Genomic DNA, 54249 nt, shown 5'->3' on the forward strand with positions numbered 1-54249 from the left:
ACCCCGATCAGCTTCTGGCAGTTCACCAAGTACGGCCTGATCGTCACCGCGGTCACCGTCACGCTCGTCGCCCCGTACCTGTGGCTGCGCTACCTCATGTGAGCCCATCGTCGGCCGGCACGCCCAGAGCGGACAGGAAGGCCACGGCGGCGGGGGACGGCTGGTGCCGGCTCCAGATGAGGTGCTCCATGCGGGCCGGGGCGTCGCTGAGCCGGACGACGGGCAGGTCGGGAAGCTGCGTCACGAACGCCTCCGGCAGCATCCCGATCCCCAGCCCCAGCCGGATCAGGCGAGCCATGAAGTCGGGGGTCGACACCTCGAAGGCGACCTCGCGCGCGATCCCGGCCGCGGCGAAGGCCTCGTCGGACTGGATCCGCCCGGCGGTGCCGGCGGGGAAGTCGACGAACGGCTCATCGGCCAGCCTGCTCAGCGTCACCCGATCCTCGCCGGCCAGCCGATGGCCGGGCGTGACCACGGCGACGAGGTCGCCGCGGGCCAGCTCGCGGCCGCGCACGCCCTTGGGCCGGGCACCCGGAGGCAGCCCCAGGAAGGCGACGTCCAGCGTGCCCTGACGGACACGTTCGACGAACTCCTCGCTCGCGCCCGAGCGCAGGCTGATCCGCACCTGGCGGTGCCGCTCGTGGAAGTGCCGCAGCACGAGCGGCAGGTCGACCGCCGTGACCGTGGGGATGGCGCCGATGGCCAGCCGGCCGCGGATCTCGCCCGCGGCGGCGGCCACCTCCGCCCGGGCCCGGTCGGCGGCGTCGAGCGCCTGGCGGGCGGCGGGCAGGAACGCCTCGCCCGCCGGGGTCAGCAGGACGCGGCGGCTGGTGCGGTCGAACAGCCTGGCGCCCAGCTCGCGCTCCAGCCGCGCGATCTGATGGCTCAGCGCCGACTGCACGACCATGCACCGCTCGGCGGCGCGGGTGAAGTTGCTCGTCTCGGCGACGGCGACGACGTAACGCATCTGCTGAAGCTCCACCCATCAATCGTGAACCACGATCGATCCGATGACAAACATGTGTTGGACTCATCGATCGCCGGTGCCCGAGGCTGGGACGCATGACGACGACACCCCACCCCGGCGGCCTGTCGCGCTGGTTGCTGCTGCTGATGTCGGCGGCGACCGGGCTGGCGGTCGCGGGCAACTACTTCGCGCAGCCGCTGCTCGACCTGATCGGCCGCGACCTCGGCCTCGGGCCCGCGAGCGCGGCCCTGCTCGTGACGGCCGCGCAGGCCGGGTACGCGCTGGGGCTGATCCTGTTGGTGCCGCTCGGCGACCTGATGGAGCGGCGCCGGCTCGCCGTGGCGCTGTATGCGGCAACCGCGGTGTTCCTGCTGGTCTCGGCCACCGCGTCCGGCGGCACGGTGCTCATGATCAGCACGGCCCTGACCGGGCTGGCCTCGGTCGGGGCGCAGGTCGTGGTGCCGTTCGCGGCGACGCTGGCGGCCCCGGCCGAACGCGGCCGGGTGGTCGGCACCGTGATGACCGGATTGATCCTCGGCCTGCTGCTGGCCCGCACCGCGTCGGGAACCCTGTCGGAGCTGGGCGGCTGGCGGACGGTCTACTTCGCGGGCGCCGCCCTGATGGCGCTGACGGCCGTGCTGCTGCGCCTGTTCCTGCCCCGTCTCGGCGGCGACGGCGGGCGCCTGTCCTACCCGGCGCTGCTGCGCTCGACGGTGGCGATGTTCCGGCTGGAGCCGCTGCTGCGGTGGCGGGCGGGCATCGGCGCTCTGAGCCTTGCCTCCTTCAGCGTGCTGTGGACGGCGCTGACCTTCCTGCTGGCAGGCTCCCCGTACGCGTGGACGGAGCCGGCCATCGGTCTGTTCGGCCTGGTCGGCGCGGCGGGCGCGCTGACCGCCACGGTGGCGGGCAGGCTGGCCGACCGCGGCCTCGTGCAGGTCGTGACCGGCGCGGGAACGGTCCTGCTCGTGGCGTCCTGGCTCGCGATCGCCGCGGGGGCACGGTCGCTGGTGTGGCTGCTCGCCGGCGTGATCCTGCTCGATCTGGCGCACCAGGCGGTGCTCAACAGCAGCCAGAACGTCGTCTACGCGCTGCGGCCGCAGGCCCGTAACCGGATCAACTCCGCGTTCATGACCTCCTTCTTCGCCGGCGGCGCGATCGGCTCCGCGCTGACCTCGCTGGTCTGGGTGCACGCCGGTTGGAGCGGCGTGTGCGTCCTGGGCGGCGCGCTGTCGGCGGGGACCGTCGTGCTGTGGATCCTGGAACGCCTCACCACCGGCCGGCCCGCCGGCACACCCCCGCGGCCCGTGGCACACCCGGTGCCGGCCGGCTCGATCAAGGGAGATTGACCATGTCACGCACCGTGCTGATCACCGGAGCGACCGGATCCGTCTCCGGCGCGCTCATGAACGCGCTACCAGGCGCCGGCATCCGGCCGCGGGTGCTCGTCCGCGACGCCTCCAGAGCGCGAGGCCTGCGCGAACGCGGGGCCGAGGTGTTCGCCGGCGACCTGGGCGACGCCCGGTCGCTGCCGCCCGCCTTCGAGGGCGTGCACGACCTGTGGCTGCTCACCCCGAACGGCCCGCGCGCCCCCGAGCACAGCAGTAACGCGCTCTGGGCCGCTCGTCAGGCCGGGGTGGAGCGCGTGGTGCGCTTGTCGGCGATCGGCGCCGCGTACGACGCGCCGAACCGCAGCGGCCGCCTGCACGCGCTGTCGGACCAGGAACTAGAGCGCTCGGGCCTGCGCTGGACGATTCTGCGCCCGCACTGGTTCATGCAGAACCTGCTGAACGAGGCCGGCGACATCACCGCCACCGGCACGTTCGCGCTGAACATGGGCGCGGCCCGAATCGGCATGATCGACGTGCGCGACGTCGCCGGGTGCGCCGCCCGAGTGCTCCTCGACGACCCCGGCCGCCACGACGGCAAGGTGTACACGCTCACCGGGCCGCGCTCGCTGACCTTCGACGAGGCGGCCGGCGCGCTGAGCCGCGTCCTCGGCCGGCCGGTCTCCTACCTGCCGGTGAGCGACGAGGCCAAGCGCAAGACGCTGCTCGGCCACGGCGTGCCGCTGTGGATCGCCGACATGCTGGAGGAGTACGCGCAGGCGTACGCCGGCGGCTGGGGAGACCTGGCCACCGGCACGGTGGCCACCCTGCTAGGCCGGGCACCGCACGACATCACCGCCTTCGCCCGCGACCACGCCACCGCCTTCACCCCGCCCGAGCCCCGCTGAAGCGCCCCAAACGCCCTTTGTCGGGTCAGCGAAGAGCGTTCAGCTCGTCGAGGGCGCGATGGCCGCGCGTGACCACCCCTGGAACGACATCGTGGCGCCCGTGACGGACGGGGACCTCGAGCATGAAAAGGATCTGTGCCGCTGCGAGCACCGCCGCCCCCTCCCAGCCGACCACGTCGAGGATTCTCGCCCACAGCCGCCTGCGGACACCGTCCAGCAGCCGATCCTGGAAGGTGTACCACACGAGGGCGGTGAGGTCAGTCGCCCGCGTGCCGCTGCCCGCGTTCCCGATATCCACGACCGCCACCACCGTTCCGTCACGGACCAGGATGTTGCCGGGGGTTGCGAGATCGGCATGGACCATGTCAGGTGCCTCTCGTGGTGGCAGGACGCCGGCACACACGAGCCGCAGGCGCTCGACCAAGGCCGACACCACGCAGGAATACCCCGAGAGCCCGGCCACGGACTGGCGCAGACGCGACTGCTCCGGCGTCTCGTCGACATCCAGCCCGGCGACAGCCGATTCCTGACCGGTGGCGACCCGCCAGGCGTACGACCAGTGGTCGTAGGGCTCGCAGGCTTGGCCGGCCTGGAGTTCGATGATCTCCATCAGCTGCTCGACGAGGGACGGGGTCAGCTCTGGCGCGGGAGCCGCGTCAACGAAGTCCATCAGATGCCATACATGAGTGGCTGTGGCCCCCACTCCGAGCCAGGCCGGGGTGGGATAGCCGCGCCTGCGCATGTGCTCGACCACCCTCTGGGCCCGCAACGTCTCATCCAGGTGGTCGGGGTGAGCCCGGGGCACTGCTTTGAGCACCGCATCCGCCCCTCCGGCCAACCGGACACGCACGGCACCCCCATTGACGCCTGCCGGAAGGCGACCGAGAAGAGTGACCTCTGCCCCGACCACGCCGGCCACGTCGTCCAGGACCTCGGCCGGCAGCTCTTCGGGATGGGTGCCCTGATTCATCGGCTCGACCTCGACATTTCAGCGCATGGACAGAGAGCTGGTTGGCACTCGGTGGCAACTTCGGCAGTACCGGGCCGTGAAGCCGGCGCCCTTGTCTGGCAGTGTTCGCGGTGGCGGAAGCTTCGAGACATCAGATCATGAAACAGGTCTCGGCCCGGCCTGTCATCCGGATTTCTTCCCCTCGGGCTTCCCGGCGCGTTCGAGCGGAAAAGGTGCGCGGGCCGCAGCGTCTGCCACTTCAGACATTTGGCAATCAGGCCCAGATGATCCGAGCGGGTCTGATCGCGTTTGCCGGTCGTCACAGGTGGCGGTGCAGGAGCATTCCGGGCCACTCGCCCACGGTGAACGGGGCCGAGCGGGTGAAGCCGCAGCTCTCGTAGTAGGCGACCAGGCGGCCGTCGTCGCCGGCGTAGCAGTCCACCCGCACCAGGCCGACCCCCCGCTCACGGGCCTCGCCGAAGGCCCACTCCAGCAGGGCCCGGCCGACGCCGTGGCCGGCGTGGTCGCGGTCGGTCACCAGGGCCTGCACGTAGAGTTCGGGCTCGGCGGCGGGGGTGACGTAGCTGTGGGCGGGCCCGACGCTGATGCAGCCGGCGGGGCGGCCGTCGCGTTCGGCGATGCGCAGGCCGCCGCCGGCCAGCCAGGAGGCGACCTGCTCGGTGCGGCGGGTGTCGCCGGTGAAGGGCCGCTCGCCCCACTGGCCGGTGCGGCCGCGGGCGGACAACCAGGTGACGGCGCTGTCGAACATGGCCAGAACCGTGGCGACGTCGCCGTCCCGGCCGGGGCGGATGTGCATGATCAGGTGATTTCCTTACCCAGGGTGCCCGCCGTCTGTCCCGTACGGGAGCGTCAGGCCTTGCTGCTCTTCAGGGCGCTGCCCTTCTTCCACTGCGAGAACGACATCTGCCAGAAGCCCCAGCCGTTGTTCCACTCCAGCTCGCGGTCGGTGCCGGTGATGTCGACGACGTCGCCGCGCTGGAAGTGGTCGTAGTACCACTTGGCCTGGTCGGGCCGGGCGTTGACGCAGCCGTGGCTGACGTTGCGCACCCCCTGGGCCCAGACGTTGTTCTTGGCGTGGACGTACTCGCCGGAGTTGGAGATCCGCACCGCGTGGTCGATCATGACGTCGTAGTAGCCGGGATCGCCCTTCTTACGGCCGGGCGAGATCATGCGCACGGGACTGCCGCGTTCCATCGTCAGGTGCACGCCGGAGGTCGTGGTGTATTCGCGGGTGGTGGCCATGCCGGCGCTGATGCGCATCGTCTGCACCCGCTTGCCGTCGCGGTAGACGTACATCATGTGCTTGGCGACGTCGACCTTGCTGATCTGCTTGGCGCCGATCTTCAGGTCCGCGGTGTAGTCCTTGGTCCCGTACAGGCCCTTGCCGGCCTTGATGCCGGTGATGTTGGCGTTGAAGGTGACCTTCTGGTGGGCCGGCCAGTACTTGGCGGTGCGGTAGATGACGACGGTGTCGTTGATCCACCGCCAGGCGCCCGCGACGGGCTTTTCCGCCTCGACCTCCAGGGCGCGCTCGATGGTGGCCTTGTTGCTCACCGGCTGGTTGAAGGTCACGATGATGGGCGCGCCGACGCCGAGCTTCTCGCCCTTGGCGTTGGGGGTGACGTCGGCGACCTGCAGCGAACGCTCGGGCTTGGCCGTGGTGAACGTGCTGCTGGCGGTGGTGGCGCCGGCCGTGGCCGAGACGCTGTAGCTGGTGGACGGCTTCAGCGCGGTCTTGGAGACCCACCGCGTCTTGTCGGTGTTGTACTTGCCGTCCAGCTGCTCGCCGTCGGCCTCGACGACCACGTTCTCCAGGGCGCCGCCGGCGGCGGTGACGACGACCTTCTTGTCCGGGTGGACCTTGGACGTGCCCTCCGCGGGACTGATCTTGACGGTGGGGGCCTGCGGGGTGGCCACGGTGGTGCCTTCAGGGGAGTCGGGGCCCGCGGGCGTCGCGGGACCGGCGCCAGAGCATGACGCGGTCAGCGCTGCGGCCGTGAGCAGCGCGGCTGCGGTGGCGGGCTTCCTCCAAGCAGTCGCAACGTTCAAGATTGTCCTCTCCCCATGAGTACCAAAAGGCACCCCAAAAACCTTAATGCTCCTACATGTAGGACGCGAAATCATTCGAGAGAGTTCGATCACATTTCAATTACTTCTTGACCGCCGGGCGGGCGGCACCCCGTCCCTGGGGGTGCCCGTGCAGGTCAGAGCGCGGGTCAGGCCGTGGCCCGGGCCCGGTCGAGGCGGTGGGTCAGGCCGGTGTGACGGCGGCCCGCCCCCTTCGTCCGTACGGCCTGCGCCAGCGCCCGACGCGAGCCGACGATCACGACGAGTTTCTTGGCCCGCGTGATGGCGGTGTAGAGGAGGTTGCGCTGCAGCATCATCCACGCGCTGGTGGCCAGCGGGATGACCACGGCGGGGTACTCGCTGCCCTGGGAGCGGTGGATGGAGACGGCGTAGGCGTGGGCGAGCTCGTCGAGTTCGTCGAAGGCGTAGTCGACCGACTCCTCCTCGTCGGTCAGGACGGTCAGCTTGTGCTCGTCGGGCCGGATGTCGGTGACGATCCCGACCGTGCCGTTGAACACCCCGGCCGCGCCCTTGTCGTAGTTGTTGCGCAACTGGGTGACCTTGTCGCCGACACGGAAGACGCGGCCGCCGTACCGGCGCTCCGGCATGCCCTCCCTGGCCGGGGTGAGTGACTCCTGCAGCGCCGTGTTGAGCGCGCCGGCGCCGGCGGCGCCGCGGTGCATGGGGGCCAGCACCTGCACGTCGCGGCGCGGGTCGAGGCGGAAGCGCCGGGGGATGCGGCGAGCCACGACGTCCACGGTGAGGGCGGCGATCTCCTCCGGCTCCTCGCACGGGAACAGGAAGAAGTCCTGCATGCCCTCCAGCACGGGGTGGCGGCCGGTGTTGACCCGGTGGGCGTTGACCACGACCCCCGACTCCTGGGCCTGGCGGAAGATCTGCGTCAGCCGTACGCGCGGCACGTCCTCGGCGGCCAGCAGATCCTTCAGCACCTCGCCCGCGCCGACCGACGGCAGCTGATCGACGTCGCCGACGAACAGCAGGTGGGCGCCGGGCGCGACGGCCTTGACGAGCTTGTTGGCCAGCAGCAGGTCCAGCATGGACGCCTCGTCGACGACCACCAGGTCGGCGTCGAGGGGGTTGTCGCGGTCGAACGTGGCCTCGCCGCCCGGCCGCAGCTGCAGCAGCCGGTGCACGGTGGTGGCCTCGTGGCCGGTCAGCTCGGCCAGGCGCTTGGCCGCCCGGCCGGTGGGCGCGGCCAGGATGACCTTGGCGCGCTTGGCGCGGGCCAGCAGCACGATGGAGCGCACGGTGAAGCTCTTGCCGCAGCCCGGCCCGCCGGTCAGCACCGCGACCTTCTCGGTCAGGGCCAGCCGGACCGCCTGGCGCTGCTCGGCGGCCAGCTCGGCGCCGGTCTTGCCGTGCAGCCACGTCTCGGCCCGCTCCCAGTCGACGTCGGCGAACGCCTTGAGCCGGTCGTGGCCGCCGTTCAGCAGCGACAGCAGGCCGGAGGCCAGCGACATCTCGGCGCGGTGGAAGGGCGGCAGGTAGACGGCCGGCACCAGGTTGTCGCCGGCGGGGATCTGCTCGCGGACGACGCCCTCGTCGGCGACCAGCTCCTCCAGGCAGGAGGCGACCAGGTCGGCGGGCACCTCCAGAATCTTGACCGCGTCGCCGACGAGGTTGGGGGCCGGCAGATAGCAGTGGCCGTCGTCGGCCGCCTGCGACAGCGTGTAACGCAGGCCGGCCTTGACCCGCTCGGGGCTGTCGTGCGGGATGCCGACGGCCTGCGCGATCGTGTCGGCGGTCTTGAACCCGATCCCCCACACGTCGTCGGCCAGCTGGTACGGGTGGCTCCTGACGACGGAGATGGAGGTGTCGCCGTACTGCTTGAAGATGCGCACCGCGATCGAGGTGGACACCCCGACCCCCTGAAGGAAGATCATCACCTCTTTGATGATCTTCTGCTCCTCCCAGGCGGCGGCGATCATCTTCGTCCGCTTGGGACCGAGACCGGGCACCTCGACCAGGCGCTCGGGCTGCTGCTCGATCACCTCAAGGGTGCCGGTGCCGAAGTGGTCGACGATCCGCTCGGCCATCTTGGGGCCGATGCCCTTGATCAGCCCGGAGCCGAGGTAGCGGCGGATGCCCTGCACGGTGGCCGGCAGCACGGTGGTGTAGGACATCACCTCGAACTGGCGGCCGTAGCGGGGGTGGGAGGTCCACCGGCCGTGCAGCCGCAGCGACTCGCCGACCTGCGCGCCGAGCAGCGGCCCAACGACGGTCAGCAGGTCGGCGCCGGTGCGCTCGGTGGCCACGCGGGCGATCGTGTAGCCGGTCTCCTCATTCGCGTAGGTCACGCGTTCGAGCACGGCGTCGAGCGTCGTACCGGCGATCCTCGAGCCCTCGTCCGGGCTCCCCACGGGCCTCCCCACACCGAGGAGACTAGGGCAGATCTTGCTCCCCGCGACACCCGGCCCCGGCCGCCGGTCCGGCGATCGGCCATCAGCACGTGCTCAGCGCCCCCTCGCCACCCCCTGCCACCCCGCGCCGCCGGCCTGCGGTTGCGCGGGAACAAATCTCCAAGACCGGCGGCCGGCCGCCCGTGCACACTCGGCGCATGAGTGAGCTTTTGCGGGGGATGCACGTCGTCATGGACGGGCCGCGGCAGGCGCCGCCGGTGTTGCTCGTCCACGGATCGGGAGCCTGCGGCGGCTTCTGGAGCCCCATGGTGCCGGCGCTGGCCGCCCGTCATCATGTCATCCGGGTCGATCTGCCGGGCTGCGGCAAGTCCCCCCACCCGCCCCCGTCCTCGCCGTCGTACGACGTGCCGGCGCAGGCGGGACAGGTGGCGGCGCTGCTGGACGACCTCGGCCTGCGCCACGTCGCCGTGGCCGGGCACTCCAGCGGCGGATACATCGCCACCGCGCTGGCCGAGCGGCGGCCCGACCTCGTGGGCTCGCTCGCGTTGATCAGCGCCGGCCCGCGCCCGGACGCGCTGCTGCGCCAGCCGCTCATCCTGCGGGCGCTGCTGGCCCCGCCCCTGGGGCCGATCCTGTGGGCGAGGCGTTCCGACGCGATGATCCGCAAAGGGATCGGCGCGACGGCCGTGCGCCCCATCAGCCTGCCCGACGACGTGGTCGCCGACCTGCGCGGCATCACCTACCCCGCGATGCGGACCGTGCTGCGCGCCAACACCGCCTACATCGCCGAGCGGAGCCTGCCGGCGCGGCTGGCCGCCCTCCGGCTCCCCCTGCTGGTGATCTTCGGCGCCGCCGACCCGCGCTGGGATCCGTCGTCGGCGCATCTGTACGACGCCGTACCGGACGCCCGGATCGAACTGCTGCCCGGCGTCGGGCACCTGCCCATGATGGAAGCACCGGAGACGACCGGCGAACTGCTGCTGAGCTTCACGGCCACGAGCCGGTGGCGAGCCTGACCCCGATGCCTAGACTGACGCCGTGACGCTGATGGGGACGCCGTCCGGCCGGGTGTGGGTGGACGTCGTGCTCCCGCGCCCGTCGCTCCGGCTGCCCGGGGTCGGTATGGCCGGGTTCCGCCATCGCGCGCCGGGCCCGGTCGACATCCCCATGGTCGCGCACCCGTCCGTCACGCTGCTCGTCGATCTGAGCGACGGAGCCGGCGCCGTCTACGAGACCCCCGGCCGGCGCGAGCGCGGCAGCGTCGTCGTCGGGCTCCTGCCCGGCGAGCTCCGGGCCACCGGCCGGGGAGCCGGTCAGGTGCTCCAGATCCGGCTGGAGCCGGTCGCGGCGGCGGCGCTGTTCGGGGCGCCGGCCGAGCTGGCCGGGACGGTGACCGCCCTTGAGGACGTCTGGGGCCGCGACGCCGAGGACCGGCTGCGCGCGGCCGCCTCGTGGGACGAACGCTTCACGATCGCCGCGGACCTCCTCGGCCGCCGGCTGGGCGCACACCCGCCGGTCGATCCGCAGGTCGCCCACACCTGGCACCGCACGATCGCCGGCCGGGGACGGGTCCGGGTCGACGGACTGGCGGACGAGGTCGGCTGGAGCCGCAAGCGCCTGTGGTCCCGGTTCCGGTCCCAGCTCGGCATCACCCCCAAACGCGCCGCCCGGCTGGTGCGCTTCGACCACGCCGCCCACCTGCTCGCGGCGGGCCACCCCGCCGCCCGCGTCGCCACCGAGAGCGGCTACGCCGACCAGTCCCACCTCCACCACGAGATCATGACGTTCACCGGGCTCACCCCCACGGCCCTGGCCGCCGCGCCGTGGCTCGCGATCGACGACGTCGCCTGGCCGGCCTCCTCGCCGGCCCGGCGCCCGGCGGCCGTGCGTAGGTGACCACCGGTTCACCACCCCGCACCACCGGGTTCACCACCCCACCGCCCCTCACCCGCACCGGCGCACGCTCACAGGCCTGGTTCAGGCTGCACGGGTGTGGCAAAGTGGCGCCACCAAGATCGAACCCGCCCACCGGACCCACCCCTGAGGACCTCGTTGGACAGCCACCGTTGCGCCCGCCCCGACTCGGCCGGCGACGCCGAGCCATGGCGGTGCCCCGAATGCGGCATGGTGTGGGAGGCCCTCTCCCCCACCCCGGTCACGGCACCGCCGGCCGCCACCCCCGAACCGCGGAAACGCACCTTCGGCACGCCCGCCATCCTCACCTTCGTGGCCATCGGCGCGGGCACCCTCTGGTTCGGGCTGGACGCCGTGTTGTCTTCTTCCGCGGAGGCGGGCATCGGCGTCTTCGTCGTTCTGGTGTTCGTCGCCGTGGTGGTCGCCCGGTGGCAGGATGCCCGGGCGAAGAACGAATATCCCCGATGCCCCGACTGCGGCGGGTACATCGTTCCAGGACACGAAGACGGCACCCCGTCCCCCGGCACAGGCTGACGGGTTCCGCTCCTGTCCTGCCGGGCGTACCCTGTGGGCACCATCACGATCATGTTCGTAGCGCCTGGAGGCCGCGTGCAGGGGGTGGTCGACGCGCTCTTCGAGCGGGCGTACGAGATCTGGCCGTCCTACGGGCCCGCGGTCGTGCTGGCACCGCTGGTGATCAGCGTGTTCCTCGGCCCCCCGGGGCCGTCGTGCTCTACCTGCTCACCGTGCTGCTCGTCACCGCCTGCGTGATCAGGCCGATGGCCTTCTCACCACGTTCGCCAAGAGGATGAGCGCCCAGGAGCGCCGCGCGGCGGAGCCGGCTGATGATCCCCAGCCCGCGGAGATCCGGCGGGACGGAATGTTCGCGTTGTGGGCGGGGTGGCTGGGGTGCCTGCTGGGAGCGGCCACCACGGTGGCGGCGGAGTGGTACGTGCTGAGCGCGCTTCCCGGCGATCCACGATTGCTCAGCTCCGGGCTGGACCCGGGGCCGCTTCTCGTCGCTTCTCTCGCCGGAACCGCCGGAATGTACGCTTTCGCGCGAGGCGAGAACCTTCGCTGGATGGGCCAGATCATGCTGTCCCGGATCTACGCCTACCGGCGTGAGCACGGGTTCCCCTCGCCGACGGAGAGCCTCGCCGCGCTGAACCGCTCGCTGCCCCCGCAGGCGCGCCGGACGGGTGTCGGGTTGATGGCCCTGGGCGGGCTGGGAGCCTGCGGCTTGGGCTGCGCCGGAATCACGGTGGGTCTGCGGTACACCTGGGAACTCCTCGTGGGCGAAGGGGTGTCGCCGCTGGTCTCCGTCGTCCCGCTGTTCGCCGGGATCGTGCTGCTGGCGACAGGAAACGGCCTGCTTCGCGTGGGTGGCCGGCACGTCCCGCACATCATCTCCTCGCCGAAGGAGCTGGTGGCGGGCTTGTACGCCGGCAAGCCGGAGGAGCGGCGCATCGCCGACATGCTCACGTGGGCGGGGCTGCCGTTGAGTGTGGGACGACCGGGAGAGCGAGCGCCGTACGTCGGCGTTCCGCGCGTGTACCTGCCCTTTCACGGCTGGCAGGAGCCGATGCGGGAGATGATGCGCGGCGCGAGCGTCGTCGTCCTCGTGCTTGGTCACGGCGCGGGAACCCTGTGGGAACTGGGCGAGGCGATGCGGACGCTCGCGCCGCAGCGGCTGCTGCTGCTCGTGACCATGTCCCGGCGGGAGTACGACCGGTGCAGGGAGGTCGTGGAGGCCGGGTTGCGGCAACGGGCCGAGAAGGTGCGGCGCGAGACGGGAGCCCGCTGGACACCTCCGCCGCTCCCCGGCTACGTCCTGGGAGCTCTCGACCGGAGCATGTGGCCCGCCGTGGTCCAGCTCACCGACTACGAGCTGCGAACCGGCAAGAGACACGGCTGACGCCTGAACGAGAAGGTCCCCGGGCAGGACATCACGCGATGAGATAGCCGGGCCCGCCGCTGATCCGGGCTCGTCGCCGAAAGGAACTGATCGTCATGCCCCCTCGTCTCCAGCTGACCTCCGTGACCGTCGGCACGTCGCAGCCGCGTGAGCTCGCGCGCTTCTACGCCCGGCTGCTCGGCTGGCCCGTCACCGCGGAGGAAGGCCCGGACCAGGGCGAGCCGCAGGAGGCGGGGTGGGCGCAGATCCGGCAGCCGGACGGCGGGGCCGGCCTCACGGTCAACTTCGAGTGGGAACGCCACCACCAGCGGCCGGTGTGGCCCAGTGAGCCCGGCCGGCAGAACGCCTCCCAGCACCTCGACGTCAAGGTCGACGACCTGCCCGCCGCCGTGGCGTGGGCGCTGGAATGCGGGGCGGCCGAGGCCGGGTTCCAGCCGCAGCCCGACGTCCGCGTCATGCTCGACCCCGACGGGCATCCCTTCTGCCTCTACCTGTGATCGTCGGCCCCCGCGAGCGGGAGGCACGTTTCCGGCCTTCCCGCTCGGTTAGGACAAGGGCTCGCGGAGATTCGACCAGGAAAGGCACAGATATGAGCACCAACGACAAGATCCGTAACAAGGCTCAGGAGCTCAAGGGGCGGGCGAAGGAGAACGTCGGCGACGCCACCGGCGACGAGCGGCTGCGCGCCGAAGGGCGCGCCGACCAGACCGAGGGCGGCCTGAAGCAGGCCGGCGAGAAGGTCAAGGACGCGGGCAAGAAGGTGAAGGACGCCTTCAAGAAGTGACCGCCGAGCCGCCGCGTCTTGCCGGGGGGTCAGGCCAGCGCGGGCCAGGGGGCCGGCGGGCCTGAGGCGAAGAAACGCAGCAGCCCGAGCAGCCGGCCGGCCGCGGGGGCGCTCCAGTGGCGCTCACCCGGATGCGGGACGGGGTCGGCCAGCCGACCCAGGGCCCACGTGAGGTGGTACCACAACACGCGGGCCTCCCACCCCGGCACGTCCGTCTCGCCGGATTCCTCCCGGTAGCCGGCCAGCACCGCCGGGACACCGGTGAGCGGCACCTTGGCGAAGTCGACGGCCGCGTCCGCCCACTGCGCGTCACCCCAGTCCACGATCCCGGAGAGACGGGACGTCTCCGGGTTGACGAGCAGGTTCTGTGGCGCGAGGTCGCCGTGAACCAGGACGAGGGGCCGGTCGGCGGGCAGGTGCGCCGACAGGCGGCCGGCCCAGCCGGTCAGCCAGCGGGCGGCCTCGGCGTCGATCCAGCCGCCCGCGTGAAGGTTCTCGACGAGGGCCGGCGCGTCCACGGCGCCGTCCGCCACGGGCACGGTGGCCAGGGCTGGCCCGGCGGTCCTGCGTACGCGGTGCAGCCGGGCCAGCTCCCGTCCGACCTGGCGCAGGACGCCGGCGGCGCGGCCGTCAGGCAGGTCGAGGCGCGCGAGGTCGTCGCCGTGCGCCCGCTCCAGCACCATGTACGGCACGTCCACCACCGAGCGCGAGTCGTCGAAGGCGACGAGCCGCGGCGTCCGCACCCCCGCGCGCACGGCCACGGGGATGACCTCGGCCTCCTTGACCAGGTCCGCGACGAAGCGCTCGCCTCGCGGGATACGGACGACCAGCTCCTCGCCCAGCAGGAAGGCGTGGTTGGCCACCCCGGGCGGAAGCGGCCGGATCCTTCCGCCGGCCCCGTGCAGGGCGGCGATCGCCGCCAGGGTTTCGGCGCTCGGCTCCTGGCCCGACATCGGCAGCGACATGGGCATGGGCATGGCCGAGCATGTTGGCACAGGCGGCGCGGATCCGTCTCCTGCTTTTCCGCAGGACCCCGGGCGGCGCCGCCGTCTCAGCCGGCGCCCACGGCGGCCTCGATCACCGCCACCCGCCCGGCCACGGGCCCGGCCGGCACGTCCACGATCCGATAGCCGAAGGTCCGGTACGTCTCCTCGTGCAGCCGCTCGAACACCAGCGACTCCTCGAAACCGATCCGGCGGGCCGCGGTCGGCTCGCAGAACCCGAGATTGCGCACGAAGAACACCTCACGCTCGTAGACCCGTTCACGGGTGATCCGGTCGATCTCGGCCGACAGCGCCGGGGAGATCGGATGGCCGACGAAGATGCTCAGAGCGTGCGTGCAGATGGGCGAACGGTCGAAGAACTGCCACCCCCGCCGAGCCGCGCCGGGAAGGAGCGTCGCCTGCCGCTGCACGGCCACGACCTGGTCGACGAAGGACGGCCGCGTCCACGGCTCGGCCTCGCCGCGCGCCTGCTCGGCCGCGATCACCGCCGTGGCGGCCTCCTCCACCGTCGCGTGGCCGAGGGCGGCCAGGCGGTGCAGGATCGTCGTCTTTCCGGAACCGGGGGTTCCGGTGAGGATGTAACGCTTCATCGTCGTACGGGCTGCCTTCCAGGCACACGAACAGGAAAGAGAAAAAGGGGAAGGCCGGACGCCACCACCAGGAGAACCCCGGGCCGGGCGGAATCGCCACGCGCGGCCACCAGCAAGAGCTCGTCCTCAACCTACACCCGCCGCGAACGGCTCGCGCGCGACCGCCCCGTCCCGCAGACTGCCAACCAGGACCCCCACACAGCTGCGGGAGGCGCCCGATGCCCACACGCGCGACCCTGGTGCTGGCGGCACTGCTGCTCGCCGCCCGCTGCGAGACCGCGCCACCCCCGCCGGGCCCGCCCGCCCAGGCCGCCCCCACCAGCGGCTGCCAGGCCGCCACCCGGTTGGAGCCCGGCACCCACCGGCTCGGCCACGCCGGCCTCGAACGCCGCTTCCTGCTGTCGGTCCCCGACGGCGACGGCCCCCACCCCGTCATCCTCGACCTGCACGGACTCAACTCCACCGCCGGCCGCCAGACCGCCTACAGCCGGCTGGCCGAGCAGGGCTCGCGCCGAGGCTACATCGTGGCCACCCCGCAGGCCGCCGACGGGCGTATGGGCTGGACGCTCCCCAACACCGCCGGCCCCGACGACGCCGCGTTCCTGGCCGCTCTCCTCGACCACCTGCGGCGCAACCTGTGCGTCGACACCGGGCGCGAGTTCGCCGCCGGCATGTCCTACGGCGCCGCCATGTCCGCCGCGCTGATCTGCGCCCTGGACGGGCGCCTGGCCGCCGTCGCCGCCGTGGCCGGCCTCAACATCGTCCGCCCCTGCGCGAACGCCGTCCCGACCACGATCGTGGCCTTCCACGGCACCGCCGACCGCATCGTCCCCTACCGCGGCGGCCATCCGCTGCGCGACGCCACCGGCGACCTGCGCGCGCTCGCCGACCTCGTCGTCCTCGACCCGGTGGAACGGGCCGCCGCCGGCTGGGCCGGCCGCCTCGGCTGCACCGGCCGCACCACCCGCTCCCTGACCGGCCAGGTACGGCTGCGCGAGTGGACCACATGCCCCGCCGGCGTCACCCTGCGCCTCTACACGGTCGACGGGGGCGGCCACACCTGGCCCGGCGGCATCGAGGTGCCCTGGCTCGGGGCCACGACCCGCGACCTGGACGCCACCGGCCTGATCCTCGACACCTTCGACCGCGCCCCCTCCCGCTGACCGCCCCGGCATGGCGCGGCCGGCCGGCCGTGTCCGTCCGGCCACGTTCCGGACGCTCGCGCGATCGGCCATCGCGAACAGCCGCAGCTCACCCCGTTCCAACCACTAATCTTGTCGCTCATGAGTCAGGTGGGACAGCCGGCGGCGCGCGCCCTGATGCGCAGGCTCGCCGTCGAACAGGCCGAGTGCAGGGTGCCGTCGCTGACGGCGGCGATCGTCCGCGACGGGCGGACCGCGTGGTTCGGCGGGCGCGGGCGCGTCGGTGACGCGGCCCCGACCGCCGCCACCCAGTACCGCATCGGATCGATCACCAAGAGCATGATCGCCGTCGTCGTCATGCGGCTGCGCGACGAGGGTGCCCTGAGCCTGAACGACCCGCTGGAACAGTACCTGCCCGGCACCCGCCTCGGCCACCTGACCATCGCCCAGCTCCTCTCGCACACCGGCGGGCTCACCGCCGAGCCGCCCACCGCCTGGTGGGAGCGCACCCCCGGCATCCCCGCGGCCGACCTGCTCGACCGGGTCGGGCCCGAGGAGCTCAAACACCGGCCCGGCCGCCGCTTCCACTACTCCAACGTCGGCTTCGCCGTGCTCGGCGAGCTCGTCGGCCGGCTGCGCGGCACCACCTGGCTCAAGGCGCTGCGCGCCGAGGTGCTCGACCCGCTCAGCATGCACGACACCACCACCCGCCCCCGCGCTCCCCACGCCACCGGCTACGCCGTCCACCCCTGGGCCGACGTCGTACTCGAAGAGCCCGAGCACGACGCCGACGCGATGGCGCCGGCGGGCCAGCTGTGGTCCACCCCGCACGACCTGGCCCGCTGGGCGGCGTTCCTGTGCGGCGAGACCGGCGGCGTGCTGTGCCCCGACACCCTCGCCGAGATGCGCGAACCGGCCGGCGTCGACGACGGCGACGCCTGGACCGGCGGGTTCGGGCTGGGCCTGCAACTGGCCAGGACGGGCGGGCGCCGCCTGTCCGGCCACTCCGGGTCCATGCCCGGCTTCCTGGCCACCGTGTGGGCCCAGCCGTCGGAGAGCGTGGGCGTGCTGTTCATGGCCAACACGACCTCCGGCATGAGCGGCACGCTGCTCACCGACCTGCTCGACATCCTGGACGAGCACGAGCCGCGCCTGCCCGACGAGTGGCGGCCCGTGCCCGCCGACCCCGACCTGCTGGCGCTGACGGGGCTGTGGCACTGGGGGCCCAAGCCGTACGCGCTGCGGCTGCTGCCCGACCGAGGCCTGGCGCTGGAGCCGATCGGCGGAGGCGGGCGGGCCTCGCGGTTCGTGCCGCAGGACGACGGCACCTGGCTCGGGCTCGACGGCTACTACGCCGGCGAGACGCTGCGGCCGGCCGCCGACCACCTCGACCTCAACACCTTCATCTTCACCCGCGAGCCCTACGACCCGGCCGCGCCGGTGCCGGGCGGCGCGGGCGACTGGCACGCTTGACCCGCAGCCCGAGGCCTGCCTGGCCCGTGGCCGGGCCGGCCGCCGGGCTGACCACCTTCACACGTGCACGGGAAGCAGCGAGGACAGCGTGCGCAGCGAGTGGCGCGCGAGCGCGACGGCGAACGGGCGGACCAGCGGCCACGCCGCCCACCCCAGCACCCCGAGCGGCAGCTCCAGTTCCTCGGCCCAGACCACGCGGCTGCCGTCGCGGCACGGGCTGACCCGGATTGCGCCCCGGCCGCGCACGATGCGGCCGGTGTGCGTGACCCGCATCAGCGTCGGCGGCTGCCAGTGGGTGATCGTCATCGTGTCCAGGAACCCGATCGGCCACACGCCCGTGTACGCCTCCAGCTCCCGCTCGCTCACCTGGCGGGCCGTGGTCATGAACATCCACTCCTGGTGCCTGGGCCAGTCGGTGATCAGCTCGAACACCTGCTCCGGCGGCGCGGGCACATGCGCGGCGGCGGCCGCGTACACGGGTTTCACCGGGTTCCCCCATCTGGTGGCCGGTCGATGGCTCAGGCCCATCCTCGCCCCCGGACGGGGACGGCGCCCGCAGGCGCGCGGGCCGGAAGATCATCCGTCCGGCGACGTTGGGACTTTCGTCCCTAACCCGGCGGTCGCGCTCGCGGCAGGGTGGGAGCGTGCCACACCGAACCACGCCGCCCTCTCCGGTGACCAGGCGGTTGTCCCGTTCCGAGTCCCTGCGTCTGCTGCGGAACGTGACCTACGGCCGGATCGTGTTCATCAGCCGCGCGTTGCCGGCCATCCGGCTCATCCCGCACACCATGGACGACGGGGCCCTGCTCACCGGCCTGCCCGCCGACCCGGACGAGCTCGGCCGGGCCCTGACCCGCCTCAAGCCCTGGCCCGGCCGCCCGCCATGTGTGCCTCCACGGTGCGCTCGGCGATGACCAGGCGGCCGGCGATGGCGGTGTTGGAGTGCCCCTCGGCGACCAGGGCGAGCACGTCGCGCTCGCGCTCCGACAGGCGCGCGATCACCGTGTTCGGCCTCCGGGGAGGATCGGACCGGATTTTGGCGCGAAGAGCTCCGCACCCGGGTGCGGACCAAGCTGCGCGGCTCCTACTCCCACCACTACCGGCGCGGCCTGCCCAAGCTGCTTCAAGGCGGTGACCTTCCGCTCCAGCAATGACACCTTCAAGCCGGTGATGGACGCCCTGGACCTGCTCAAGCGCTACGACGGTTCCGACGCCGACTTCGAGGACAACCGGGACGACCGGCATGGACGGACCTCCCGCGAAGACGATGTGACAGATAACGCTGCCGAGCCGGCCCGGACGAAGCGGGTGCCGAGCTGGCCGGACAGCACCGGATCCCCCGAAGAGTGACAGATAACGGAAATTCTCTGTTGCGGGTGATGGACTCCTCACCGTCACGCTACGTCGCTCTAAGTATTCGTCAAGTTACGGTCTGTGGGCGGCGGGTGTTGATCCGTTAACGCCTCGGGTCGCCTTGCGAGTCACCAGTCCGAACTGGCGCTCCTGCGGGCGGCACAGACGGGAGCTCCGGTTCCCGCCTGGAGCGAGCGGCCGGCCGCCGCATGGCTGAGGCCGATCGGTGTCCGCACCGTGGTCGGGGTCTCGGGAGAACCCGGGGCGGAGCGAAGGCGAGGTGGCGGAGTGCATCTGACTCCGCATGAGCAGGAACGTCTGATGATCCATGTGGCCGCGGACGTGGCCCACAAGCGGAAAAGGCGGGGGCGAAAGCTCAACTACCCGGAGACGGTCGCGATCTTGACCGCGTATGTGCTGGAAGGGGCCCGGGACGGCAGATCCGTCGAGGACCTCATGGAGTTGAAGTATCAGCCCGACGACCTGCCGCTGCCCATGTACGACGAGGTCATGCCCGGCGTGGCGGAGATGATCAGCGACCTTCAGATCGAGGCCACCTTCCCCGACGGCACCAAGATGGTCACTCTTCGCAACCCCATCCAGAAGCTGGGCATCCTCCCCATTCCAGAGGGGAGCAAGGAGACGGCACCGGTTCACCCGGGGAAGATCGACCATCCGCGCGACGCCGGCCCGGTGGCCTTCAACGCCGGTCGCGAGGTCACGATCGTGACGGTCACCAATACCGATGACCGTCCCATCCAGGTGGGCTCGCACTTTCACTTCTACGAGGTCAATTCCCGCCTCACCATCGAGCCCAGCCGCGAGGCCGCCTACGGCAAGCGGCTGAACATCCCCGCGGGCAGCTCGGTGCGTTTCGAACCCCCAAACCCGCTGGAGGTGGAGCTGGTGCCCATCGAGGGCAAGCGCATCGTCGAGGGCCTGAACGGCAAGGTCGGAGGCAAGCTCCGTGACTGACTCACCGACACTTGAGCCGCCCGCACCCGAGCCGCCGGCGCCGACGTCGCTGCCTGAGCCGCGGAGAGAGGAAAGACATCAGCCGCTGAGCCGGGTCGACTACGCCGACCGGTTCGGGCCCACCGTGGGGGATCGTATCCGGCTGGCCGACACCAACCTGCGGATCGAGATCACCGAGGACTGGTGCGGCGGTCCCGGCCGCAGCGGCAACGAGGTCATCTTCGGCGGCGGCAAGGTCGTCCGGGAGTCGATGGGCCAGTCGTGCGCGCCGCGCGACTCGGCGCGGTTCGGCGCCCCGCAGCCGCCCGACACCGTCATCACCGGCGCGGTCATCCTGGATCACTGGGGGATCGTCAAGGCCGACGTCGCCATCCGCGACGGCCGCATCGTCGCGCTCGGCAAGGCCTACAACGACGAGACCATGGACCGGCTGCACGACGGGCACACCACGGCGACGGACTTCGTGATCGGCCCCGAGACGGAGGTCATCTCCGGCAACGGCAAGATCCTCACCGCGGGCGGCGTCGACACCCACGTGCACTTCATCTGCCCCGAGCAGATCAACGAGGCGCTGGCCTCCGGGGTGACCACGCTGATCGGTGGCGGTACCGGCCCCGCCGACGGCAGCACCGCCACCACCGTCACGCCCGGCTCCTGGCATGTGGCCCGGCTGTTCGAGGCGCTGGACGGCTTCCCGGTCAACATCGGGCTGCTCGGCAAGGGCAACACCATGTCCACCGAGTCGCTGTACAACCAGGTGGAGGCGGGCGTGCTCGGCCTGAAGATCCACGAGGACTGGGGTGCCACCCCGGCCGTGCTGCGCCGCTGCCTGCAGGTGTGCCAGGCGACCGGCGTGCAGCTCGCCCTGCACGCCGACTCGTTGAACGAGGCCGGTAACGTCGAGGACACCATCGCGGCCATCGGCGACCATCCGATCCACGTCTTCCACGTCGAGGGCGCCGGCGGCGGCCACGCCCCCGACATGCTGACCATGGTGGGCCTGCCGAACGTGCTGCCCGCCTCCACCAACCCGACCCGGCCCTTCACCGTCAACACGGTCAAGGAGCACGTCGACATGGTGATGATCGCCCATCACCTGAATCCGCTGGTGGCTGAGGACCTGGCGTTCGCCGAGTCGCGGATCCGGCCTTCGACGATGGCCGCCGAGGACATCCTGCACGACATCGGCGCGATCTCGATCATGTCGTCGGATGCTCAGGCGATGGGCCGCATCGGCGAGATGATCATGCGGACGTGGCAGACCGCGCACGTGATGAAGCAGCGGCGCGGCGCGCTGGACGGCGACAAGGCGGGCCAGGACGGGCACGACAACCATCGCGCCCGCCGCTACGTCGCGAAATACACGATCAACCCGGCCCTCGCGCACGGCATCGACCATGAGGTCGGCTCGGTCGAGGTGGGCAGGCTCGCCGATCTGGTGCTGTGGGAGCCGAGGTTCTTCGGCGTCAAGCCGCACCGGGTGATCAAGGGCGGGCAGATCGCGCACGCGCAGGTCGGCGACGCCAACGGTTCCATCATCACTCCGCAGCCGATCCTGCCCCGCCCGATGTGGGGAGCGACCGGCCGGGCCCCGGCCGCCAACTCCGTCAACTTCGTCACCGCGGCCGCCATCAAGGCCGGCCTGCCCGACCGGGTCACCGTGCGCAAGACGTTCACGCCCATCCGCGACACCCGCAAGGTCTTCAAGGCCGACATGCGGGAGAACGACGCCCTCCCCGACCTCCGCGTCGATCCCAACACCTTCGAGGTGGTGATCGGCTTGGAGGACGAGAACGTGAACAGGACCGAGATCGCCACGATCGAGGAGATCGAGGAGATCGCCGACCGCGACAAGGGAGCCAGTGAGCTGCCGATGGCGCAGCTGTACTTCCTCTTCTGATCACCACCTGGTGATCGCCCACTTGATCACGCCCGTGAACGACCGCCCCGCGCATGACCCGCGCACGAGAGGTGAGCCGCATCTGATGAACCGTGCCGCGCTACTCGTCCTGGCCGACGGCCGCTTTCCCGCCGGCGGGCACGCCCACTCCGGCGGGGCTGAGGCAGCCGTCACCGCGCGACGCGTGCGCGACGTGGCGAGCCTGCAGGAGTTCTGCCGCGGCCGGCTGCACACCAGCGGCCTGGTCGCGGCGGGCCTGGCCGCCGCGGCCGCCGCAGGATATGACCCGCTCCTGCTGGAGGAGGCCGCCGACGCCCGCACCCCCTCACCGGCCCTGCGCCAGGCCGCGCGCAGGCTCGGCCGGCAACTGCTGCGCGCCGCCCACACCGCCTGGCCTTCGCCCGAGCTCGACGCCCTGGCCGCGGCCCGGCCGCGCGGCGCGCACCAGCCCGTCGTCCTCGGCCTGACCGCCCGCTCGGCTGGCCTGATGCCGCTGGACGCCGCCTACGCGGCTGCGTACGAGAGCGTCAGCGGCCCGGCCACCGCCACCGTCCGCCTGCTCAGCCTCGACCCCTTCGACGCCACCGCCGTCCTGGCCCGCCTGGCCGCCGACATCGACCACCTCGCGCGGCGGGCCGCCGAGGCCGCGCAGCGCGTCCAGGCCGAGGGCGTGCAGGCGTTGCCCGCGGTCTCGGCGCCGCTGCTCGACATCACCGCCGAACAGCACGCCGCCCGCCCGATGCGCCTGTTCGCCTCCTGACCACTGCACTTCCCGACCTGTTCGCCTCCCGACGCCTGGAGCAGTCATGCACCTGCACCACAGCCACGCCTTCCCCGAGGATCACCCTCACAGTCCTGGAGGTTCCTCCCCCGGACGCCCTGACAGACGTTCTGACGGCCGCCGTCGCGCGCTGCGCATCGGATTGGGCGGGCCGGTCGGCACCGGCAAGACCGCCACCGTCGCCGCCTTGTGCCGCGCGCTGCGCGAGGAGTTGTCCATCGCGGTGGTCACTAACGACATCTACACCCGCGAGGACGCCGAGTTCCTGCTGCGCGAGGCCGTCCTGCCCGCGATGCGCATCAGGGCGGTCGAGACCGGCGCCTGCCCGCACACCGCCATCCGCGACGACATCTCCGCCAATCTCGAAGCCGTCGAGGATCTGGAGGAACAGCTCGGCCCGCTCGACCTGATCCTCGTCGAATCGGGCGGGGACAACCTCACCGCGACCTTCTCCCGGGGCCTGGTCGACGCGCAGATCTTCGTCATCGACGTCGCGGGCGGCGATGACATCCCGCGCAAGGGCGGCCCCGGCGTGACCGCCTCCGACCTGCTCGTCATCAACAAGACCGACCTCGCCCCCTACGTCGGCGCAGACCTGGAGGGCATGGCCCGCGACGCCAAGGCCCAGCGCGGCGACCTGCCCGTCGCCTTCACCGCCCTGAAGACCGAAGGCGGTGTCACGCCCGTCTCGGACTGGGTCCGCGCGCGTCTGGCCGACTGGACCGCGAGCGACGAGTGAGCCTCGCCTCCCAGGCCGCTGCGGCCGGGTGCACCCCCCGGGGCGTGCATGCCACCGCCCGGATCAGGGCGATCAGTGTGGGAGAGGAGACCGCGCTTCCCGTCCTGGCCGGCGCCGGCCCCTTCGACCTGCGCCGCCACCGCCCGCAGGGGAATCAGGCACGGGTGTGCATCCTGGGCGTGATGAGCGCCCCGCTCGGCGGCGATCGGCTGCGCCTCGAAGCCGCCGTCGAACCCGGCGCCCACCTGCACATCACCACGGCCGCCGCCACCATCGCCCTGCGCGGCCCCACCCCCGGACACGCCACCTACGACGTGCACCTGAGCGTGGCCGAACAGGCGAGCCTGCACTGGCTGCCCGAGCCGCTGATCTCCGCCGCCCGCAGCAACCTGCGCCAGAGCTGCACCATCGACGTCGCCGCCGGCGCCCGTCTCGTCCTGCGCGAAGAACAGGTCCTCGGCCGCGACGGCGAACCGCCGGGCCGGCTGACCACCCGCCTCACCGTCCGGCACGACGGACGGCCGGTGCTGGATCAGCAGAACACGTACGGGCCGGACGCGCCCGGCTGGGACGGACCCGCCGTCCTGGCCGGCCACCGCGCCGCTGGCCAACTCCTCGTCGTCGACCCGGCTTTCGACGACAAGCCGCCGGACGTGCGGCTGTTCGGCGACGACCCGGCCCACGGGCAGGCCGTGCTGACCCCGCTCGCCGGCCCCGCCGTCCTGGTCACCGCCCTCGCCCCGGACACTCTGCGGCTGCGCCGCCTCCTCGACGCGGCTTACCCCACATGCGGGGGACGCTTCTGGTGATGGACAGGAGGAAGGCGGCGCCGAGAGGTAGCGCCACAGGGAGAAGTTACTCAGCGTTACTTTGCGGCTGGTGACATGGACCCGAGCGGGGGCCTCCATCAGCGTCACCCACTGGCAGCCCCTCCGACGGTCATCCCCAAGGACCCGACCATGACGAAGATCCGCGTCATGTGCGCTCCCCACGCCGGCTGCATGACGAGGTTCGGTATGCCCAGGACATGGCGCTGGATCGACGTCACCGCGACCCTGGAGTTCGTCAATCGTGACGGTTCGTGGAGCAGCGACAAGCAGCTCGCCGAGCCGTCACGTTTCCGGCTGCACCGCGCCACCCAGGCAGCCTGCTGACGACCCGGTGAGCCGCCGTCACCGCGACAGCAGGTCGAGGATCTCGTCGGCCACGGTGTCGCCGGTGATCGGTTCCGCGGTGAGCAGGCGATACCAGACGGTGCCGAGGACGACATCGGCCAAGACCCCCGGATCGCGCTCGGCCGGGACGACGCCGTGCTCCTGGGCCCGGGACAGCAGCCCGAGGCAGGTGGCGCGCCGGTGATCGGTGAACGTGCGCAACGCCGCCGCGGCGGCGGGGCTGGTCTGGGCGTCGGCCATGAGCAGCCGGAGCGCGGCGGCCGCCTGCGGCGCGTGGGCCTGGCGGTAGACGGATCTGACGTACGACCGGAGATCGGCGGCGGCATCGTCGCTCGCGGGGGTGTCCACGACGGCCAGGGCCCGTTCGACCAGGGCCTCCGCCAGCACCTCGGACCGGCAGGACCACCACCGGTAGAGGGTGCGCTTGCTCACCGCCGCGCGGGCGGCCAGCTCCTCCATCGTGAATCCGCGCGCGGCGGTCTCCGCGGCCAGGTCGAGCGCGCCGCCGAGCACGTCCTGGCGCGCCTGCTCGTTGCGGGAACGGCCCGCGTGCGGGCGGGCCTTTCCGTCCGTGTTCGCCATTGTCCGCCGGCTCCTGACCGCTGTTTGCCCCGATTTTGTCGACACGCTAAGTTTACATAAACAAGGTCGCCGGAGAAGGAGAGACACATGGCGACGTTCGTCCTCGTACCCGGCGGCTGGAAGGGCTCCTGGGCCTACGACGCCTTCGTCCCGCGCGATGGCGGGTCGTGGTGGTCGGTGGCGAACGCGTAATTCCGGGAAATGATCGCGGCCGGCGCCGCGAGCACCGGCCACGACGCGATGCGCGAAGCCCCGGAGGCGGTGGCGGCGCTCCTGCTCGACGAATGATCGCGCAAGCGTCGGCCAAGCCAACGACATGTCGCCCCCAAGCGGGCGCCCGCACCCTGGCAGCATGGACAAACCCGATCTCACCGGAATCCAGATCATCCACCGGGCGATGCGCGCCGACCTGCACCGGCTCGCCGAGCTGACCGCGGACATCGAGGCGGGCCGGGAACGCGCCGACCAGGACAGGGCCGCCGCCACGGCGAAGTTCGTGCAGGACGTCTGCCACGCGATCCACACCCACCACACCCGGGAGGACGACCTCGTCTGGCCGCTGATCGAACGGCACGCGGGCGCGGCGGTCGATCTCAGCGACCTGTCCGAGGACCACTCCGAGCTCGATCCCCTGCTGGAGGAGGTGCAGGCCGCCGCGCGCACGTTCGCGGCCGGCGGCGAGGTGACGGCGCTGGCGGCAGCGGTCAAGAGGCTGACCGCGCTGCTCGACGAGCACATCGAGGCGGAGGAGGCGACGATCTTCCCGGTGATCCGGCAGTACGTGCCGGCCGCCGACTGGGACGACGTCGAACAGGCCATGGCCAAGGGCAAGCTGAACGAGCTGCGGCTGGAGATCTGCTGGGTCGCGCAGTACGCCACCAGGGACGAGCTGGCCCACATCCGCGCGAGCGCGGGACCGGTGGTGCCGGTGCTGATGGCCCTGCTGCGCCCCGGGCACCGGCGCCGCCGGCGGGCCGTCTTCGGCAGCGCGGGCTGAACCGCCCAGTTGAACCGCGCTCTGAACCGCAGCTCGACATGCCGGGCCGGGCCGCCGTCAGCGGGCCGTCTTCGGCTCCGCCTGCTGACGTTCCGCCCGGTGACGTTCCGCCCGCTCACGTGCCAGGCGGGCCCAGTGGGGCGAGCCGACGCGCCGGGCGACCTCGGCGGCGGCCTCGAAGTGCGCGGCCGCCGCGCCGGGGTCACCCAGGAAGGCCGCCAGCTCGCCGAGCGTGTGATCCACCGGCCCGAGCGTCATGGACCCGGTGTGCAGGCCCGCCATCTCTCCGTGTACAGGCAGCAGCGAACGGTAGCACTCCGCCGCCGCGCCGCGCTCGCCCAGCCGGATCGCGTTCTCCGCGCGCAGCACCAGCATGATCTCCCAGTGCGAGCCCTCGAGCGGCGGCCGGTCCCGCCACGCGGCGCGCGCCTCGTCCAGCCGTCCCGCCGCCAGCAGCGCGCGCACGTACGGCTCGTCGAGCCCGCCGTCGTACCGCCCGCGCATCGCGGCCAGCTCGGCCACCGACTCCTGCGCCCGCCCGCACGCGATCCTGGCGCAGAACCTGCCGAGCACCCCCAGCGCGTCGGCGTGCGAGCCGCCGCCCTGCTCCATCTGCTCGGCCAGCGCCGTGTACGCCTGTTCCGCCCGCTCGAAGTGCCCCTCGACGAGCAGGCGCACCGCGTCGAGGATGCTCAGGATCGTCAGCGTGAGCCCGAGCTGGCCACTGGTCGAACGCTCGACCGCCCGGGCGGCGTGCCGCCTGGCCCCGGCCCAGTCGTTACGGCCCAGCGCGACCATGAGCAGCATGAAATGCCCGAGCGCCTGGTAGCCGAGCAGCCCCGCCGCCTCCGACACCTCCAGCAGCTCGCTCGCGACCCGTTCCAGCTCCTCGCGCCGGACCGGCCGCAGCAGCACCCAGTACCGCGCGTTGAACGCCATGCAGAGCAGCCGGGCGTCCCCCAGCTCGCGGGCGATCCGCACGGCCTCGGTGCCCGCGTCCTCGACGAGCTCCAGGTCGTCGGCCTCGATCTCGGCGGCCAGGGTGATCAGCAGCCGGCAGCGCAGTTCGCCCGGTTCGGCGGGCATCGTGCGCCGCACGGCCTCCACGACGTCGTGGTCGACGCCCATGTCCCGCTGGATCGTCCAGATCAGCGGCGCGTCGTAGGAGGTGACGGCGCGCGCGACGGCGAGGTCGTCGCCCATCCGCCTGGCCACCCCCAGCGCGCGAGCACGGGTGGCCAGCGCCGCCGCCACGTCGCCGTAATGGGCCTGCGCGGACACCAGCCGGCACAGCAGGTCGAGCAGCACCGGCCGGTCGGCGGCCGGGCCGAGGGCCTCCAGCGCCCTGGTCAGCAGGGTCGCCGCCTCCCGGTGAGCGTAGAGGGCCGAGGCGCGGTCGGCCGCTCTGATCGCGTACTCGGCCGCTCTTTCCGCCGTGGCGGTGGTGGCCGCGGCGAGCGCGTGGTGGGCGAGCGCGGCGACGTCCCCTTCGCGTACGTCCTGCAGCGCCGACAGCACCCGGCCGTGCAGCCGGGTACGCCGGAGCCTGGGGATGTCCTCGTAGAGGGCCTGCCTGACCAGGACATGGGTGAACCGCACGGTGCCAGGGGACGGCTCGCTCAGCAGCCCGGACAGGACCCCGGCCTCCAGGCCGTCCAGAACCGTGTCCTCGTCCGCGTCCGTCATGGCGATCAGGACGTCGGTGTCGGCCTGCCTGCCGACCACCGCCGCGTTGCGCAGCGTGGTCTGCGCGGTGGCCGGCAGGCGCGCCACACGCAGCCTGATCAGGTCGCGGATGCCCGGCGGCAGCCGGTGGACCGCCACCGGCCCCTCGGCCGCGACCAGCCGGGCGGTCTCGGAGACGAACAACGGGTTGCCGCCGGTGCGGAGGGCGATCGTCGCGACGGTGTCCGCGTCCATCTCCAGGCCGGAACGTTCCCGTAGCAGCCGCGCGACGTCGTCTCGCGCCAGGCCGCCCAGGGTCAGGTTCTCGGCCGTGCAGACGGTCAGCGCCGCGCCCGTCGCGATCAGGTCGCCGGTGACCTCGTTCGTCCGGTACGTCATGAGCACCAGCACCGGCGTGTGCGCCAGCCGCGCCGCGAGGTGGCGCAGGAGCTGCAGGGTCTCCTCGTCGGCCCGGTGCGCGTCCTCCAGCGTGATCAGCAGCGGCCCCGGCATGTCCTCCAGGTAGTCGCCCACCGCCTGGGCCAGCCGGAACTGGCCGACCGGCGCGGCGTCGCCGGCCAGCAGCGGCGCGAGCCTGGCCGCCACGGCCGGGGCGGGCGGGTGGCCCGCGGACAGGTGGCGCAGGATCTCGCTCCACGCCCACGCGGGCGGCGCCCCGCCCTCGGTCTCCGGGCAGCGGCCCACGGCCGTCCGCCAGCCCGCACCGGCCAGGTCCCGCCGCAGCGCCTCGGCCAGGGTGGACTTGCCGGCGCCCGCCTCGCCGTCCAGCCGGGCCAGCCGGAACCCGGCCCGCGCCTGCTCGGCGGCGTTTTGCAGCCGGGCGAGCTCGGCCGCGCGCCCGATCGGCCCCGTCGCCGGCGTGGCGGGGAGGTCGTGTGGAGGCGTTTCCGGAAGGCCGTCAGGAAGGGTGCGCTGTGCCGGCGGTGGCGGGGGGACGGCGTGCAGGGTCTCGCGGTGGGCGAGGATGTCCGACTCCAGCGTGCGCAGCTCCGGCCCTGGATCCACGCCGAGCTCCTGGGCGAGCAGGGCACGGGTGCGCCTGATGGCGTCCAGCGCCTGCGCCTGCCGCCCCGAGCGGTAGTGGGCCAGCGCCAGCAGCCGCACCGCGTTCTCCCTGAGCGGGTGGGCGCCGACGTGGCGTTCCAGCGCCGGTACGGCCTCGGCGGGGCGGCCGAGCGCCAGGACGGCCTCGGCCCGGTACTCGGCGGCGACCAGCCGCAGCTCCTCCAGCTGGGCCGCCTGGGGCAGCGCCCATTCCTCGTCGGCGAACTCCCCGTACGCGCGGCCCGTCCACAACTCCGTCGCCTCGTCGAGGCGCTCCAGGGCGTCGGCGGGCTCTCCCGCACTGAGGCGGGCGGCGGCCGACTCCACCAGCCGGGGGAAGCGCCAGGCGTCGACCTGGTCGGCGTCCAGGCGGAGCAGGTAGCCGGGCGGGGCGCTCACCAGCACCCGCGCCGGGGTCCGCGGCGCGCGGCCGGGCTCCAGGACGCGGCGTAGGTGGGAGACGTACGCCTGCAACCCCGACAACGCCTTGGGCGGAGGCTGCCCCCGCCACAGGTCGTCGAGGAACCGGTCGGTGGACACCACGTGCCCGCCGGCGCACACCAGCCGGACCACGACGGCACGCTGCAGCGGCGTGCCCAGATCCACCGGATGTCCGGCCACCTCGGCCCGCACCTGGCCCAGCACCCGTAATCGCACCATCGCCGAGAAGCATAGGCCGCCTCCGATCACGCGACCAGATGGTCATCGGGGCCGGCCCGGGCCTGTGTCCCTGCCACCAGGCGCCTAGGCCGCGAGCGCCTGATGGGGGCAGCACGTTCGTGCCTGCCGGGGTGCCAAGGCCGCGCTTGTCGCCAGGCGCCAAGTTCACGCCAAGTCGCCACCCGCCGTCCGACAAGTCGCGCTGCCTACCTTGGCACGCGACAACACCGGCTCAGCAAGGCCGGTCTCCGGAAAGGGGGGTGCCGTGAAAGGCGTCTACAAGGTCCTGGCCTACCTGATCGCGATCGAAGTGGCCGTACAGGCGTCGATGGTCGTGTGGTTCGAAGCCGGGCTCGGCCAGTACATCGGGGGCGGCGGGGTGATCGACAAGACGCTCGCCGAGAGCGGTGAGCTGCCGTTCCCCGAGTTCGCCGGCGTGATCGTGCACGCGCTCAACGGGATGTTCGCTATCCCGGTGCTCGCGCTGCTCCTGCTGATCTGCTCGTTCTGGGCGAAAATCCCCGGCGCGGTGAAGGCGGCCGGGCTGGTGGTGCTGCTCGTCGCGCTCCAGATCACCCTCGGCATCCTGGGCCACGACATCCCGCTCGCCGGAGCCGTCCACGGGATCAACGCGCTGCTGCTGTTCGCCGCGGCACTGTACGCGGCGCGGCGCGAGGCGGCCGCACGCGTGCCGGCCGCGCCGCAGGCGCAGGCCTCGGCCAGGTTCTGACATGCGCACCAGGCGTCTGGGCATCGCGGGCGCCGCCACCGTGGCCGTGCTCGGGCCGCTGCTGTGGCTCTGGCAGGACAGCCTGCTGCCGGAGACGTACTCGCTCATGGACATGGGGTACGCCGACTACGGCGGCGGCCCCTCGGCCCACGGCGGGCACGGCGGCCATGGCGGGCGTGACGTCACCCGGCTGGCCGCCGACGCGGAGCGGCCGGCCGACGTGGCCGTGACCATGGTCGCCCGCCAGGAGCGCTTCCGCCTGCCGTCCGGCCGGGACGCCGAGGGCTACACGCTCAACGGCGTCTCCCCCGGCCCGGTCGTCCGCGCGGTCCAGGGGCAGCTGGTCGAGGTGCGGCTGGTCAACGAGTCGGTGCCGGGCGGCATCACCCTGCACTGGCACGGCGTGGACGTGCCCAACGCCGCCGACGGCGTGGCCGGGGTCACTCAGGACGCGGTCGGCGTCGGCGAGCGGTTCACCTACCGGTTCGTCGCCGATCAGGCCGGCACCTTCTGGTACCACTCGCACCAGATGTCCCACGAGCAGGTGCGTGGGGGCCTGCTGGGGGCGGTGGTGGTCACGCCCAGGGCCGGCGCGGATGGACGGACCGAGGTCGTGGCGCTGACCCACCTCTACCAGGGGGTGCGCACGCTCAACGGCTTCGAGGGCGACGTCCGCGTCGAGGCGCGGCCGGGCAGGCGGGCGCGGGTGCGGGTGATCAACACCGAGTACGGGCTCATGCCGGTCTGGGTGAGCGGGGCCCCGTACCGGCTGGCCGCCGTGGACGGCACGGAGCTCAACGGGCCCGCGCCGGTGCGGGACGCGGCCGTCGTGGTGGCCGCGTCGCGCCGGTGCGGGACGCGGCCGTCGTGGTGGCCGCGTCGCGCCGGTGCGGGACGCGGCCGTCGTGGTGGCCGCGGGCGGGCGGGCTGATCTGGAGGTGAGCATGCCGGCGGACGGCTCGCCGGTGCGGGTCCACCTGGGCGGGCCGGCCGGCGTGGTGCTCGGGTCGCGATCGTACGAGCTGCCGCCGATTCCCCGGCCGGCGGCGACGCTGGACCCGCTCACCTACGGCACCCCCGCGCGGCTCGCCTTCGACCCCGGCGTGCCCGACCGGCGCTTCGTCTACGACATGGGACGCCGTCCCGGTTTCCTGGACGGGGTGCCGGGGGTGTGGTGGACCGTCAACGGCCGCCTGTACCCCGACGCGCCGATGTTCCACGTGAGCGAGGGCGACGTGGTGCGGATGCGCATCTCCAACCACAGCGGGGAGGCCCATCCCATGCACCTGCACGGCCATCACGCGGTGGTGCTCAGCCGCGACGGCGTTCCCGCCGGCGGCAGCCCGTGGTGGGTGGACTCCCTGGAGGTCGGGTCGGGCCAGACGTACGAGATCGCGTTCGTCGCCGACAACCCGGGCCTGTGGATGGACCACTGCCACAACCTGCCGCACGCCTCGGAGGGGCTCACCGCGCACCTGACGTACGAGGGGGTCACCACCCCGTTCACGGTGGGTGGTCCGGCGGCGAACGAGCCGGAGTGAGGTCACCCCGGCCCGCGGGGCGGTCAAGATGTAGATGATGATCCGCGTGCACTCGGGCAGCTCGCGACCTCCCACGATCCCGCAGGAGGAGCCGCGGGCACCGTAGTAGTAGTTCTTGTCGTCCCAGAACAGGTTCGTCTCCACCTGGCGAGCACCGCCGGTGTCGTAGGCGTGGACACAAAAGGTGTGCAGATCGCTTTTCCCACCTGCGGAAACGCATGGCAGCGGGTCTGTTCACCTCCAAATCCGTCCACCGGCATCCACGATCGTCCAAGGCTGTTGCCGTCAACGTAGCCGTCAGGACGCATGTGGTCGTCAGCGATTCGGCGTCGTGACGCTCCTCCTCCTCCTCGGAGTAAAGGATTTACTACACTTCTGGGTGTGGAGTGGGAGATCCGCGTCACCAACGAGCTTCTGGCCTGGATCGACGCCCTGGACGAACCGTCCCGGGTGCAGGTCGTCGACGCCATCGACCGACTGGCCGAGGCCGGTCCGAGATCCGGATCTTGTTCGTGTTCGATCCGTGGCGCTCGGCCATCTTGCTGGTCGGCGGGGATAAGTCCGGTGACCGGTCGGGCTGGTATCGGCGGGCCATCCCCCACGCCGAAGAGCTGTACGCGAAGTATCTGGCCGAACGCGAGGCGGAGGAGAAGGACCGATGACGAATTTTCCCAAGTGGAGCGACGTTCGCGCCGACATCGTGGCCACCTCCGGCGGCGAGGAGGCCGTGGCTGAGGCCCGGCGGCGCAATCAGGCCTACATCGACGGCTACCGGCTGGCCGAACGGCGCAAGAGCCTGGGCCTGTCACAGACCGAGGTCGCTGACCTGATGGGAGTGACCAAGAGCCGGGTCTCCCAGATCGAACGCGGAGAGGTGTCCACCGTGGAGGCCATCGCCCGCTACGTACAGGCCCTCGGCGGGCAACTCCAGATCTCGGCCGTGTTCGGCGATGACCTGTACATCCTGCGCGGCACCGACACCCACGCCGCATAACTGGCGCTGCTATGTCCCTGACCCGGCGACCGCTCTCGAAGCGCCGGGTTTTCGCCTTCCACCCCCAGTCCTCGGCCCGTGCAGCATCGCCTTCGCCAAAGTCACCGAAGAGATCACGACCGGACGGCTCCCGCTCTTCGAGGAGGACACCGTCCCGGTCATCGCCCACTGGGCCTACGCCGGACAGAGATTCTCCCTGGGAGAACAACTCTTCGCCGCCGCACTGACCAGCACGTCCTTGCCCGCCTTCCCGACGAGCGGTGGGGGTGCCTCATGACTCGGCTTCTGCTCACGGCGGTCAACCGCGCCCGCCGGTGAACGGCGCCTCGCCCTCCTTCAGCGGCCGGAACCGCAGCGCCGACCACACCTCGTCCACCGCCACCTGACCGTTGGGCCGCAGCCCGAACTCCCCCACGATCGGCCACAACGTGTCGCGGTTGATGTCGGACCGGTTGCCCTTGGGGTAGGCCACCCAGACGACGGCGGGTTCGGCGAGATGCGCGCGCTGCTCGCCGAGCAGGCGGCGGGCGGTCGCGGCGTCGGCGGCGAAGAAGACCGCGACCCCGGCCTCCTTCAGCTCCACGGTGTAGCGGGCCCCTTCGGACAGCGGCTCCACCAGCGGGCGGCAGGCCGGGTCGGAGATCCAGAGCGTGGTCTCCGGCTTGACGAGCAGTTTGTCGGCGACGGTCTTGGCGGCCATGGTCAGGCCCTCTCGTAGGTCAGGTTCAGCACGCCGGTGCTGAAGGTGCCGGAACGGGTCAGCGTGAGCGGGAGGGTGCCGATCCCATCATCGAACAGGCGCTTGCCGGCGCCGAGCACGATGGGGTGCACGAGCAGGGTGAGCTCGTCCAGCAGGCCCTCGCGCAACATCCAGGCCACCAGGGAGACGCTGCCGGTGACGCCGACGTGCTTGCCCGGCCGCTCCTTGAGCCGGGTCAGCTCCTTGTGCGGGTCGCCGGCCAGGACGGTGGTGTTCTCCCAGGACGGAGTGGTCAGGGTGGTGGAGACGACGTACTTGGGCGCGGCGTTGAGCGTCGCCGCCATGGGGTCCTTGGTGGCGTCCTGGCGCGGCCAGTGCGCGGCGAAGACGTCGTACGTGCGCCGCCCGAGCAGCAGGGCGTCCGCGGCCTCCATCTGGGTGGCCACCACCTGGTTCATCTCGTCGTTCAGGTAGGGGAAGTGCCAGGTCTCCGGCGCCTCGGTGACACCGTCGAGGGAGATGAACAGGGTCGCGACGATCTTTCTCATGGGGACTCCACTCCTTGACAAATAGTTTTGTCCGGCGGACGGCCCCAACCCTTCCACCGACAAATCCGTTTGTCAAGGAAGCCCGTACGGGAAAGGATTGGACGTGCGCGGGCGCGGGCTTGTAGCTTGCCGTTGACCGTGACACCGCCCGAGGAGGTGAGTCCCATGAACGCTGTAGCGATGTGGGTGCTCCCCCTCCCCGTCACGGCCGGCGATTGACGTAGGTGTCGCCGGGAGCGCCTCGCCACCAAGGCACTTCCGAAAGGCACCACCATGAACGCTCCGCACTTCCCCGCCGGACCGCCGTCGGACGGCACGGCTGGGCCCGACGTCACCGATCACGCGTACGACGTGATCATCGCCGGATGCGGGCCCACCGGCGCGATGCTGGCCGCCGAGCTACGGCTGCACGACGTACGGGTCCTCGTCCTGGAGCAGGAGACCGAGCCCAAGTCGTTCGTCCGCATCGTCGGCCTGCACATGCGCAGCCTTGAGCTGATGGCCATGCGCGGCCTGCTGGACCGCCTGCTCGAACACGGGCGAAAGCGACCGGCCGCCGGATTCTTCGCCGCGATCGACAAACCCGCGCCCAAGAACCTGGACTCCGCGCACGCCTACCTGCTGGGCATCCCCCAGCCGGTCATCGAGCGCCTGCTCGAAGCGCACGCGACCGGACTCGGCGCGCACATCTGGCGCGGTCACGCGGTGACCGGGTTCGAACAGGACGACGCAGGCGTGACCGTCCAGGTGGCCGGCGGCGAACGGCTGCGTGCGCGCTATCTCGTCGGTTGCGACGGCGGGCGCAGCACGGTGCGCAAACTGCTCGGCGTCGGCTTCCCCGGCGAGCCCTCGCGGACCGAGACGCTGATGGGCGAGATGGCGGCGGGCGTGCCGCAGGAGGAGATCGCCGCCACGCTCACCGCACTGCGCGAGCTGCCGCACCCCTTCTGGATCCGTCCCTTCGGCCAGGGGGTTTACAGCGTCGTCGTCCCCGCCGGGGAGGTCGGCGACCGCGCGGAACCGCCCACTTTGGAGGATTTCCGGCGGCGGCTGCGCGCCGTCGCCGGAACCGACTTCGGCGTGCACTCCCCGCGCTGGCTGTCCCGCTTCGGCGACGCCACCCGGCTGGCCGAACGCTACCGGGACGGCCGGGTGCTGCTGGCCGGCGACGCGGCTCACATCCATCCGCCCATCGGCGGGCAGGGGCTCAACCTCGGCGTTCAGGACGCGGTCAACCTCGGCTGGAAGCTGGCCGGGCGGATCCGGGGCTGGGCGCCTGCGTCACTGCTGGACACCTACCAGGCCGAACGCCGCCCGGTCGCCGAGGACGTGCTGGACAACACCCGCGCCCAGGCGGAACTGCTGTCCCCCGGGCCCGGCCCGCGGGCCGTGCGCCGGCTGCTCACCGAACTGATGGACTTCGACGAGGTGAACCGCCACCTGATCGAGAAGATCGCCGCGATCGGCGTCCGCTACGACTTCGGCCCCGGCCCCGGCCTGCTCGGTCGCCGGTTGCCCGATCTCGACGTGAAACAGGGCCGGCTCTACGATCTGCTGCGCCGAGGTCGCGGCCTGCTGCTGGATCGCACCGAACGCCTGACCACGGACGGCTGGTCGGACCGGGTCGACCACGTCGCGGATCCGACCGCGTCCGTGGATCATCCGTGCGTCCTGCTCCGCCCAGATGGCCATGTGGCCTGGGTCGGCGACGATCAGCAGGGCCTGGACGAGCAGCTCTCCCGCTGGTTCGGCAACCCCACCGGTTGAGGCCGTCAGGGAAGCCTCATCGCGCCGGCGCCTCCTGGCCCGGCGCGGTGACGGCCGCGGCACCCCCGGCGGCGCTTACCGTGGGGGCACTCGCGGTGGCGCCCAGGATGGCCAGGCAGTTCGCCCACAGCAGGTCGAGGCGCCCGGTGTCGTTGTAGAGCTTGGCGAAGAGCACCTGACCCTCAAGCTGGGCGACCACCGACCGCGCGGCCTCGCGGGTGTCGGCGACGGTGACCTCGCCGCGCTCCCTGGCCTCGGTGACGACCTCGTCCACCAGGTCGACCTGCGCGCCGAAGATCTGCTGCAGGCGTACGCGGAGGGCTTCGGTCTGGTTGCTCATCTCCAGGGTCAGGTTGCCGAACAGGCAGCCGGAGACGGTGCCGCAGCTCTGCTGCCCGGCGTGCTGGACGGCCTGGGTCGCCTCGAACAGCCGGCGCAGCCGCTGGAGCGGCGGATCGTCGCTGCGCAGGATGCGCTCCCAGTCGCCGCGCTGGACGGCCCAGTGTTCGTCGATGACCGCCAGGGCGAGATCCTCCTTTGAGGCGAAAAAGTAGTAGAAACTACCCTTCGGCACTCCGGCCGCCTTGCAGATCTCGGCCACGCCCAGCGCGGAGTAACCACGCAGCTCGATGAGTGTCTGCGCGGCGCTGAGGATCCTCTCCTTGGCGTCACTCGTTCGTCCCATATTGCTAGTGTACGACCGGTCGTCTACTTTTACTGGACCGGTCGACTATCGAACCGTCCGGTCACAGGCCGTCGGAGAGGCTCCAGGCGGAGACGACCTCCACATGCCGCAGCCCGCCCGACTCCGCGATGTGACGGAACCACGCCGCGCACTCCGGCACCGAGTTGACCTCCCGCGCGGCCTCCTCGGCCTCGGCCCGGCTGCGCCACAGGATCACGTCCAGCCACTCGCCGTCGTCGCCCTTGGTCAGATAGGCGGCCAGGCACGCGGGGAAGCGCCGCCGCAACGCCGCCACCATCTCCGGCCGTTCGGCCACCAAGGCGCCCTCGGCCCCCTCGCGCACCCTGAATCGGGCCAGTTCGATCGTCATGCCCGGCGAGGACCGAGGCCCGTCCGCTGTCATCATGCTTCCCTCCGTGGGTGTCAGCCCACATAAGCCTAAAACCCACATTGAGTGGATCATGAACGGGTGTTTCCGCTGATTGGCGGCCGATGAAGCGCGAGGTTGAGGAACCGGCGGACGGCCGTTATCGATGAGAACGATCTTGCTGGGGCACCCCCGGGGCAGAAGCGGGCTGCGGGTGGGATGGCTGTTGGCCAGCGTCCCGCGGGTACCGCGTAGGCGGTGGAGCGGCCGAATTTGAGGGTGCGGGCAGCCTCGGTGACCGAGATACCGTCGTCGACCAGGCGGCGTAGTGTGGCCAGCTCGGCGGGGCCGATGACGCGCGGCCGACCGGTCTTCTTCTTGCCTGGCAGCATGGCACCGGTGGCCTCGCGGCGCCTGGCGGCGGCGATTCCCTCGGCCTGGCGCTCGGCGCGCAGCTCCAGCTCGTATTCCGCGGCCGCGGCCAGGACCGCGAACATGAGAAACCTCTATCCAGAAAACGCCGCGGCACAGCCCGCTCGCGCACGAGGCGGCCCGGCCGGCACTCCCGGGCAGCGACACGCGTGGGCGCGCCGTACAGACGAGGTCTGTTAATCACGACATAGCATGACCCGATGGGCAGTTCCCGGCTCTCCACAGATGCGCGGCAGCGGCGCAGTTCCGAGATGCGCGCATTCCTCCGGTCGCGGCGAGCCCGGGTGATGCCCGCTGACGTGGGCATGCCGGCAGGCGAGGGCCGCCGTACGCCCGGGCCGCGGCGGGAGGAGGTGGCGGTGCTCGCCGGCGTAGGAGTGTCCTGGTACACCTGGCTCGAGCAGGGACGCGACATCAACGTCTCCGCCGACGTCCTGGACGCCATCGCCAGGGTGCTGCGCCTGGAGCCCGCAGAGCGCGAGCACCTGTACCTTCTCGCCGGCCTCAACCCGCCGCAGGCGGCGCCGTCCGAACGACGGGTCCCCGATGCCGTGCGGCGGCTGCTGGAGGGCTGGCTGCCGCGGCCCGCGTACGTCATCGACCGGCACTGGAACGTCCTCGCGGTCAACCGCGCGGCGGAGATCGTGTTCCAGTGCAACGAGTACGACCACAACTGCCTGGTCAGCTTCTTCACCAATGCCCGCTATCGTGCGGCAGTCGTGGACTGGCACGACGCGGCGCGAGCGATGGTCGGCCTGTTCCGGGCGGACGCCGCCCGCTACCCCGACGATCCCGAATTCGGCCGCCTGGCCGCGGACATGTGTGCCGCGAGCCCCGCCTTCGCCGAGATTTGGGCGGAACTCCCCGTGGGTGGTCCCACTCACGGCACCAAGGCCCTGGAGATTACCGGCCTGGGGACGCTTACCTTCGAGGCCACCACTCTGCCGCTGCCCGAACTGCCCGGCCACCGCCTGTGGCTGCACACCCCCGTGCCTGGGACGGGAACGGGGGCCCTGCTGGAGCGCTTGGTGGTGGTGTCAGACCCAGGTTCAGCCAACACTGGCGAGTAAGCTCCCGCCGCTCGAGGATCGTCGGTATGAAGCGATTCACGAATAAGACAGTTCTGATCACCGGCGGCACCAGCGGCATCGGGTTCGCGACCGCGCGCAGGCTTCTCGATGAGGGCGCGTACGTCGTCATCACCGGTCGCGACCAGGTCCGCCTCGACACCGCGGCAGAACTCCTGGGCTCCGAGCGGGTCCTGTCCGTCCGCGCGGACGTCAGCGTTGACGCCGACCTCGATCTCCTCGTGCGGCGCGTCGAGACCTGGCGCGGTGCCCTCGACGCGGTCTTCGCCAATGCCGGTATTGCGGACTTCAGGCCGGAGTTCACCCCGAAGGACTTCGACCACACCGTCGGAATCAACTTCAAGGGAGTGTTCTTCACGATCCAAAAGGCGCTGCCGCTGATGGGCGACGGAGGCGCCGTCGTCATCAACGCATCCTGGACCCTGCACCGGGGCCTCCCGGCGGCCTCGATCTACGCCGCTAGCAAGGCTGCCGTGCACAATCTCGCCCGCACGCTCGGCACCGACCTCGCGCCGCGTGGCATCCGCGTCAACTCCGTCAGTCCCGGCTACATCGAGACCGAGATGTACCGGTCCGCCATCAACCCCGACGTGGAGGCCCGCATCCTGGCGGAGGTGCCGCTCGGCTCGCTCGGCCATCCGGACGATGTCGCCGCTGCCGTCGCCTTCCTGGTCTCGGACGACGCGTCGTACATCACCGGTCAGGACCTCGTTATCGACGGCGGCCTCGTGGGAGCGGCGCCCCTCGGGCTGCGCCTTTGACAGCCCTACAACAGCCGTAGCAGGCCCACCGCTACGCCGCCTCGGACAGGGTGGTGAAGTCGATCTCGGGCAGGTCGGGGTCGAGTCGTCGGGACGCAGCCGTATCACGTCGGTCGCGTACAGGCCGAACCGGCTGATGTGCGCGGTCAGGTAGGGCGACAGCTGCGCGACGTCCTCGGCGCCGATCTCCCAGCCCTCCGACAGAAGCTGGCGCACCACCTCCATGGTGACGTGACCCGCTCCGGCGGGATTCGCGCAGGTCAACGTAGCCGAATCCGGCACACACGCCGTCCGGTTTTTGACGATTGTCGACCGGTCGTCTACTGTCATAGACGACCGGTCGGCTAAGCGGCCGTCAGCAGAAACATCGAAGAAGGTCATCATGAACCACCAGGGTCAGAAGGTCGCGCTCATCACCGGCGCGTCGCAGGGCATCGGAGCCGGCCTCGTCGAGGCGTACCGCCGGCTCGGTTACGCCGTCGTCGCGATCTCCCGCACGATCGCCGCCCCCGACGACCCCGGCATCGTCGCAGTGCAGGGCGACGTCGCCGACCGCGCCACCGCCGAACGGGCGGCGAAGGCGGCCGTCGAACGGTTCGGCCGGGTCGACACCCTGGTCAACAACGCGGGCATCTTCGTCGCCAAGCCGTTCACCGACTACACCGCCGACGACTACGCCGCCGTGACCGCGGTGAACCTCGACGGCTTCTTCCACATCACCCAGCTCGCCGTCGAGCACATGCTCGCCCAGGGCGGCGGCCACATCGTCAACATCACCACCAGCCTGGTCGACAACCCCGACTCGCGCGTCCCGTCCGTGCTGGCCGCGCTGTCCAAGGGCGGCCTCCAGGCCGCCACCAGGTCGCTGGCCATCGAGTACGCCACGCGCGGCATCCGCGTCAACGCCGTCTCGCCGGGCACCATCGCCACCCCCATGCACCCGCGAGAGACGCACGACGCCCTCGCGGCGCTGCAGCCGATGGGCCGGCTGGGAGAGACGAAGGACATCGTGGACGCGGTCGTCTACCTGGAGAACGCCCCCTTCGTCACCGGCGAGATCCTGCACGTCGACGGCGGCGTCAGTGCCGGCCACTGACGCGATGACGAGCGAGAACGACCGGGAGACGGTCCTGCGCGGCGTACTCGACCGGTGGAAGGCCGGCGTGGACGCGCACGAACCCGAGCGGGTCGCGGCCCTGTTCACCGACGACGCCATCTTCCAGGGCCTGCGCCCCTACAGCGTCGGGCGGCCCGGCGTCGCCGCCTACTACGACTCCCAGCCGCCCGGCCTGACGGCCGCGTACCGGATCCTGGAGACCAGGGATCTGGCCGCCGGCCTCGTCCTCGGCTACCTGGCCGTCGAGTTCTTCTTCACCGACCGTCCGTCCCTCCACGTCAACCTCGGCGTGCTGGTTCGACGCGCCGGGGCGGACTGGCTCATCGCCCACTACCAGGTCTCCAGGCTCGGCTGAGGCAGGCCGGGAGTCAGGCGTGCGGCGCGCCGGACCGTTCGATCAGCTCCGTCATCGCCTGCTGGAAGTCGCGGCGCCGCCGCTGGCTCCAGCCCTCCGTCAGCCGGTCGAAGACCTGCTCCTGCCAGTCATGGGCCTGATCCAGCAGGACGCGGCCGGCTGGCGTGAGCGTCGCCTGACGCTGCCGCCCGTCCGCCTCCGAAGCCCGCATGGCCAGGTGTCCGGCCGAGGTCGCGGCCTTGACCAGGCGCGACGCGCCGCTCTGGTCGATGCCGATCTCCTGGGCCACGGCGTTGACCGTCGCCGCGGCCCCCCGCAGGGTCAGCGCGTGGACGGCCTCGGCGACGAGCACGAGCCGGCCGTGCTCGGCCAGGACGCCGTCACCGGCCGGCGGCCGGCGCGACCAGTACCGGACGAACGCGAACAACGCCTGCCCAGGCCCTGGCGCGCTCATTCCGTGGCCGCCATCGCCTCACAGAGCCCGGCCAGCTCCAGCGCCTGCCGGAGATCCGGCAGCCGGAGCGCGGCGGTCACCTTTCCGCCGCGCACCCGGAACACCGTCGCCACCCGCGTCGAGGCCGGCGAACCCGGCCAGGAGGCGTCCTGCTCCACGACCATGAGACGTTCGCCGACCGGGTGCCACGATCGCGGGCGCAACGTGATCCCCGAGCGTTCCACCCACTCCGCGAACTGCGCGGGCGTGATCGCTCCCGCCCCCTTCGGGCCGAGGACGACGATCGGATCACCGACCGCCCGCGCCGATCGTTCCAAATCACCCTCGTTCACGCTCGCGTGCCACTCGCCGATGACCGCTTCCAGTACCGGTTCCATCCCCGAAGTGTATGCGAAACGCATACATACCGCGTGAGGAGTCAGGTGGCGGGCGGGGTGGCGATCCGCCGGGCGGCCTCGACCACGGCGGCGCGGCGGCGGGCGGCCTCCGCCTCGTCGGAGGCGTCTCCGCCGGACAACATGCGGGCGATCTGCGGCGCCGCCGACCAGTAGCTCGACAGGGAGATGATCAGGAAGACCAGGTGGGCCGGCGCGATGGCGTCGTCGATCAGCCCGGCCCGCTGCGCCGCAGCCACGGCCGCGGCCTTGCCGGCGTAGAGCTCGGTGCGCGCCAGCTCGTCCGGGATGCCGCCGGTGTCCGACAACCCCTCCCACAGCACCAGCCGGGCCAGGTCGGGGTTGGCCCGCTGGTAGTCGAACGTCCGGCCGGCGAACTCGCCAACGTCCGCGGGGCTGGTGATAACCAGCGGCACGGAATTGGCGATCTTGTCCAGTTCGCTGCTGATCACCGCCGAGAACAGCTTCGCCTTGTCGCCGAAGTAGTTGTAGACCCGCTCGCGATTGACCTGGGCGCGCTTGGCGATCCGGTCGACGGTCGTGCCCTCCTGGCCGTGCTGGGCGAACTCGGCCAGCGCCGCCTCGTAGATGCGGCGTTTCGTTCCCTCGACGTCCCAAGCCATGCGGACATCGTACCAACACCAACGTTGCAGTTGGAATCGTGCCGGGTTACAGTGGAGACGAAACAGCAACACGAGCGTTGGAGTTTCGCGGCGCGGACGACGCCGGCTCCTGCGCCATCAGCACGATCCGATCGAACGCCTCCATCTCCGGGAGCATGACCATGACTGGCAAGACCGTACTCATCACCGGTGCGACCAGTGGCGTCGGCGCGAGCGCCGCCCGGTTGCTGCTCGGCCGCGGACACCGCGTGACCGTCACCGGCCGCGACGAAGGCAAGCTCAAGTCCTTCCTGGACGAGACCGGCCACCCCGACCGGCTGCTCGGTCTCGTCTCCGACGCGGCCGACTGGGAGGCCACCCAGGACGCCGTGGCCCGCACCGTGGAGCGCTTCGGCGGCCTGGACGCCGCAGTGGCCAACGCCGGGTTCGCCTCCGCCGACCACCTGAGCACCGCGGGCTCGACCATCTTCGACGGCGACCCGGCGCTGTGGCCGCCGATGATCCTCACCAACGTGCTCGGCCCGGCCCTGCTGGCCAGGGCCGCCCTGCCCCACCTTGAAGCCGGCGGCGGGCGGCTGGTGCTCGTCGGCAGCGTCGTCGGGCTGAAGAACGCCCCGGCCAACCTCTACTCGGCCACCAAGTGGGCGGTCACCGGGCTCGCCGAGAACCTGCGCATGTACGCCACCACCCGCGGCGTCGGCGTCACCCTCGTCAACCCCGGCATGATCGACACCCCCTTCTGGCAGGACAACACCGTCCCCGCCTACGCCCTGCGGCCCGAGCCCGTCGCCGAGGCCATCTGCTACGCCCTCGACCAGCCGGCGGGCGTCGACGTCAACACCGTGACCGTCCGGCCCATCGGACAGCCCAACTGACCGGAGCGCCGGCGAGATATCCGGGTGCGCCGGGCCGAGGGGCTGGTGTCTGATCGAGGGCATGACGATCGAGATGGGCACGCCCGAGGCCGGGCGGCTCGGCGAAGTGACGCGGGTCCTGGCGGAGTGGCAGCACGACGACGTGCCCGTGCAGGTGCATCCGGGCGACATCGGGTGGTTCTGGCGATTCGGCGCGGAGCGTACGGCGCAGGCCACCCGGACCTGGAGCCGGGGCGCAGAGCTGTTGGCGGTCGGGCTGCTGGACGGCCCCGACCTGCTGCGGCTGGCGTTCGCGCCGGGAACGCTGCGCGACGAGGAGCTGGCCCGGCGGGTGGCCGCGGACGCGTCGGCGCCCGGGAGCGGCGTGCTGCCCGCCGGCAAGGTGTACGTCGAGGCGCCGGCCGAGGCCCTGGTCAGGGATGCGCTGGCCGAGGACGGCTGGCGGTGCGGCGAAGCGTGGACGCTGCTCCGGCTCGACCTCGGCGCCCCCGTGCCCGATCCCGGCGTCTCCATCGAGGAGATCGGGCCGGAGCAGGCGCATGAGTGGGCCGCGGTCGTGCGGGCGTCGTTCGACGCCTCGACGTTCACCGGCGAACGCTGGCACGCCCTGGCGGCGGGCGCGCCGTACGCGGACGCCCGCTGCCTGCTCGCCCGCGACGAGCAGGCACGGGCGGTGGCGGCCGTGGCGGTGTGGTCGGCCGGCGCGGGCAGGATCGGCCTGATCGAGCCGCTGGGCGTGCACCGGGACCACCGCGGCCACGGCCACGGCCGGGCGATCACTCACGCGGCGGCCCGCGCGCTGCGGGACCTGGGCTCGTCCAGCGTCGCGGTCTACACCCCGAGCGCCAACACCGGCGGCGTCGCCACCTACCTCTCGGCCGGAATGGAGCGGGTGTCGGAAAGGCTGGATCTGTACCGCGACACTCCTTGACGCCCGGCCCTGTTCACGACTCCAGGAAGTGCAGCACCGCCAGCACCCGGCGGCTGTAGCCGGTCGTGTGCGACAGGCCGAGCTTGTCGAACAGCGAGTTGACGTGCTTCTCCACCGCGCTCTGCGACACGTGCAGGGACTGGGCGATCGAGGCGTTGGTCAGTCCCTGCGCCATCCGCTCCAGCACCTCGCGCTCGCGCCCCGTCAGCCGGGCCAGCGGATCCACCTGCGTGGTACGCGCCAGCAGCTGCCGCACCACCTCGGGGTCGAACGCCGCCCCGCCCGCGCCGACCCGTTCGAGCGCGTCCAGGAAGTCGCCCACCTGGCCCACCCGGTCCTTCAGCAGGTAGCCGACGCCCTCGACGTCGGAGCTCATCAGCTCGGTGGCGTAGCGCTTCTCCACGTACTGCGACAGCACCAGCACTTTGATCTCCGGCCAGCGCCGGCGGATCTCCAGCGCGGCCCGCAGGCCCTCGTCGGTGTGGGTGGGCGGCATGCGTACGTCCACGACCACGATGTCCGGCCGATGCTCGGCCACCGCCGTCACCAGCGCCTGCCCCTCGCCCACGGCGGCCGGCACCTCGTGACCCTCCTCCAGCAGCAGCCGGATCAGGCCCTCGCGCAGCAACGTCGAGTCCTCGGCCAGGATCACCCGCACGGGAGCACCGCCGTGACCACCGTCGGCCCGCCCGCCGGGCTGCTGACCTCGAACCGGCCGTCCAGCGCCGCCACCCGCCTGGCCAGCCCCGACAGGCCGCCGCCGGACGCCCGCGCGCCCCCCGCGCCGTCGTCGCGCACGCGTACGGCCACCGCCCCGTCCTCCTGTTCCACCTCGACCGTGATGAGCGTGGCCCCGGCGTGCTTGGCCGCGTTCGTCACCGCCTCGCACACCACGAAGTACGCCGCCGTCTCCACCGCCATGGGCGGCCGCTCTCCGAGCCGGCAGTCCACCTTGACCGGCACGCTGGAGCGCTCGGCCACGCCGGCCAGCGCCTCGCCGAGCCCGAGTGAGTCCAGCCCGCTCGGGTAGGCCCGCCAGGCCACCTCGCGCAGCTCGGCCAGCGCCTGCTGCGCCTCCTGGTGGGCCTGCGCGAGCAGCTCGGGGCGGCCACGCAGCGAGCGGCCGATGAGCATCGACAGCCCCACCAGCCGCTGCTGGAGCCCGTCGTGCAGGTCGCGTTCGATCCGGCGGCGTTCGGCGTCCACCGCGGCCACGATGCCCGCCCTGCTCTCGGCCAGCTCGGCGATGCGCCGCTCCAGCGCCTCGGTCGGGTCGGGGCCCAGCAGGCGCAGCGCCAGGCGGCGTTCCAGCGCGTGCACCCCGGCCAGGCCCGACAGCACCAGGAAGAGCGTCACGAACCCGGCCAGGGACAGGTACGCCACCAGCGGCGCCGTGGGCAGCATGCCGTCGAACGGCTCGCCCCTGCCCCACGCCGCCACGATCTGGACGGCGGTCCAGGCGCCCCAGGCCAGCAGGAGCAGCACCAGCCCACCGAGCACCCCGATCGGCGCCCGCGCGGCCAGGTAGCCGGCCGCCCTGCGGCCCTCGCGGTGGTCCAGCACGTCCAACGTGGCCGGGTCCAGGCGCAGGCGCCACGCCTCCAGCCGGGCCAGCCGCCGCGCCGACGCCCGTACGTTGGGATTGCCCAGGAACGGCAGCGTCAGCACCAGGAAGGCCAGCTCGACCGGCGCGGTGAGCGCGCCCAGCGCCACCGCTCCGGCCGTGATGCCGCCCGCCGCGCCGGCCCCGCGCAACCCGTCAAGGGCGGTTCGCATGCCTCCCCTTACGCCGCTCGGCCAGCCGGACGCCGACGAAGACGACGATCGCCAGCACCACGAGGCCGATCACCACGTAGGTACCGATGCCCACGTAGGACTCCACCAGCTCCCACTTCTCGCCCAGCCAGTAGCCGGCCATCACGAAGATGGTGTTCCAGATGAGGCTGCCGGCCGTGGTCAGCAGCGTGAACGTCATGACGGGCATCCGCTCGACGCCCGCCGGGATGGAGATGAGGCTGCGGAAGATGGGGATCATCCGCCCGAAGAAGACGGTCTTGCGGCCGTGGCGCTGGAACCACGCCTCGGTCTTCTCGATGTCGGAGGTCTTGACCAGGGGAAGCTTGGCGGCGATGGCCAGGGTGCGCTCACGGCCCAGCAGCGCTCCGACCCAGTACAGCGCGAGCGCGCCGATCACCGAGCCGAGCGTCGTGCACACCAGGACGTCGAGGAGATCCATCTCGCCCCTGCTGGCGGTGAAGCCCGACAGTGGCAGGATCACCTCACTAGGAAGGGGCGGAAACAGGTTCTCCAGGGCGATGGCGAGCCCGGCGCCGGGGGCGCCCAGGCTCTCCATCAGTCCAACCAGCCAGTCAGTCATGAGATCAAGGCTATGAATAATCGGGGAACGTGCGGAATGAGGCGGCTGCCCGTATGACACTGTGGTAAACCCCACCCCATCCGTACCGTACACTGTACGGCCGTGAGCTCTTCCACGGACCTGGCCCGGCACGCGGCGATCTTCCAGCCCGGCGACCCGCCACGATCGGGCCACGTGGCCTTCCTCGACCCCGCCGGCGACGACCTGATCACCATCGCAGAAGCGGGCGGACCGGGAGAGCCTGGCGAGCCCGGCGCCAGGGCCGTCCCCGCCACCCTCGTCCCCGTCGGCACGGCGGTGGCCACCCTGGCCAGGGCCCGCAAGGACCCCGCCGCCCACCCGGCCGCCCGTTTCTGGGGCGGCGCGGCCCTCATCGCGCTGCAACTGCTCACCCGCGGACGCATCCTGCCCGGCGTCTCCCCCGGCGACCACGACTCCTGGCGCGCCGGGCCGCTGGACGCCGACGACCTCCAGCGCGTGCGCGAACTGGCCGCCGCCATGCCCGCCGCCGCCCGCGCCGTCCCGGTGGAGGGCACCGGCGAGCTGCTGCTGCCGGACGCTGAGCCTCTCGTGCGCGCTTTCCTCGACGCCGTCGCCGACGCCATGCCGCGCTCGCCCGGCGCCGTGCGCGCCACCGGCTCCGCCGCCTACGCCGCGGTCAAACCGGTCAAGGTGCCCCACCTGCGCGGCTGGGCGGAGGAGGTCTCGGCCGGGCTGGACGCCGGCCTGCGGCTGTCGCTGCGCATCGAGGCCGACGACCTGGCCGCCGCCGAGTCCGCTGCCGAATTCAGGGCCGTCGTCCAACTGCACAGCCTGGCCGACCCGTCCCTCGTCGTGGACGCCGCCGACCTGTGGCAGGGCGCCGACCCCGGCTTCGGGCCGCGCGCCAGGATCGAGGCCACCCTCGCCGTGCGCCGCGCCGCCCGCGCCTGGCCCCGGCTGGAACGGCTGCTCGACAGCGCCGTGCCGGACGAGCTCACCCTGTCCGACGGCGACGTCGAACAGCTCCTGGCCGGCGCCGCCGACCGCCTGGCCGCCGCCGGCGTGGACGTGCACTGGCCCAAGTCCCTGGTACGCGGCCTCAGCGCCCGCGCCGTCATCGGCGACCGTGACCCCGCGCCCTCCGACATGCCCTCCTTCCTCGGCGGCCACCACCTGACCAGCTTCGACTGGCAGCTCGCCCTCGGCGGCGAACGCCTGAGCGCCGCCGAGATGGACCGCCTGGCCGAGGCCCACCGTCCCGTCGTCCGGCTGCGCGACCAGTGGGTGCTCATCGACCCCGACCTCGCCCGCCGGGCCCGCCAGCGTGACCTCAAGCCGCTGACCGGCATCGAGGCGCTCGGCGCCGCCCTGACCGGCACGGTCGAGGTCGAGGGCGAGCAGGTGCCGGTCGAGCCCACCGCCTGGCTGAACGAGCTGCGCGAGCGCCTGTCCGAACCCGCCGACGTGGTGCAGCCCGAGAGCCTGGCCGCCACCCTGCGCGACTACCAGCTCGCCGGGCTGCGCTGGCTGGCCAGGATGACCTCGCTCGGCCTGGGCGCGTGCCTGGCCGACGACATGGGCCTGGGCAAGACGATCACGCTCATCGCGCTGCACCTGCACCGCGCCCAGGAGCAGGCCGCCGGTCCCACGCTCGTGGTCTGTCCCGCCTCGCTGCTGGGCAACTGGGAGCGCGAGATCACCAGGTTCGCGCCGGGCGTGCCGGTACACCGCTACCACGGCCCAGGACGCACGCTCGCCGGCGAGGGCTTCGTGCTGACCACGTACGCCACCATGCGCCTGGACGCCGCCGCGCTGGCCGCCCACCCCTGGGGCCTGCTCGTCGCCGACGAGGCCCAGCACGTCAAGAACCCCGCCTCCGGCACCGCCAAGGCGCTGCGCGAGATCCCCGGCGCCGCCCGCGTCGCCCTGACCGGCACGCCCGTGGAGAACAACCTGTCGGAGCTGTGGGCCATCCTCGACTGGGCCACGCCCGGCCTGCTCGGCCCGCTCCCCAAGTTCAGGGCACGCTGGGCCAAACCCATCGAATCGGGCGACGGCGAGTCCGCCGAGCGGCTCTCCCGGCTCGTCGGGCCGTTCCTGCTGCGCCGCCGCAAGAGCGACCCCGGCATCGCCCCCGAGCTGCCGCCCAAGACCGAGACCGACCGGCCCGTCGCCCTCACCACCGAGCAGGCCGGCCTGTACGAGGCGGTCGTCCGCGAGATCATGGCCCGCATCGCCGAGGCCCAGGGCATGGCCAGGCGCGGCCTCATCGTCAAGCTGCTCACCGGGCTCAAGCAGATCTGCAACCACCCCGCCCATTACCTGCACGAGGCCGACCCGCGCCTGCCCGGCCGCTCCGGCAAGCTCGAACTGCTCGACGAACTGGTCGACACCATCGTCGCCGAGGACGGCGCCGTCCTGGTCTTCACCCAGTACGTCGCCATGGCCCGCCTGCTGGATCGCCACCTGACCGCCCGCGGCGTGGCCACCCAGCTGCTGCACGGCGGCACCCCCGTCGCCCACCGCGAGGAGATGGTCCAGCGCTTCCAGGACGGCAGCGCCCCGGTGTTCCTGCTCTCGCTCAAGGCCGCGGGCACCGGGCTCAACCTCACCCGCGCCGACCACGTCATCCACTACGACCGCTGGTGGAACCCCGCCGTCGAGGACCAGGCCACCGACCGCGCCTACCGCATCGGCCAGACCAGGCCCGTCCAGGTGCACCGCCTCATCGCCGAAGGCACGATCGAGGACCGCATCGCCCAGATGCTCACCGCCAAGCGCTCGCTCGCCGACGCCGTGCTCTCCTCCGGCGAGGCCGCCTTCACCGAGCTGACCGACGCCGAGCTCGCCGCCCTCGTGGAGCTCAGATGACCCCCGCCGCCCCTGGAGCCCCGATGACCGCCGACGCCGCCCGCGGCTTCCCCGCCTTCCCCCCGCAACGCGCGGGCGCCCGCTTCGCCACCACCTGGTGGGGCCGCGCCTGGGTCCAGGCCATGGAGGAAACCTCCCTGGACCACACCCTGCTGCGCAAGGGCCGCGCGTACGCCAAGACCGGCCAGCTCGGCCCCATCACCGTCAGCCCAGGCCGCCTGGCCGCCGTCGCCGAGAGCGAGTACGACACCGTCGTCCGCGTCGAGCAGCTCGGCGACGCCGCCTGGGAACGCTTCCTCGACCAGGTGGCCGCCAAGTCCGGGCACATCGCCGCCCTGCTCGACGGCGACATGCCGCACGACCTGGTCGAGGCCGCCGAGTACGCGGGCGTGCCGTTGCTGCCCGCCGTCGGCGACCTGGAGCCCGAGTGCGGCTGCCCCGACTGGGGTCACCCGTGCAAGCACGCCGCCGCCCTGTGCTACCAGGCGTCCTGGCTGCTGGACGCCGACCCGTTCGTGCTGCTGCTCCTGCGCGGGCGCGGCGAACGCGAGCTCGTCGAGGCCCTGCAGCGACGCGGCGCTCCCTCCGCGCGGCCGGCGGCGGTGGCGGGGGTGCCGGTCGCGCGGGCGTACGCGATGGGGGTGCCCGCGCTGCCCGACCCGCCGCCCGCCGACGTCCCGCGGACGCTGCCCATCTGGGCGCCGGCTCCCGGCGTGGACGTGGCCGCGCTGGCCGGGCTGGCCGCCTCGGCCGCCGCGCGGGCCCGCGAGCTGCTGCTGCACGGGCGCCTGCCGGAGCTGAGCGAACACCAGGACCACGTCAGGCTGGCCGCCGAGCACGACCTCGGCGGGCCTTCTGAAGCCGCCGTGCGGGCCTGGCGGTACGGCGGCGCGGACGGCCTGGACGCCCTCGAAACCGCATGGACGCCGCCGCGCCGCGACGTGGCCAGGGCCCAGGCGCTGCTGGCGGCCGCCTGGGAGGGCGAGACCCCGCCGGAGGTGCGGATCTGGCGCAACCGCTGGACACTCGGCTCCCTGCAACTGCGCTACGGCCGCGACGGCCGCTGGTACCCCTTCACGCTGCGCGAAGGCGAATGGTGGCCGGCCGGGCCGCCCGAGCGCGACCCGGCGGCGCTCATCTCCTGAGCGCGGCGGGTCAGGTGGCCACCGAGACGACGTGCCGCACCGAGGTGGCGTCGCCGATCAGCTCCAGCATGCAGGCGGCCAGGTCGGCGCGGGTGGTGTTCATGCCGCCCCTGAGGTTGCGGTCGACGGCCGTGCGGTAGGAGCCGGTGAGGCCGGCGTCGGTCAGGCGGGACGGGCGCACGATCGTCCAGTCCAGGTCGGCGGCCCGCAGCAGCCCTTCGGCTCGGGCCAGGTCGGCGTAGGAATGGCGGAACAGGCGCTGGACGATGAGCGGTTTGAGCACGTACCGGACCAAAGGCCCGTCGTCGGGGCCGGTCACCATGCCCGAGGCGCTGACCATCAGCAGGCGGCGCGAGCCGGTGCGGCCCATGGCGGCCATGATGGAGGCGATGCTGGCGGAGTGCACGGTGGTGGGGCCGCGCTCGCGCGTGCCCATCGCGCTCAGCACGGCGTCGCGGTCCTTGACCGCCGGTACGACGGCGTCGGCGTCCATGACGTCGGCCTCCACGACGTCGAGGCGGTCACGCAGGCCGGCGGGGAGCCGGGAGGCGTCGCGGACGATCGCCGTCATCTCGTGGGCTTGCGCCAGCCCCTGACGCAGGAGCTCAAGACCGGTGCCGCCGGTCGCTCCGAAGACGGTGAGCCTCATGCCGATCCCTCCTTCTTAAGGGTGAGTAAGTGTCCACTCACCCACCATAGCGCCCAGCCGTGCCGCCCGCTCTAGAGCGCGGCGGCGATCGGTTCGAGCCCCGCGATCAGCTCGTCGAGCTCGTCCGCGCCGAGCACGTCGTACGCCGGCGCGGCCAGTTCGTCGGTGAGCGCCTCGATCCGCTCCTTGGTCTCCCGGCCGGCGTCGGTGAACCCGCCGGTGGCGTCCACGAGACCGCGGCGGCGCAGCCCGTCGACGACGGCCGCCAGCCGCGCCTTGGGCAGGTGGTGGATCCGGCCGAACTCCTCCGCTCTCATCCCGAGGGCGAGAGCCATGAGGACGTGGGCCTCGGTGCCGCCGATGCCGTGGGCGACCAGCACGGCGTTGTGGCCGTCGCCCCGGTGCTCCCGCAGCAGCGTCGCCGCGTGCCACAGCCTGGCCACCGGCTCCTCGGGCACGTCGAGTTCCCTGAGCCCGGCGTACAGCGCCCGGCCCTCGGCCGGCGCGCTGAGCGCCGCCCGGGTGGCGAGGTCGGCGGCCCGCACCAGACCGGGGGCGCCGGCGAGCTCCCCGATCCGCTGCCGCAGCACGGCGGCGCTGCTCCGCTCGCGTACGGCGATCGCCTCCTCCGGGCTGATCTTCCCCCAGACCCAGGGGATGTGGCGCGCCACCTCGCCCTCGGTGAAGTTGTAGAAGACCGCGTGCACCACTCCGGCCGGCGCCTGGCCCAGCGGCGCGGCCCGGCCCGCGAAGTATCCGTCCCAGAAGTTACGCATGCCGAGCGCCATGAACGCCTCGTTCACCGCCTCGGAGAAGGTGATGGTGGCGATCGGCTCCAGGAGCTCGAACATGCGGTGGATCTTGGCCTTCGGGTGCGGCAGCATCGGTCGGTCTCTCCCTCGGTCGTGACGGCGCCCCTCGCGGGCGGCCCTTCACCCTGGCTACGAACGACGCGGACCGGATCCGACAGCTGCGGCCGATGATTTTCCGGGTCTGAAATTGGTCCTCGATCAGGTGGTCAGATCGGACCTTATCGAGGGTACCGATTCCTGCCAGTCTGAGGGCATGACCACAGCGACCTGCTTCGACGGCCAGGTGCTCACCCCTGGCGACGCCGGCTACGACAACGCCCGTACCGTCTGGAACGCCATGATCGACCGGCGGCCACGCATGATCGTCCGCACGGCGGGCGTCGCCGACGTGGTCGCCGCCGTGCGGCTGGCCCGGGAGCTGGACCTGGAGATCGGCGTCCGCTGCGGCGGCCACAACGCCGCCGGGTTCGCCGTGCCCGACGGCGGTCTCATGATCGACCTGACGCCCATGGGCGGCGTGCGCGTCGACCCGGCCCGCCGCCGCGCCCGGGTGCAGGGCGGCGCCCTGCTCGGCGCGCTGGACCGGGCCTCCCAGCCCTACGGCCTGGCCACCACCGCCGGCAACGTCTCCCACACCGGCGTCGGCGGGCTCACGCTCGGCGGCGGCATGGGCTGGCTGGCCCGCCAGTACGGCCTGGCCTGCGACAACGTCGTCTCCTACACGATGGTCACCGCCGAAGGCGACGTGGTGACCGCCAGTCGTACCGGCAACCCCGACCTGTTCTGGGGCCTGCGCGGCGGTGGCGGCAACTTCGGCGTCGTCACCGAGTTCGAATTCGAGCTGCATCACACCGGCACGCGGACGCTGGTCGCCGAGTTCGACTTCCGCGCCGAGGACGCCGTCCCGGTCATCGAGGGCTGGCGCGACCTGAACGCCGTCGCGCCCCGGCAGGCGACGTTCACCGCCGGCGTCTCGGGCACTCCCTCCGGCCCGATCGCCACGGTGGGGTTCGTGTGGGTCGGCGACCCGGACGAGGGCCGCCGGCTGCTGCCCGCGATGCGGGCGCTCGGGCGGCCCATAGCCTCCCGCGTCACCACGCCGTCGTACCTCGAACTGCAGCAGCGTGAGGACTCCACCGGCGGGCACGCCTACCGCCGTTACTCCAAGGCGCACTACCTGCGCAGCTTCCCCACCGCGGCCATCGAGGCGTTCCTGCTGCGCGGGGCCTGCGATCTGAGCGCCGGCCTGGACCTGCCGGGGGTCGGTCTGCAGGCGCACGGGGGTGCGATCGCCGAGGTGCCGGGAGAGGACGCGGCGTTCAGCCACCGTGACACGATGTTCGAGTTCGGGGCCGGCTCCCGGTGGAGCGACCCGGCGGAGGACGACGTCAGGATGGGGGCCGCTCGTGCCGCGGGGGCCGCGCTCGAACCGTATGCCAGCGGGATCTACGTCAACTCCCTGACGGCCGACGAACTGGCCGACGGGCAGCGTGGGGTGCGGCGGGCCTACTCGGCGGCGAAGCTGGCCAGGCTGACCGCGGTGAAGACGGCGTACGACCCGGCGAACGTGTTCCACCTGAACCAGAACATCCGTCCCGCCCAGTGACCGGCCCAGTGGCCGGCCCAATGATCGGGCGCAGTGATCGGGCGCAGTGACGGGGCCAGGTGACAGGGCGTAGTGACGGGGCCAGGTGACAGGGCCGCGTCAGGAGCCCCGTACCTCCCTGATGGCCGTCGCGAGCAGCGCGACCCCCTCGGCGATGGCGCTCTCGCCGAGGATGGCGTAGCCGAAGATCAGGCCACCGGGCCCGGCGGGGGCGATCCGGAACGGCCCGACGCCCTGGATGCCGAGCCCGTGCCGGGCGGCCGCCGCCACCACCGCCGCCTCGTCCAGGTCGGGCGGGAGCCAGGCGACCACGTGCTGCCCGGCGGCGATCCCGGCCGGCCGCAGCTCCGGCAGCCGGGTGCGCAGCGCGTCCAGCAGCGCGTCACGGCGGCGCCGGTACACCGGCCGCATCCGGCGCAGGTGACGGTCGAACTCGCCGCGGCCGAGGAAGTCGGCGAACGTCAGCTGGTCGATGACCGCCGAACCCCGGTCGGCGAGCACCTTCGCCGCGGCGACGTCGGCGACCAGGTGGGCGGGCAGCACCAGCCAGCCGAGCCGCAGCCCCGGCGCGAGCGTCTTGCTGGCCGTGCCGCAGTAGACGACGTGATCGGGGGCCAGGCCCTGCATGGCGCCCACCGGAGACCGGTCGTAGCGGTACTCCGCGTCGTAGTCGTCCTCGATCACGATCGCGTCGCGGCGCCTGGCCCAGCGGATCACCTCGGCCCTGGCCGCCGCCGACAGCACCCCACCGGTCGGCCACTGGTGTGACGGCGTGAGGATCAGCGCGTCGGCGTCGGCCAGATCGAGGGCGTCGATCCGGACGCCTTCCTGACCCACCGGGACGCCGATCACGTCGAGCCCGGCGGCCTCGGCCAGCGGGCGGGCGTCGTCGGCGGAGGAGGGGTCTTCCACGGCGATCCGCCTGGCGCCGCGCCGCGCGAGCACCTGGATCAGCAGTGAGATGCCCTGCGCGTAGCCGTTGCAGACGACCGTGTGGCCGGGGGCGGCCAGGGTGCCGCGTACCCGGTTGAGGTAGTCGCACAGGGCCTGGCGCAGCTCCGGCACGCCCCGCCCGTCGAGGTAGGCGAACCGGTCGTTGGGCGTGGTGGTGA

General features: G+C 72.2%; 59 protein-coding genes and 1 pseudogene (1 of these 60 only partly in view). 35 read left to right on the forward strand and 25 right to left on the reverse strand.

Annotation, left to right across the window (positions count from 1 at the left end; translation table 11 throughout):
• Positions 1–94 precede the first annotated feature (94 nt).
• Positions 95–982, reverse strand: a complete 888-nt coding sequence (locus tag AB0C27_RS49030) for a LysR family transcriptional regulator (protein WP_357860725.1) — start codon at positions 980–982, stop codon at positions 95–97.
• 80 nt (positions 983–1062) lie between these two features.
• Here AB0C27_RS49030 and AB0C27_RS49035 point away from each other — a divergent pair, with 80 nt between their 5' ends.
• Positions 1063–2313, forward strand: coding sequence for an MFS transporter (locus AB0C27_RS49035; RefSeq protein WP_357860728.1), 1251 nt, complete (start codon positions 1063–1065; stop codon positions 2311–2313).
• A gap of 2 nt (positions 2314–2315) precedes the next feature.
• Positions 2316–3200: an SDR family oxidoreductase gene (locus AB0C27_RS49040; RefSeq protein ID WP_357860731.1), complete on the forward strand. Its 885-nt coding sequence runs from the start codon at positions 2316–2318 to the stop codon at positions 3198–3200.
• A 25-nt stretch (positions 3201–3225) separates the two neighbouring features.
• On the opposite strand, the gene AB0C27_RS49045 is transcribed toward AB0C27_RS49040, so the two are convergent.
• The 4 genes from AB0C27_RS49045 to AB0C27_RS49060 form a co-directional block, all read right to left on the reverse strand.
• Entirely contained in the window at positions 3226–4170 is a 945-nt protein-coding gene (locus tag AB0C27_RS49045) for a phosphotransferase (protein ID WP_357860734.1), read from the reverse strand.
• A 298-nt stretch (positions 4171–4468) separates the two neighbouring features.
• A complete protein-coding gene (locus AB0C27_RS49050; RefSeq protein WP_357860737.1) occupies positions 4469–4966 on the reverse strand; it encodes a GNAT family N-acetyltransferase in 498 nt (165 codons plus the stop codon).
• Between the two features lie 53 nt (positions 4967–5019).
• Entirely contained in the window at positions 5020–6219 is a 1200-nt protein-coding gene (locus tag AB0C27_RS49055; RefSeq protein ID WP_357860740.1) for an Ig-like domain-containing protein, read from the reverse strand.
• A 167-nt stretch (positions 6220–6386) separates the two neighbouring features.
• A complete protein-coding gene (locus AB0C27_RS49060; RefSeq protein ID WP_357860743.1) occupies positions 6387–8630 on the reverse strand; it encodes an ATP-dependent RecD-like DNA helicase in 2244 nt (747 codons plus the stop codon).
• 185 nt (positions 8631–8815) lie between these two features.
• Between AB0C27_RS49060 and AB0C27_RS49065 the strand changes: the two genes are divergently transcribed.
• From AB0C27_RS49065 to AB0C27_RS49095, 7 genes are all read left to right on the forward strand, one after another.
• The gene (locus AB0C27_RS49065; protein WP_357860746.1) at positions 8816–9634 is read left to right on the forward strand and encodes an alpha/beta hydrolase; all 819 of its coding nucleotides are present in this window, start codon (positions 8816–8818) and stop codon (positions 9632–9634) included.
• A gap of 31 nt (positions 9635–9665) precedes the next feature.
• Positions 9666–10514 carry a helix-turn-helix domain-containing protein gene (locus tag AB0C27_RS49070; RefSeq protein ID WP_357861134.1) on the forward strand — a complete coding sequence of 283 codons (849 nt, stop codon included), beginning with the start codon at positions 9666–9668 and terminating at the stop codon, positions 10512–10514.
• A 156-nt stretch (positions 10515–10670) separates the two neighbouring features.
• Complete coding sequence (locus tag AB0C27_RS49075; protein ID WP_357860748.1) at positions 10671–11066, forward strand: hypothetical protein; 396 nt, start codon at positions 10671–10673, stop codon at positions 11064–11066.
• A 51-nt stretch (positions 11067–11117) separates the two neighbouring features.
• Entirely contained in the window at positions 11118–11303 is a 186-nt protein-coding gene (locus tag AB0C27_RS49080; RefSeq protein ID WP_357860751.1) for a hypothetical protein, read from the forward strand.
• A gap of 37 nt (positions 11304–11340) precedes the next feature.
• Positions 11341–12447, forward strand: coding sequence for a hypothetical protein (locus AB0C27_RS49085; RefSeq protein WP_357860754.1), 1107 nt, complete (start codon positions 11341–11343; stop codon positions 12445–12447).
• 95 nt (positions 12448–12542) lie between these two features.
• Positions 12543–12944 carry a VOC family protein gene (locus AB0C27_RS49090; RefSeq protein ID WP_357860756.1) on the forward strand — a complete coding sequence of 134 codons (402 nt, stop codon included), beginning with the start codon at positions 12543–12545 and terminating at the stop codon, positions 12942–12944.
• A 92-nt stretch (positions 12945–13036) separates the two neighbouring features.
• Positions 13037–13231, forward strand: coding sequence for a CsbD family protein (locus tag AB0C27_RS49095; protein ID WP_357860759.1), 195 nt, complete (start codon positions 13037–13039; stop codon positions 13229–13231).
• A gap of 29 nt (positions 13232–13260) precedes the next feature.
• On the opposite strand, the gene AB0C27_RS49100 is transcribed toward AB0C27_RS49095, so the two are convergent.
• Positions 13261–14208: an aminoglycoside phosphotransferase family protein gene (locus AB0C27_RS49100; protein WP_357860762.1), complete on the reverse strand. Its 948-nt coding sequence runs from the start codon at positions 14206–14208 to the stop codon at positions 13261–13263.
• Between the two features lie 74 nt (positions 14209–14282).
• Positions 14283–14825, reverse strand: a complete 543-nt coding sequence (locus tag AB0C27_RS49105; RefSeq protein WP_357860764.1) for an AAA family ATPase — start codon at positions 14823–14825, stop codon at positions 14283–14285.
• A 218-nt stretch (positions 14826–15043) separates the two neighbouring features.
• Here AB0C27_RS49105 and AB0C27_RS49110 point away from each other — a divergent pair, with 218 nt between their 5' ends.
• On the forward strand, positions 15044–15988 hold the full coding sequence (locus tag AB0C27_RS49110) for a PHB depolymerase family esterase (protein WP_357860767.1): 945 nt from the start codon (positions 15044–15046) through the stop codon (positions 15986–15988).
• A 120-nt stretch (positions 15989–16108) separates the two neighbouring features.
• The gene (locus AB0C27_RS49115; RefSeq protein ID WP_357860769.1) at positions 16109–17440 is read left to right on the forward strand and encodes a serine hydrolase domain-containing protein; all 1332 of its coding nucleotides are present in this window, start codon (positions 16109–16111) and stop codon (positions 17438–17440) included.
• A gap of 57 nt (positions 17441–17497) precedes the next feature.
• Here AB0C27_RS49115 and AB0C27_RS49120 read toward each other — a convergent pair whose 3' ends face one another.
• A complete protein-coding gene (locus AB0C27_RS49120) occupies positions 17498–17926 on the reverse strand; it encodes an SRPBCC family protein (protein WP_346114629.1) in 429 nt (142 codons plus the stop codon).
• A gap of 158 nt (positions 17927–18084) precedes the next feature.
• Between AB0C27_RS49120 and AB0C27_RS49125 the strand changes: the two genes are divergently transcribed.
• Positions 18085–18354 carry a hypothetical protein gene (locus tag AB0C27_RS49125; RefSeq protein WP_357860772.1) on the forward strand — a complete coding sequence of 90 codons (270 nt, stop codon included), beginning with the start codon at positions 18085–18087 and terminating at the stop codon, positions 18352–18354.
• On the opposite strand, the pseudogene AB0C27_RS49130 reads toward AB0C27_RS49125, so the two are convergent.
• Positions 18344–18439: pseudogene (locus AB0C27_RS49130) on the reverse strand (LuxR C-terminal-related transcriptional regulator); the annotation flags it as partial. The gene AB0C27_RS49125 and the pseudogene AB0C27_RS49130 sit on opposite strands and share 11 nt — an antisense overlap.
• Before the next feature lie 132 nt (positions 18440–18571).
• Here AB0C27_RS49130 and AB0C27_RS49135 point away from each other — a divergent pair.
• From AB0C27_RS49135 to AB0C27_RS49165, 7 genes are all read left to right on the forward strand, one after another.
• Positions 18572–18790, forward strand: a complete 219-nt coding sequence (locus AB0C27_RS49135; RefSeq protein WP_357860775.1) for a hypothetical protein — start codon at positions 18572–18574, stop codon at positions 18788–18790.
• A gap of 240 nt (positions 18791–19030) precedes the next feature.
• Positions 19031–19768 carry an urease subunit gamma gene (locus tag AB0C27_RS49140; protein ID WP_357860778.1) on the forward strand — a complete coding sequence of 246 codons (738 nt, stop codon included), beginning with the start codon at positions 19031–19033 and terminating at the stop codon, positions 19766–19768.
• Complete coding sequence (locus tag AB0C27_RS49145; protein ID WP_357860781.1) at positions 19761–21668, forward strand: urease subunit alpha; 1908 nt, start codon at positions 19761–19763, stop codon at positions 21666–21668. The genes AB0C27_RS49140 and AB0C27_RS49145 overlap by 8 nt, the downstream gene beginning before the upstream one ends.
• 85 nt (positions 21669–21753) lie before the next feature.
• Positions 21754–22428 carry an urease accessory UreF family protein gene (locus AB0C27_RS49150; protein ID WP_357860784.1) on the forward strand — a complete coding sequence of 225 codons (675 nt, stop codon included), beginning with the start codon at positions 21754–21756 and terminating at the stop codon, positions 22426–22428.
• Positions 22429–22474: 46 nt separating this feature from the next.
• Positions 22475–23188: an urease accessory protein UreG gene (gene ureG, locus AB0C27_RS49155; RefSeq protein ID WP_357860787.1), complete on the forward strand. Its 714-nt coding sequence runs from the start codon at positions 22475–22477 to the stop codon at positions 23186–23188.
• Positions 23189–23232: 44 nt separating this feature from the next.
• Positions 23233–23997: an urease accessory protein UreD gene (locus AB0C27_RS49160; RefSeq protein ID WP_357860790.1), complete on the forward strand. Its 765-nt coding sequence runs from the start codon at positions 23233–23235 to the stop codon at positions 23995–23997.
• Between the two features lie 150 nt (positions 23998–24147).
• Complete coding sequence (locus AB0C27_RS49165; protein ID WP_357860793.1) at positions 24148–24342, forward strand: hypothetical protein; 195 nt, start codon at positions 24148–24150, stop codon at positions 24340–24342.
• 18 nt (positions 24343–24360) lie between these two features.
• Here the strand turns inward: AB0C27_RS49165 and AB0C27_RS49170 are convergent, their stop codons facing one another.
• Positions 24361–24945: a TetR/AcrR family transcriptional regulator gene (locus tag AB0C27_RS49170; protein ID WP_357860796.1), complete on the reverse strand. Its 585-nt coding sequence runs from the start codon at positions 24943–24945 to the stop codon at positions 24361–24363.
• Positions 24946–25297: 352 nt separating this feature from the next.
• Here AB0C27_RS49170 and AB0C27_RS49175 point away from each other — a divergent pair, with 352 nt between their 5' ends.
• Complete coding sequence (locus AB0C27_RS49175) at positions 25298–25942, forward strand: hemerythrin domain-containing protein (RefSeq protein WP_357860799.1); 645 nt, start codon at positions 25298–25300, stop codon at positions 25940–25942.
• Between the two features lie 57 nt (positions 25943–25999).
• Here the strand turns inward: AB0C27_RS49175 and AB0C27_RS49180 are convergent, their stop codons facing one another.
• Entirely contained in the window at positions 26000–29332 is a 3333-nt protein-coding gene (locus AB0C27_RS49180; protein ID WP_357860802.1) for a BTAD domain-containing putative transcriptional regulator, read from the reverse strand.
• Between the two features lie 265 nt (positions 29333–29597).
• On the opposite strand from AB0C27_RS49180, the gene AB0C27_RS49185 reads away from it, so the two are divergent.
• The 5 genes from AB0C27_RS49185 to AB0C27_RS49205 all read left to right on the forward strand — a co-directional run bounded on the left by AB0C27_RS49185 (position 29598) and on the right by AB0C27_RS49205 (position 32597).
• Positions 29598–30062 (forward strand): hypothetical protein, encoded by a 465-nt coding sequence (locus tag AB0C27_RS49185; protein WP_357860805.1) that lies wholly within the window; start codon positions 29598–29600, stop codon positions 30060–30062.
• A 1-nt stretch (position 30063) separates the two neighbouring features.
• The gene (locus AB0C27_RS49190) at positions 30064–30993 is read left to right on the forward strand and encodes a multicopper oxidase domain-containing protein (protein ID WP_357860808.1); all 930 of its coding nucleotides are present in this window, start codon (positions 30064–30066) and stop codon (positions 30991–30993) included.
• On the forward strand, positions 30950–31603 hold the full coding sequence (locus AB0C27_RS49195) for a multicopper oxidase domain-containing protein (RefSeq protein ID WP_357860811.1): 654 nt from the start codon (positions 30950–30952) through the stop codon (positions 31601–31603). The genes AB0C27_RS49190 and AB0C27_RS49195 overlap by 44 nt, the downstream gene beginning before the upstream one ends.
• 512 nt (positions 31604–32115) lie before the next feature.
• Positions 32116–32265: a hypothetical protein gene (locus AB0C27_RS49200; protein ID WP_357860814.1), complete on the forward strand. Its 150-nt coding sequence runs from the start codon at positions 32116–32118 to the stop codon at positions 32263–32265.
• Positions 32262–32597: a helix-turn-helix transcriptional regulator gene (locus tag AB0C27_RS49205; protein ID WP_357860817.1), complete on the forward strand. Its 336-nt coding sequence runs from the start codon at positions 32262–32264 to the stop codon at positions 32595–32597. Before AB0C27_RS49200 ends, AB0C27_RS49205 begins: the two co-directional genes overlap by 4 nt.
• A gap of 298 nt (positions 32598–32895) precedes the next feature.
• Here the strand turns inward: AB0C27_RS49205 and AB0C27_RS49210 are convergent, their stop codons facing one another.
• The gene (locus AB0C27_RS49210; RefSeq protein ID WP_357860820.1) at positions 32896–33297 is read right to left on the reverse strand and encodes a hypothetical protein; all 402 of its coding nucleotides are present in this window, start codon (positions 33295–33297) and stop codon (positions 32896–32898) included.
• A 2-nt stretch (positions 33298–33299) separates the two neighbouring features.
• Entirely contained in the window at positions 33300–33845 is a 546-nt protein-coding gene (locus tag AB0C27_RS49215) for a dihydrofolate reductase family protein (RefSeq protein WP_357860823.1), read from the reverse strand.
• 273 nt (positions 33846–34118) lie between these two features.
• Here AB0C27_RS49215 and AB0C27_RS49220 point away from each other — a divergent pair, with 273 nt between their 5' ends.
• Positions 34119–35612: an FAD-dependent monooxygenase gene (locus AB0C27_RS49220; protein ID WP_357860825.1), complete on the forward strand. Its 1494-nt coding sequence runs from the start codon at positions 34119–34121 to the stop codon at positions 35610–35612.
• 16 nt (positions 35613–35628) lie between these two features.
• On the opposite strand, the gene AB0C27_RS49225 is transcribed toward AB0C27_RS49220, so the two are convergent.
• From AB0C27_RS49225 to AB0C27_RS49235, 3 genes are all read right to left on the reverse strand, one after another.
• Complete coding sequence (locus AB0C27_RS49225) at positions 35629–36297, reverse strand: TetR/AcrR family transcriptional regulator (protein ID WP_357860828.1); 669 nt, start codon at positions 36295–36297, stop codon at positions 35629–35631.
• 61 nt (positions 36298–36358) lie between these two features.
• Positions 36359–36703, reverse strand: coding sequence for an antibiotic biosynthesis monooxygenase (locus AB0C27_RS49230; RefSeq protein WP_357860831.1), 345 nt, complete (start codon positions 36701–36703; stop codon positions 36359–36361).
• Positions 36704–36756: 53 nt separating this feature from the next.
• The gene (locus tag AB0C27_RS49235) at positions 36757–37161 is read right to left on the reverse strand and encodes a helix-turn-helix domain-containing protein (RefSeq protein WP_357860833.1); all 405 of its coding nucleotides are present in this window, start codon (positions 37159–37161) and stop codon (positions 36757–36759) included.
• A gap of 186 nt (positions 37162–37347) precedes the next feature.
• Here AB0C27_RS49235 and AB0C27_RS49240 point away from each other — a divergent pair, with 186 nt between their 5' ends.
• The 4 genes from AB0C27_RS49240 to AB0C27_RS49255 all read left to right on the forward strand — a co-directional run bounded on the left by AB0C27_RS49240 (position 37348) and on the right by AB0C27_RS49255 (position 40417).
• A complete protein-coding gene (locus tag AB0C27_RS49240) occupies positions 37348–38166 on the forward strand; it encodes a helix-turn-helix transcriptional regulator (RefSeq protein WP_357860836.1) in 819 nt (272 codons plus the stop codon).
• A gap of 26 nt (positions 38167–38192) precedes the next feature.
• Positions 38193–38945 carry an SDR family oxidoreductase gene (locus AB0C27_RS49245; protein ID WP_357860839.1) on the forward strand — a complete coding sequence of 251 codons (753 nt, stop codon included), beginning with the start codon at positions 38193–38195 and terminating at the stop codon, positions 38943–38945.
• A gap of 382 nt (positions 38946–39327) precedes the next feature.
• Complete coding sequence (locus AB0C27_RS49250; protein WP_357860842.1) at positions 39328–40041, forward strand: SDR family oxidoreductase; 714 nt, start codon at positions 39328–39330, stop codon at positions 40039–40041.
• 4 nt (positions 40042–40045) lie between these two features.
• Positions 40046–40417: a hypothetical protein gene (locus AB0C27_RS49255; RefSeq protein WP_357860845.1), complete on the forward strand. Its 372-nt coding sequence runs from the start codon at positions 40046–40048 to the stop codon at positions 40415–40417.
• A 13-nt stretch (positions 40418–40430) separates the two neighbouring features.
• On the opposite strand, the gene AB0C27_RS49260 is transcribed toward AB0C27_RS49255, so the two are convergent.
• Genes AB0C27_RS49260 through AB0C27_RS49270 form a run of 3 tightly spaced genes read right to left on the reverse strand, consistent with a single transcriptional unit; the run spans position 40431 to position 41889 of the window.
• The gene (locus AB0C27_RS49260; protein ID WP_357860848.1) at positions 40431–40871 is read right to left on the reverse strand and encodes a MarR family winged helix-turn-helix transcriptional regulator; all 441 of its coding nucleotides are present in this window, start codon (positions 40869–40871) and stop codon (positions 40431–40433) included.
• The gene (locus AB0C27_RS49265) at positions 40868–41248 is read right to left on the reverse strand and encodes a nuclear transport factor 2 family protein (RefSeq protein WP_357860851.1); all 381 of its coding nucleotides are present in this window, start codon (positions 41246–41248) and stop codon (positions 40868–40870) included. Before AB0C27_RS49265 ends, AB0C27_RS49260 begins: the two co-directional genes overlap by 4 nt.
• Positions 41249–41289: 41 nt before the next feature.
• Positions 41290–41889, reverse strand: a complete 600-nt coding sequence (locus tag AB0C27_RS49270; protein WP_357860854.1) for a TetR family transcriptional regulator — start codon at positions 41887–41889, stop codon at positions 41290–41292.
• A gap of 161 nt (positions 41890–42050) precedes the next feature.
• On the opposite strand from AB0C27_RS49270, the gene AB0C27_RS49275 reads away from it, so the two are divergent.
• Both AB0C27_RS49275 and AB0C27_RS49280 read left to right on the forward strand, forming a co-directional pair.
• On the forward strand, positions 42051–42764 hold the full coding sequence (locus tag AB0C27_RS49275; protein ID WP_357860856.1) for an SDR family NAD(P)-dependent oxidoreductase: 714 nt from the start codon (positions 42051–42053) through the stop codon (positions 42762–42764).
• A gap of 61 nt (positions 42765–42825) precedes the next feature.
• Positions 42826–43695 (forward strand): GNAT family N-acetyltransferase, encoded by an 870-nt coding sequence (locus AB0C27_RS49280; RefSeq protein WP_357860859.1) that lies wholly within the window; start codon positions 42826–42828, stop codon positions 43693–43695.
• Between the two features lie 13 nt (positions 43696–43708).
• On the opposite strand, the gene AB0C27_RS49285 is transcribed toward AB0C27_RS49280, so the two are convergent.
• From AB0C27_RS49285 to AB0C27_RS49295, 3 genes are read right to left on the reverse strand one after another with little or no spacing between them, the layout of a single operon-like run.
• A complete protein-coding gene (locus AB0C27_RS49285; RefSeq protein WP_357860862.1) occupies positions 43709–44353 on the reverse strand; it encodes a response regulator transcription factor in 645 nt (214 codons plus the stop codon).
• Complete coding sequence (locus AB0C27_RS49290) at positions 44344–45471, reverse strand: histidine kinase (RefSeq protein ID WP_357860865.1); 1128 nt, start codon at positions 45469–45471, stop codon at positions 44344–44346. Before AB0C27_RS49290 ends, AB0C27_RS49285 begins: the two co-directional genes overlap by 10 nt.
• Entirely contained in the window at positions 45455–46072 is a 618-nt protein-coding gene (locus AB0C27_RS49295; protein WP_357860868.1) for a DedA family protein, read from the reverse strand. The genes AB0C27_RS49290 and AB0C27_RS49295 overlap by 17 nt, the downstream gene beginning before the upstream one ends.
• Before the next feature lie 102 nt (positions 46073–46174).
• Here AB0C27_RS49295 and AB0C27_RS49300 point away from each other — a divergent pair, with 102 nt between their 5' ends.
• Both AB0C27_RS49300 and AB0C27_RS49305 read left to right on the forward strand, forming a co-directional pair.
• Positions 46175–48925: a DEAD/DEAH box helicase gene (locus AB0C27_RS49300; protein ID WP_357860871.1), complete on the forward strand. Its 2751-nt coding sequence runs from the start codon at positions 46175–46177 to the stop codon at positions 48923–48925.
• 23 nt (positions 48926–48948) lie between these two features.
• On the forward strand, positions 48949–50070 hold the full coding sequence (locus AB0C27_RS49305; protein WP_357860873.1) for an SWIM zinc finger family protein: 1122 nt from the start codon (positions 48949–48951) through the stop codon (positions 50068–50070).
• Between the two features lie 10 nt (positions 50071–50080).
• Here AB0C27_RS49305 and AB0C27_RS49310 read toward each other — a convergent pair whose 3' ends face one another.
• Together AB0C27_RS49310 and AB0C27_RS49315 are read right to left on the reverse strand one after the other, a co-directional pair.
• The gene (locus tag AB0C27_RS49310; protein ID WP_357860876.1) at positions 50081–50719 is read right to left on the reverse strand and encodes an NAD(P)H-binding protein; all 639 of its coding nucleotides are present in this window, start codon (positions 50717–50719) and stop codon (positions 50081–50083) included.
• 71 nt (positions 50720–50790) lie between these two features.
• Positions 50791–51603 (reverse strand): helix-turn-helix domain-containing protein, encoded by an 813-nt coding sequence (locus tag AB0C27_RS49315; RefSeq protein ID WP_357860879.1) that lies wholly within the window; start codon positions 51601–51603, stop codon positions 50791–50793.
• A gap of 181 nt (positions 51604–51784) precedes the next feature.
• Between AB0C27_RS49315 and AB0C27_RS49320 the strand changes: the two genes are divergently transcribed.
• Complete coding sequence (locus tag AB0C27_RS49320; RefSeq protein WP_357860882.1) at positions 51785–53137, forward strand: FAD-binding protein; 1353 nt, start codon at positions 51785–51787, stop codon at positions 53135–53137.
• Positions 53138–53236: 99 nt separating this feature from the next.
• On the opposite strand, the gene AB0C27_RS49325 is transcribed toward AB0C27_RS49320, so the two are convergent.
• Positions 53237–54249, reverse strand: the 3' portion of a protein-coding gene (locus AB0C27_RS49325; protein ID WP_357860884.1) for a PLP-dependent aminotransferase family protein. The gene runs 421 nt beyond the window's last position; the window shows 1013 of its 1434 coding nt (coding positions 422–1434); the start codon falls outside the window, past its right edge; the stop codon is at positions 53237–53239.

Source organism: Nonomuraea sp. NPDC048882, assembly GCF_040649755.1.
Classification (GTDB): Bacteria; Actinomycetota; Actinomycetes; order Streptosporangiales; family Streptosporangiaceae; genus Nonomuraea; species Nonomuraea maheshkhaliensis.

What these genes read in the sequence shown, in the direction of transcription:
- AB0C27_RS49255 (WP_357860845.1), top strand. Translation starts at nt 40,046, where the DNA reads ATGACGAGCGAGAACGACCGGGAGACGGTCCTGCGCGGCGTACTCGAC.
- AB0C27_RS49235 (WP_357860833.1), bottom strand. Translation starts at nt 37,161, where the DNA reads ATGTTCGCGGTCCTGGCCGCGGCCGCGGAATACGAGCTGGAGCTGCGC.
- AB0C27_RS49210 (WP_357860820.1), bottom strand. Translation starts at nt 33,297, where the DNA reads ATGGCCGCCAAGACCGTCGCCGACAAACTGCTCGTCAAGCCGGAGACC.
- AB0C27_RS49090 (WP_357860756.1), top strand. Translation starts at nt 12,543, where the DNA reads ATGCCCCCTCGTCTCCAGCTGACCTCCGTGACCGTCGGCACGTCGCAG.
- AB0C27_RS49085 (WP_357860754.1), top strand. Translation starts at nt 11,341, where the DNA reads ATGAGCGCCCAGGAGCGCCGCGCGGCGGAGCCGGCTGATGATCCCCAG.
- AB0C27_RS49230 (WP_357860831.1), bottom strand. Translation starts at nt 36,703, where the DNA reads ATGATGACAGCGGACGGGCCTCGGTCCTCGCCGGGCATGACGATCGAA.
- AB0C27_RS49035 (WP_357860728.1), top strand. Translation starts at nt 1,063, where the DNA reads ATGACGACGACACCCCACCCCGGCGGCCTGTCGCGCTGGTTGCTGCTG.
- AB0C27_RS49205 (WP_357860817.1), top strand. Translation starts at nt 32,262, where the DNA reads ATGACGAATTTTCCCAAGTGGAGCGACGTTCGCGCCGACATCGTGGCC.
- AB0C27_RS49115 (WP_357860769.1), top strand. Translation starts at nt 16,109, where the DNA reads ATGAGTCAGGTGGGACAGCCGGCGGCGCGCGCCCTGATGCGCAGGCTC.
- AB0C27_RS49270 (WP_357860854.1), bottom strand. Translation starts at nt 41,889, where the DNA reads ATGGCTTGGGACGTCGAGGGAACGAAACGCCGCATCTACGAGGCGGCG.
- AB0C27_RS49170 (WP_357860796.1), bottom strand. Translation starts at nt 24,945, where the DNA reads ATGGCGAACACGGACGGAAAGGCCCGCCCGCACGCGGGCCGTTCCCGC.
- AB0C27_RS49165 (WP_357860793.1), top strand. Translation starts at nt 24,148, where the DNA reads ATGACGAAGATCCGCGTCATGTGCGCTCCCCACGCCGGCTGCATGACG.
- AB0C27_RS49040 (WP_357860731.1), top strand. Translation starts at nt 2,316, where the DNA reads ATGTCACGCACCGTGCTGATCACCGGAGCGACCGGATCCGTCTCCGGC.
- AB0C27_RS49315 (WP_357860879.1), bottom strand. Translation starts at nt 51,603, where the DNA reads ATGCTGCCGCACCCGAAGGCCAAGATCCACCGCATGTTCGAGCTCCTG.
- AB0C27_RS49100 (WP_357860762.1), bottom strand. Translation starts at nt 14,208, where the DNA reads ATGCCCATGCCCATGTCGCTGCCGATGTCGGGCCAGGAGCCGAGCGCC.
- AB0C27_RS49070 (WP_357861134.1), top strand. Translation starts at nt 9,666, where the DNA reads ATGGGGACGCCGTCCGGCCGGGTGTGGGTGGACGTCGTGCTCCCGCGC.
- AB0C27_RS49225 (WP_357860828.1), bottom strand. Translation starts at nt 36,297, where the DNA reads ATGGGACGAACGAGTGACGCCAAGGAGAGGATCCTCAGCGCCGCGCAG.
- AB0C27_RS49320 (WP_357860882.1), top strand. Translation starts at nt 51,785, where the DNA reads ATGACCACAGCGACCTGCTTCGACGGCCAGGTGCTCACCCCTGGCGAC.
- AB0C27_RS49045 (WP_357860734.1), bottom strand. Translation starts at nt 4,170, where the DNA reads ATGAATCAGGGCACCCATCCCGAAGAGCTGCCGGCCGAGGTCCTGGAC.
- AB0C27_RS49215 (WP_357860823.1), bottom strand. Translation starts at nt 33,845, where the DNA reads ATGAGAAAGATCGTCGCGACCCTGTTCATCTCCCTCGACGGTGTCACC.
- AB0C27_RS49245 (WP_357860839.1), top strand. Translation starts at nt 38,193, where the DNA reads ATGAAGCGATTCACGAATAAGACAGTTCTGATCACCGGCGGCACCAGC.
- AB0C27_RS49310 (WP_357860876.1), bottom strand. Translation starts at nt 50,719, where the DNA reads ATGAGGCTCACCGTCTTCGGAGCGACCGGCGGCACCGGTCTTGAGCTC.
- AB0C27_RS49105 (WP_357860764.1), bottom strand. Translation starts at nt 14,825, where the DNA reads ATGAAGCGTTACATCCTCACCGGAACCCCCGGTTCCGGAAAGACGACG.
- AB0C27_RS49220 (WP_357860825.1), top strand. Translation starts at nt 34,119, where the DNA reads ATGAACGCTCCGCACTTCCCCGCCGGACCGCCGTCGGACGGCACGGCT.
- AB0C27_RS49295 (WP_357860868.1), bottom strand. Translation starts at nt 46,072, where the DNA reads ATGACTGACTGGCTGGTTGGACTGATGGAGAGCCTGGGCGCCCCCGGC.
- AB0C27_RS49265 (WP_357860851.1), bottom strand. Translation starts at nt 41,248, where the DNA reads ATGGAACCGGTACTGGAAGCGGTCATCGGCGAGTGGCACGCGAGCGTG.
- AB0C27_RS49095 (WP_357860759.1), top strand. Translation starts at nt 13,037, where the DNA reads ATGAGCACCAACGACAAGATCCGTAACAAGGCTCAGGAGCTCAAGGGG.
- AB0C27_RS49275 (WP_357860856.1), top strand. Translation starts at nt 42,051, where the DNA reads ATGACTGGCAAGACCGTACTCATCACCGGTGCGACCAGTGGCGTCGGC.
- AB0C27_RS49250 (WP_357860842.1), top strand. Translation starts at nt 39,328, where the DNA reads ATGAACCACCAGGGTCAGAAGGTCGCGCTCATCACCGGCGCGTCGCAG.
- AB0C27_RS49260 (WP_357860848.1), bottom strand. Translation starts at nt 40,871, where the DNA reads ATGAGCGCGCCAGGGCCTGGGCAGGCGTTGTTCGCGTTCGTCCGGTAC.
- AB0C27_RS49080 (WP_357860751.1), top strand. Translation starts at nt 11,118, where the DNA reads ATGTTCGTAGCGCCTGGAGGCCGCGTGCAGGGGGTGGTCGACGCGCTC.
- AB0C27_RS49240 (WP_357860836.1), top strand. Translation starts at nt 37,348, where the DNA reads ATGCGCGCATTCCTCCGGTCGCGGCGAGCCCGGGTGATGCCCGCTGAC.
- ureG (WP_357860787.1), top strand. Translation starts at nt 22,475, where the DNA reads ATGCACCTGCACCACAGCCACGCCTTCCCCGAGGATCACCCTCACAGT.
- AB0C27_RS49110 (WP_357860767.1), top strand. Translation starts at nt 15,044, where the DNA reads ATGCCCACACGCGCGACCCTGGTGCTGGCGGCACTGCTGCTCGCCGCC.
- AB0C27_RS49180 (WP_357860802.1), bottom strand. Translation starts at nt 29,332, where the DNA reads ATGGTGCGATTACGGGTGCTGGGCCAGGTGCGGGCCGAGGTGGCCGGA.
- AB0C27_RS49065 (WP_357860746.1), top strand. Translation starts at nt 8,816, where the DNA reads ATGAGTGAGCTTTTGCGGGGGATGCACGTCGTCATGGACGGGCCGCGG.
- AB0C27_RS49150 (WP_357860784.1), top strand. Translation starts at nt 21,754, where the DNA reads ATGAACCGTGCCGCGCTACTCGTCCTGGCCGACGGCCGCTTTCCCGCC.
- AB0C27_RS49290 (WP_357860865.1), bottom strand. Translation starts at nt 45,471, where the DNA reads ATGCGAACCGCCCTTGACGGGTTGCGCGGGGCCGGCGCGGCGGGCGGC.
- AB0C27_RS49280 (WP_357860859.1), top strand. Translation starts at nt 42,826, where the DNA reads ATGACGATCGAGATGGGCACGCCCGAGGCCGGGCGGCTCGGCGAAGTG.
- AB0C27_RS49305 (WP_357860873.1), top strand. Translation starts at nt 48,949, where the DNA reads ATGACCGCCGACGCCGCCCGCGGCTTCCCCGCCTTCCCCCCGCAACGC.
- AB0C27_RS49175 (WP_357860799.1), top strand. Translation starts at nt 25,298, where the DNA reads ATGGACAAACCCGATCTCACCGGAATCCAGATCATCCACCGGGCGATG.
- AB0C27_RS49190 (WP_357860808.1), top strand. Translation starts at nt 30,064, where the DNA reads ATGCGCACCAGGCGTCTGGGCATCGCGGGCGCCGCCACCGTGGCCGTG.
- AB0C27_RS49050 (WP_357860737.1), bottom strand. Translation starts at nt 4,966, where the DNA reads ATGCACATCCGCCCCGGCCGGGACGGCGACGTCGCCACGGTTCTGGCC.